General features: G+C 64.9%; 54 protein-coding genes (2 of these 54 running past the window's edge). 22 read left to right on the top strand and 32 right to left on the bottom strand.

The genetic code is table 11. The features are described from left to right. Positions 1-175, bottom strand: the 5' portion of a protein-coding gene (locus FJ936_RS23825; protein WP_181763165.1) for a hypothetical protein. 12,299 nt of this gene lie to the left of the window's left edge; only the first 175 of its 12,474 coding nucleotides appear in the window; the start codon lies at positions 173-175; its stop codon lies beyond the left edge, outside the window. A gap of 328 nt (positions 176-503) precedes the next feature. Between FJ936_RS23825 and FJ936_RS23820 the strand changes: the two genes are divergently transcribed. Both FJ936_RS23820 and FJ936_RS23815 read left to right on the top strand, forming a co-directional pair. Further along, positions 504-1,031: an invasion associated locus B family protein gene (locus FJ936_RS23820; RefSeq protein WP_224531571.1), complete on the top strand. Its 528-nt coding sequence runs from the start codon at positions 504-506 to the stop codon at positions 1,029-1,031. Positions 1,032-1,364: 333 nt separating this feature from the next. Continuing rightward, complete coding sequence (locus FJ936_RS23815) at positions 1,365-2,621, top strand: Xaa-Pro peptidase family protein (RefSeq protein WP_141907072.1); 1,257 nt, start codon at positions 1,365-1,367, stop codon at positions 2,619-2,621. 242 nt (positions 2,622-2,863) lie between these two features. Here FJ936_RS23815 and FJ936_RS23810 read toward each other — a convergent pair whose 3' ends face one another. The 5 genes from FJ936_RS23810 to FJ936_RS23785 form a co-directional block, all read right to left on the bottom strand. Then, complete coding sequence (locus FJ936_RS23810; RefSeq protein WP_140788995.1) at positions 2,864-4,300, bottom strand: amidase; 1,437 nt, start codon at positions 4,298-4,300, stop codon at positions 2,864-2,866. Between the two features lie 190 nt (positions 4,301-4,490). After that, positions 4,491-5,582, bottom strand: a complete 1,092-nt coding sequence (locus FJ936_RS23805) for a Gfo/Idh/MocA family oxidoreductase (RefSeq protein ID WP_141907071.1) — start codon at positions 5,580-5,582, stop codon at positions 4,491-4,493. 354 nt (positions 5,583-5,936) lie between these two features. Continuing rightward, the gene (locus FJ936_RS23795; RefSeq protein ID WP_140618206.1) at positions 5,937-7,100 is read right to left on the bottom strand and encodes an ABC transporter substrate-binding protein; all 1,164 of its coding nucleotides are present in this window, start codon (positions 7,098-7,100) and stop codon (positions 5,937-5,939) included. Positions 7,101-7,171: 71 nt separating this feature from the next. Next, a complete protein-coding gene (locus FJ936_RS23790; protein ID WP_015314835.1) occupies positions 7,172-8,014 on the bottom strand; it encodes an ABC transporter permease in 843 nt (280 codons plus the stop codon). Next, positions 8,011-8,838: an ABC transporter ATP-binding protein gene (locus tag FJ936_RS23785; RefSeq protein WP_140618202.1), complete on the bottom strand. Its 828-nt coding sequence runs from the start codon at positions 8,836-8,838 to the stop codon at positions 8,011-8,013. The genes FJ936_RS23790 and FJ936_RS23785 overlap by 4 nt, the downstream gene beginning before the upstream one ends. 313 nt (positions 8,839-9,151) lie before the next feature. Between FJ936_RS23785 and FJ936_RS23780 the strand changes: the two genes are divergently transcribed. Both FJ936_RS23780 and FJ936_RS23775 read left to right on the top strand, forming a co-directional pair. Then, complete coding sequence (locus FJ936_RS23780) at positions 9,152-10,090, top strand: MurR/RpiR family transcriptional regulator (protein ID WP_140788991.1); 939 nt, start codon at positions 9,152-9,154, stop codon at positions 10,088-10,090. Positions 10,091-10,204: 114 nt separating this feature from the next. Then, entirely contained in the window at positions 10,205-11,995 is a 1,791-nt protein-coding gene (locus FJ936_RS23775) for an NAD(P)/FAD-dependent oxidoreductase (RefSeq protein WP_141907070.1), read from the top strand. A gap of 214 nt (positions 11,996-12,209) precedes the next feature. Here the strand turns inward: FJ936_RS23775 and FJ936_RS23765 are convergent, their stop codons facing one another. Continuing rightward, a complete protein-coding gene (locus tag FJ936_RS23765; protein WP_140788987.1) occupies positions 12,210-13,439 on the bottom strand; it encodes an amidohydrolase/deacetylase family metallohydrolase in 1,230 nt (409 codons plus the stop codon). 32 nt (positions 13,440-13,471) lie between these two features. Further along, complete coding sequence (locus tag FJ936_RS23760; protein ID WP_140618195.1) at positions 13,472-13,837, bottom strand: RidA family protein; 366 nt, start codon at positions 13,835-13,837, stop codon at positions 13,472-13,474. A gap of 221 nt (positions 13,838-14,058) precedes the next feature. On the opposite strand from FJ936_RS23760, the gene FJ936_RS23755 reads away from it, so the two are divergent. Further along, on the top strand, positions 14,059-14,544 hold the full coding sequence (locus FJ936_RS23755) for a hypothetical protein (RefSeq protein ID WP_140788985.1): 486 nt from the start codon (positions 14,059-14,061) through the stop codon (positions 14,542-14,544). Positions 14,545-14,616: 72 nt separating this feature from the next. Here FJ936_RS23755 and FJ936_RS23750 read toward each other — a convergent pair whose 3' ends face one another. Further along, positions 14,617-15,252, bottom strand: coding sequence for an isoprenylcysteine carboxylmethyltransferase family protein (locus FJ936_RS23750; protein WP_140788983.1), 636 nt, complete (start codon positions 15,250-15,252; stop codon positions 14,617-14,619). Positions 15,253-15,500: 248 nt separating this feature from the next. On the opposite strand from FJ936_RS23750, the gene FJ936_RS23745 reads away from it, so the two are divergent. The 3 genes from FJ936_RS23745 (at position 15,501) to FJ936_RS23735 (ending at position 18,497) form a co-directional block, all read left to right on the top strand. Continuing rightward, positions 15,501-16,292: a hypothetical protein gene (locus FJ936_RS23745; protein WP_140788981.1), complete on the top strand. Its 792-nt coding sequence runs from the start codon at positions 15,501-15,503 to the stop codon at positions 16,290-16,292. Positions 16,293-16,395: 103 nt separating this feature from the next. Next, positions 16,396-17,079 carry a winged helix-turn-helix domain-containing protein gene (locus FJ936_RS23740; protein ID WP_140660379.1) on the top strand — a complete coding sequence of 228 codons (684 nt, stop codon included), beginning with the start codon at positions 16,396-16,398 and terminating at the stop codon, positions 17,077-17,079. Positions 17,080-17,126: 47 nt separating this feature from the next. Further along, complete coding sequence (locus tag FJ936_RS23735; protein WP_140788979.1) at positions 17,127-18,497, top strand: ATP-binding protein; 1,371 nt, start codon at positions 17,127-17,129, stop codon at positions 18,495-18,497. Between the two features lie 66 nt (positions 18,498-18,563). Here FJ936_RS23735 and FJ936_RS23730 read toward each other — a convergent pair whose 3' ends face one another. Next, positions 18,564-18,992, bottom strand: coding sequence for an Lrp/AsnC family transcriptional regulator (locus FJ936_RS23730; RefSeq protein ID WP_140719599.1), 429 nt, complete (start codon positions 18,990-18,992; stop codon positions 18,564-18,566). Positions 18,993-19,036: 44 nt separating this feature from the next. On the opposite strand from FJ936_RS23730, the gene FJ936_RS23725 reads away from it, so the two are divergent. After that, the gene (locus FJ936_RS23725) at positions 19,037-20,218 is read left to right on the top strand and encodes a saccharopine dehydrogenase family protein (protein ID WP_348642590.1); all 1,182 of its coding nucleotides are present in this window, start codon (positions 19,037-19,039) and stop codon (positions 20,216-20,218) included. Positions 20,219-20,510: 292 nt separating this feature from the next. Here FJ936_RS23725 and lpdA read toward each other — a convergent pair whose 3' ends face one another. The 4 genes from lpdA to FJ936_RS23700 form a co-directional block, all read right to left on the bottom strand. Then, entirely contained in the window at positions 20,511-21,908 is a 1,398-nt protein-coding gene (gene lpdA / locus FJ936_RS23715) for a dihydrolipoyl dehydrogenase (RefSeq protein WP_140788975.1), read from the bottom strand. Positions 21,909-22,007: 99 nt separating this feature from the next. Beyond that, positions 22,008-23,336, bottom strand: coding sequence for a dihydrolipoamide acetyltransferase family protein (locus FJ936_RS23710; RefSeq protein WP_140788973.1), 1,329 nt, complete (start codon positions 23,334-23,336; stop codon positions 22,008-22,010). Positions 23,337-23,353: 17 nt separating this feature from the next. After that, a complete protein-coding gene (locus FJ936_RS23705) occupies positions 23,354-24,367 on the bottom strand; it encodes an alpha-ketoacid dehydrogenase subunit beta (protein WP_140660373.1) in 1,014 nt (337 codons plus the stop codon). A 3-nt stretch (positions 24,368-24,370) separates the two neighbouring features. After that, positions 24,371-25,603 carry a 3-methyl-2-oxobutanoate dehydrogenase (2-methylpropanoyl-transferring) subunit alpha gene (locus FJ936_RS23700; protein WP_140618175.1) on the bottom strand — a complete coding sequence of 411 codons (1,233 nt, stop codon included), beginning with the start codon at positions 25,601-25,603 and terminating at the stop codon, positions 24,371-24,373. A 394-nt stretch (positions 25,604-25,997) separates the two neighbouring features. On the opposite strand from FJ936_RS23700, the gene holA reads away from it, so the two are divergent. Next, on the top strand, positions 25,998-27,041 hold the full coding sequence (holA, locus tag FJ936_RS23695) for a DNA polymerase III subunit delta (RefSeq protein WP_141907069.1): 1,044 nt from the start codon (positions 25,998-26,000) through the stop codon (positions 27,039-27,041). Between the two features lie 285 nt (positions 27,042-27,326). Here holA and FJ936_RS23685 read toward each other — a convergent pair whose 3' ends face one another. The 5 genes from FJ936_RS23685 to mnmE all read right to left on the bottom strand — a co-directional run bounded on the left by FJ936_RS23685 (position 27,327) and on the right by mnmE (position 33,164). Then, positions 27,327-28,208: a ParB/RepB/Spo0J family partition protein gene (locus tag FJ936_RS23685; protein WP_141907068.1), complete on the bottom strand. Its 882-nt coding sequence runs from the start codon at positions 28,206-28,208 to the stop codon at positions 27,327-27,329. A 66-nt stretch (positions 28,209-28,274) separates the two neighbouring features. Further along, the gene (locus FJ936_RS23680; RefSeq protein ID WP_031251964.1) at positions 28,275-29,075 is read right to left on the bottom strand and encodes a ParA family protein; all 801 of its coding nucleotides are present in this window, start codon (positions 29,073-29,075) and stop codon (positions 28,275-28,277) included. 54 nt (positions 29,076-29,129) lie between these two features. Next, positions 29,130-29,762 (bottom strand): 16S rRNA (guanine(527)-N(7))-methyltransferase RsmG, encoded by a 633-nt coding sequence (gene rsmG / locus FJ936_RS23675; RefSeq protein ID WP_141907067.1) that lies wholly within the window; start codon positions 29,760-29,762, stop codon positions 29,130-29,132. Continuing rightward, positions 29,759-31,642, bottom strand: a complete 1,884-nt coding sequence (gene mnmG, locus FJ936_RS23670) for a tRNA uridine-5-carboxymethylaminomethyl(34) synthesis enzyme MnmG (protein ID WP_141907066.1) — start codon at positions 31,640-31,642, stop codon at positions 29,759-29,761. The genes rsmG and mnmG overlap by 4 nt, the downstream gene beginning before the upstream one ends. A gap of 193 nt (positions 31,643-31,835) precedes the next feature. Next, a complete protein-coding gene (mnmE, locus tag FJ936_RS23665; RefSeq protein WP_141907065.1) occupies positions 31,836-33,164 on the bottom strand; it encodes a tRNA uridine-5-carboxymethylaminomethyl(34) synthesis GTPase MnmE in 1,329 nt (442 codons plus the stop codon). Between the two features lie 72 nt (positions 33,165-33,236). Here mnmE and FJ936_RS23660 point away from each other — a divergent pair, with 72 nt between their 5' ends. Next, a complete protein-coding gene (locus FJ936_RS23660) occupies positions 33,237-35,255 on the top strand; it encodes a thioredoxin domain-containing protein (RefSeq protein WP_141907089.1) in 2,019 nt (672 codons plus the stop codon). A gap of 56 nt (positions 35,256-35,311) precedes the next feature. Here FJ936_RS23660 and rho read toward each other — a convergent pair whose 3' ends face one another. The 3 genes from rho to hemE form a co-directional block, all read right to left on the bottom strand. Further along, entirely contained in the window at positions 35,312-36,577 is a 1,266-nt protein-coding gene (gene rho, locus FJ936_RS23655) for a transcription termination factor Rho (RefSeq protein WP_015314810.1), read from the bottom strand. A gap of 165 nt (positions 36,578-36,742) precedes the next feature. After that, entirely contained in the window at positions 36,743-37,279 is a 537-nt protein-coding gene (gene hemJ, locus FJ936_RS23650; RefSeq protein WP_140719578.1) for a protoporphyrinogen oxidase HemJ, read from the bottom strand. Then, on the bottom strand, positions 37,279-38,310 hold the full coding sequence (gene hemE / locus FJ936_RS23645; protein WP_141907064.1) for a uroporphyrinogen decarboxylase: 1,032 nt from the start codon (positions 38,308-38,310) through the stop codon (positions 37,279-37,281). The genes hemJ and hemE overlap by 1 nt, the downstream gene beginning before the upstream one ends. A 404-nt stretch (positions 38,311-38,714) precedes the next feature. On the opposite strand from hemE, the gene FJ936_RS23640 reads away from it, so the two are divergent. The 5 genes from FJ936_RS23640 to dnaQ all read left to right on the top strand — a co-directional run bounded on the left by FJ936_RS23640 (position 38,715) and on the right by dnaQ (position 42,754). Next, positions 38,715-39,536 (top strand): pyruvate, water dikinase regulatory protein, encoded by an 822-nt coding sequence (locus FJ936_RS23640; protein ID WP_140788946.1) that lies wholly within the window; start codon positions 38,715-38,717, stop codon positions 39,534-39,536. A gap of 373 nt (positions 39,537-39,909) precedes the next feature. Beyond that, positions 39,910-40,509, top strand: a complete 600-nt coding sequence (locus FJ936_RS23630; RefSeq protein ID WP_141907062.1) for a Maf-like protein — start codon at positions 39,910-39,912, stop codon at positions 40,507-40,509. Beyond that, entirely contained in the window at positions 40,502-41,359 is an 858-nt protein-coding gene (locus tag FJ936_RS23625) for a shikimate dehydrogenase (RefSeq protein WP_140788934.1), read from the top strand. The genes FJ936_RS23630 and FJ936_RS23625 overlap by 8 nt, the downstream gene beginning before the upstream one ends. Continuing rightward, entirely contained in the window at positions 41,356-41,937 is a 582-nt protein-coding gene (gene coaE / locus FJ936_RS23620) for a dephospho-CoA kinase (RefSeq protein WP_140788928.1), read from the top strand. The genes FJ936_RS23625 and coaE overlap by 4 nt, the downstream gene beginning before the upstream one ends. Before the next feature lie 88 nt (positions 41,938-42,025). Beyond that, positions 42,026-42,754 carry a DNA polymerase III subunit epsilon gene (gene dnaQ / locus FJ936_RS23615; RefSeq protein ID WP_015314803.1) on the top strand — a complete coding sequence of 243 codons (729 nt, stop codon included), beginning with the start codon at positions 42,026-42,028 and terminating at the stop codon, positions 42,752-42,754. A 19-nt stretch (positions 42,755-42,773) separates the two neighbouring features. Here dnaQ and FJ936_RS23610 read toward each other — a convergent pair whose 3' ends face one another. The 9 genes from FJ936_RS23610 to rph form a co-directional block, all read right to left on the bottom strand. Next, a complete protein-coding gene (locus tag FJ936_RS23610; RefSeq protein WP_140788923.1) occupies positions 42,774-43,724 on the bottom strand; it encodes an alpha/beta hydrolase in 951 nt (316 codons plus the stop codon). 18 nt (positions 43,725-43,742) lie between these two features. Beyond that, entirely contained in the window at positions 43,743-44,423 is a 681-nt protein-coding gene (locus FJ936_RS23605; protein WP_140788920.1) for an isochorismatase family protein, read from the bottom strand. Positions 44,424-44,718: 295 nt separating this feature from the next. Next, positions 44,719-46,023, bottom strand: a complete 1,305-nt coding sequence (locus tag FJ936_RS23600) for a Xaa-Pro peptidase family protein (protein WP_140788917.1) — start codon at positions 46,021-46,023, stop codon at positions 44,719-44,721. A gap of 260 nt (positions 46,024-46,283) precedes the next feature. After that, complete coding sequence (locus FJ936_RS23595; RefSeq protein ID WP_140788913.1) at positions 46,284-47,255, bottom strand: GlxA family transcriptional regulator; 972 nt, start codon at positions 47,253-47,255, stop codon at positions 46,284-46,286. Between the two features lie 97 nt (positions 47,256-47,352). After that, positions 47,353-47,676, bottom strand: a complete 324-nt coding sequence (locus tag FJ936_RS23590; protein WP_015314798.1) for a low molecular weight protein tyrosine phosphatase family protein — start codon at positions 47,674-47,676, stop codon at positions 47,353-47,355. 3 nt (positions 47,677-47,679) lie between these two features. After that, a complete protein-coding gene (gene hemW, locus FJ936_RS23585) occupies positions 47,680-48,858 on the bottom strand; it encodes a radical SAM family heme chaperone HemW (protein ID WP_141907061.1) in 1,179 nt (392 codons plus the stop codon). Continuing rightward, on the bottom strand, positions 48,855-49,532 hold the full coding sequence (gene rdgB / locus FJ936_RS23580) for an RdgB/HAM1 family non-canonical purine NTP pyrophosphatase (protein WP_140788907.1): 678 nt from the start codon (positions 49,530-49,532) through the stop codon (positions 48,855-48,857). Before rdgB ends, hemW begins: the two co-directional genes overlap by 4 nt. Beyond that, positions 49,532-49,942, bottom strand: a complete 411-nt coding sequence (locus tag FJ936_RS23575) for a VOC family protein (protein WP_140788905.1) — start codon at positions 49,940-49,942, stop codon at positions 49,532-49,534. The genes rdgB and FJ936_RS23575 overlap by 1 nt, the downstream gene beginning before the upstream one ends. A 183-nt stretch (positions 49,943-50,125) precedes the next feature. Then, entirely contained in the window at positions 50,126-50,842 is a 717-nt protein-coding gene (gene rph / locus FJ936_RS23565; RefSeq protein ID WP_140788902.1) for a ribonuclease PH, read from the bottom strand. Between the two features lie 154 nt (positions 50,843-50,996). Here rph and hrcA point away from each other — a divergent pair, with 154 nt between their 5' ends. The 6 genes from hrcA to FJ936_RS23535 all read left to right on the top strand — a co-directional run bounded on the left by hrcA (position 50,997) and on the right by FJ936_RS23535 (position 56,519). Beyond that, positions 50,997-52,079, top strand: coding sequence for a heat-inducible transcriptional repressor HrcA (hrcA, locus tag FJ936_RS23560; RefSeq protein WP_015314793.1), 1,083 nt, complete (start codon positions 50,997-50,999; stop codon positions 52,077-52,079). 101 nt (positions 52,080-52,180) lie between these two features. Next, entirely contained in the window at positions 52,181-52,378 is a 198-nt protein-coding gene (locus tag FJ936_RS23555) for a hypothetical protein (protein ID WP_015314792.1), read from the top strand. An 84-nt stretch (positions 52,379-52,462) separates the two neighbouring features. After that, positions 52,463-53,827 carry a sorbosone dehydrogenase family protein gene (locus FJ936_RS23550; protein WP_181763164.1) on the top strand — a complete coding sequence of 455 codons (1,365 nt, stop codon included), beginning with the start codon at positions 52,463-52,465 and terminating at the stop codon, positions 53,825-53,827. 116 nt (positions 53,828-53,943) lie between these two features. Next, entirely contained in the window at positions 53,944-54,561 is a 618-nt protein-coding gene (locus FJ936_RS23545) for a LysE family translocator (RefSeq protein ID WP_140712087.1), read from the top strand. 177 nt (positions 54,562-54,738) lie between these two features. Then, positions 54,739-55,719 carry a cysteine synthase A gene (gene cysK, locus FJ936_RS23540; RefSeq protein ID WP_140788895.1) on the top strand — a complete coding sequence of 327 codons (981 nt, stop codon included), beginning with the start codon at positions 54,739-54,741 and terminating at the stop codon, positions 55,717-55,719. A 173-nt stretch (positions 55,720-55,892) separates the two neighbouring features. After that, positions 55,893-56,519 (top strand): glutathione S-transferase family protein, encoded by a 627-nt coding sequence (locus FJ936_RS23535; protein WP_140788893.1) that lies wholly within the window; start codon positions 55,893-55,895, stop codon positions 56,517-56,519. Between the two features lie 36 nt (positions 56,520-56,555). Here FJ936_RS23535 and FJ936_RS23530 read toward each other — a convergent pair whose 3' ends face one another. Beyond that, positions 56,556-56,559, bottom strand: the 3' end of a protein-coding gene (locus FJ936_RS23530; RefSeq protein ID WP_140789001.1) for a DUF6596 domain-containing protein. Its footprint extends 1,241 nt past the window's final position; the window shows 4 of its 1,245 coding nt (coding positions 1,242-1,245); its start codon lies off the right edge, out of view; the stop codon is at positions 56,556-56,558.

Raw genomic sequence — 56,559 nt, 5'->3', positions numbered from 1 at the left:
GCGCGGCGTTGCCGCCATTGTTGTCGGCGCCGATGATGGCCCGGACCTGGGGCTGCCAGAGCCCGGCATCGTCGCCATAGGCGGCCACGCCCGAGAGCGCCAGCGCCAGCGACGTAAGCGCCGTCGTCTTCCAGAGCTGCCTTGCAATGCTCGAACGGCGATAACCGGCGCGCATGAGGAACCCCTCCCCACGCGCCGCCATCTCACCAACTTGCCGAGACTTCTCGGTAGTTCCCATCCCTGGCGAGTCCTTCTGGGACTACACGTCCCGCGTGCCGATGTTTAATGGAATTCTATTGTATAGCGAGTCCCCAATGATCAAACTGCTGTTGTGGCCCACCAAAGTGCTACTCTGTGGCAACATGGACACAGTAGATTTGCCGGCTTGCTTCGGTGGATTCCTGGCTTTCAGGCTGGATTGGAGTGTTGTATCAAGCCCTACTGCGGGAAATACCGGTGGGGCCTAAAAGAACATGAGAGTTGTTTTAGCTGTAGCTAATACTTTGAGCTTGGCCGCAGGTATTGGTGCCCTGTGGCTCATCCTGTCGGGCGCCGGACCCGCACTTGCCGAGGAAGCCGCCAAGCCCCAACCGGCCCAGTCAAAGCCGGCCGACGCCAATCCCTGGGCGGTCAACTGCTCCAGCGGCTCGGCGAGCTCCGAACTTCAATGCCAGGTGTCGCAGAACCTGACCGAGGCGAAGACAGGACAGCGCGTGCTTACGGTGACCGTTCGCCGCGACAACGGCAATGGCAGCCTCGCCATGCTGCTCGCCTTGCCGCACGGCCTGTTCCTGCCGTCCGGCGCCAGCTACCAGATCGACCAGGGACAGAAGACGACCATCGCCATCCAGACCAGCGACCAGAACGGCGCCTATGCCGCCACGCCGCTGCCGCCGGACCTCGTCAAGGCGATGAAGTCGGGAACCAATCTGAACATCGGCATGGAGTCCGTCACCCGCAAGCCGGTCACCATCCCGGTGTCGCTGGCCGGCTTCACCGCCGCCCTGACCAAGCTGGAATCGATCAAGTAGCGGGTTCGCCGGCAACCGCGGCCGACATCCTATCCCTTCGTCATCCACGGGCGGAGCAGCCGCGGCGCGGCGTCGCGGAGACCCGAGGATCCATGCCGCGACCGTGCTGGCGGGTGCAGCGGAGCAGAATCTGGACCGTGGCAACGCTCCGGAGTCCCGGCATGGATTCTAGGGTCTGCGCTGCGTCGCTGCGCTCCTTGCTCCGCTCTAGGATGACGAAGTCGTGGGCGTCTCCGCTCCGCACTCAAGGTATCGGTGCGTCAATACGAGCAACCGTCTTGATTGTCCGCACCTGCGATGCTCCGTTGTCGCTTCGGACATCCGGAGAAACACATGACGGGTTTTGTCGACCGGCAGCGCGCCACGCAGTTGATGCAACGCGCCGGCATCGCCGCGCTGGTGCTCTCAGCGCCCGAGGCCTTCCATTATGCGACCGGCGCTTCGATCGGTCCGGCCGGACTGTTCCGGCGCGCCGGCGCCGGCTTCGTCGTCGTCCCGGCCAGGCAGGACCTGCCGATCGGCGTCGTGGTCGCCGACTTCAATGCCACGCAACTGCGGACCGCCGCGCCCGAGATGGTCGTGCGCTCGCACCCGATCTGGATCGAAGCAGCGCCGGTCGAGACAGGAGCTGCCGGGCTGCCCCTGGCGGAGCGTATCGAGGCTGGCCTGGCTTCGCTCGGCCGCGCGCCGGATTTCGCGCGTCCCGCCACCTCCGACCTCGCCGGCTCGGTGCGCCAGCTGCAAGCAATCCTCGCCGATTTCGGACTGGAGCGTGCCACGCTCGGCCTCGACCTCGACTTCATTCCCGCCGCCGATTTTGCCGCCATCCAGGCGCTGCTGCCGGATTGCCCTGTTGTGGACGGCTCGCTTGTGCTGGACCGGCTGCGCGCGGTCAAGTCGCAGCGCGAGATCGACCTGCTGCGGCAAGGCATCATCCTGTCGGAAGCCGGCCTGGAGCGGCTGCAGGTCGATGCCATGGCCGGGATGCGCCAGAGCGATCTCGTCGCGCTCTACCGGCAGGGCGTCGCCACGGCGGCGGCCGGCTTGTCCCACCCGGTCATCACGGCCGAATATGTGACGCTGGGCGCCCGGGCCAAGGGCGCCGACGCCAGGGCCGTGGCGGGCGATCCGCTGAAATGCGACATGGTCTGTACGGTCGGTGGCTACGCCTCCGACATGTCGCGCAACTTCACCTTCGGCCCGCCTTCGGCTGATCAGGCCGAACTGCACGCCATTGCCGAGCGCGCCTTCGACGATGGGCTGGCCGAGCTTGTTCCCGGGAACACGCTTGCCCATGTCCACCGCGTCGCCACCGACAGCCTGGCGCGCCAAGGCCTGCGCTCCTACCGCCGCGGCCACTTCGGCCACGGCGTCGGGCAGTCGGTCTTTTCCGAGCAATGGCCGTTCATATCGGCCGGCAGCGAGGTCGTGATCGAGGCCGGCATGGTGCTGGCCTTCGAAATCCCGCTCTATATCGACGGCCTCGCCAGCTTCAACCTCGAGGACCAGTTCCTGATCACGCCGGATGGGCCGGTCGCGATGAACCGGCTGCCGCGGCGGCTGAGATCTGCACCTCCGGAAATTGGCTGAGGTCCCTCCACCTTCGTCATCCACGGGCGGAGCAGGAGCGAAGCTCCGTCGCGGAGACCCGAGGATCCATGCCGTGACCTTTCCGTGGGGTGCAGCGGAGCAGAATTTTGGACCGCCGGGAACGCTTTGATGTCGCGGCATGGATCCTGGGGTCTGCGCTGCGTCGCTGCGCTCCTTGCTACGCCCAAGGATGACGACGGGAAAGGTTTTGCCGTCCAGCGATCAAACCTCCGTACAGGTCCCTAAGCGCTCACCGGCGGCCGCCTGTCCCTCCATGGCATTTCCTGTTCCAGCTGTGCCGACGCCGCCAGCACCGTGGCCTCGTCGCCGTAGCGGCCGACCAGCTGCACGCCGACCGGCACGCCGCCGTGCGACCAGCCGAGCGGCAGCGAGATCGCCGGCTGGCCGGAGATGTTGAAGGGGAAGGCAAAGACGGCATCCGTCCATTTGGCGTTGTAGCGGTCGATGTCGGTCTCCGACATGTCGTAATAGCCGAAGGGGCGCGGCAGTTGGGTCAAGGTGGGCGTGACGAAGAGATCATAGGCCCTGAGGTCGCCGACAATATCGCGGCCGACCTGCCGGAGCTGCTCGACATCGGAGATGTGCCTGACCCCGCTGGTGGCGCGGCCGCGCTCGATGATCGCCCAGGTCACCGCCTCGACATCGCCTGACGTCACCGGCCGGCCGATCACCGTTTCCAGGGAGTCGAAGGTCGCCGCCGTCTGCACGCAGGTCATGTTGGTGTAGGTCGCCCATACGCCGTCGGCATCGAGCGGCATGTCGTGCTCCTCGACATGATGCCCCAACCGCTCGAGTGCGGCCACGGTCGCCAGCACCGCCGCCTTCACCTCCGGATCGATGGCGGTGCCGTTGGGCGGCGTGACGGTGAAGCCGATGCGCAGGTTTTTCGGCGCACGCGCCGACAGGCTGAGCCAGGAGGCATCCGGCACCGGCGGCGTATAGGGTTCGCCGGGCAGCGCGCCGGCCACCGCATCGAGATAGGCCGCCGTGTCGCGCACGGTGCGCGAGCAGCAGAGGAAGTAGGCACCGCCATACCAATAGTCGCCGAACGGCGCCAGGCTGACGCGGCCGCGCGACGGTTTCAGGCCCACGATCCCGCAGCAGGAGGCGGGGATGCGGATCGAGCCGGCGCCGTCGCTGGCCTCCGCGATCGGCACCATGCGCGAGGCGACAGCCGAGGCCGCGCCGCCGCTCGAGCCGCCTGGCGTGATGCCTTCCTTCCACGGGTTTTTCGTCGTGCCGTAGAGTTTTGGTTCCGTCGTGATCGACCAGCCGTTTTCGGGCGCGTTCGACTTGCCGACCAGCACCAGTCCCGCCGCCTTCATGCGGCGAACGACTTCGGTGTCGAAATCGGCGACGACATCTCTGAGGTAGAAGCAGGAATTGGTGTTGGGCGCACCCGTCCAGGACGAGGCCAGTTCCTTGAGCAGGAATGGTACGCCGGCAAAGGGTGCCGATCTGTCGACCGTCGCGGCCTGCGCGCGCGCCATGTCATAGAGGCGATGGATGACCGCGTTGAGCGACGGATTCAACCGTTCGACCAGCGTGATCGCCGCCTCGACCAGTTCCGCCGGCGAAACCTGGCCGCCGCGGACCAGCGCGGCGAGGCCAAGCGCGTCGGACTCGGCATAGGTCTTCAAAAGACTGTCGGTGACCATGTCTCACTCCCAAATTTGCGTTGCCTCGACATCGCGCTTAGGAACGCGCGAGCTGTCGCTACCGGCTAATTACAAATGTAGGCGCCGCCCCTCATCCGCCTGCCGGCACCTTCTCCCCGTATAGTGACGGGGAGAAGGATGAAACTCCTGCGCTGCCGGTGCCGCCTCCAGCGCCAGCAACCGGATAGCATCAGGCCAGCTCGACCGTCCGTCCCAGCTCTATGCTCTGTTCGGCCGCGAGCACGATGCGCAGGCTGTTGACCGCCGCGTCCATCTGCTCGGTCAGATCGAGGTCCTCGCTTATGGCGCGCAGGAAGAACGCCTGCTCGCGGTCGCAAAGTTCCTGGTGGCCGGGCTCGTCCTCCATGCTGACGATCTCGTCGGGCTTTTTGAAATTCTTGTCGCCGTCGACGGCCGCGTAATGGATCTTCAGCGCGTCGGTCTTGGTGTGGCGGTCGATGTCGGCGGAGTTCGACACTTCGGCCAACTCGGCCGCGCTGCTCGCCTGCTGGCCGGCGACGATCGAGACCGCGCCTTTCGGGCCGACGACATCCTTCACGAAATAGGCCGTCTCGCTCATCATCGGACCCCAGCCGGCCTCGTACCAGCCGACCGAGCCGTCATCGAAGGTGACATGCAAGTGGCCGTAATTCTGCTTGTCGGCTTCGGCCCATAGTTTGGCGCCGATGCCATGCACGCGCACCGGCTTGGCGCCGGTCAGCTGGCACATGACGTCGACATAATGCACGCCGCAATCGACGATCGGGATCAGCGAATCGATCAGGTTCTTGTGCCAGTGCCAGGCGCTGCCGCTGCTTTGCTGGTTGAGGTTGAGCCGCATGACCAGCGGCTTGCCGAGCGTCTTGCCAACCTCGATGAACTTGATCCACGAGGGGTGGACACGCAGGATGTAGCCGAGCACCAGCTTGCGGTTTTTCGCTCGCGCGGTCGCCACCACCTTTTCGGCGTCCTCGATGTTGGTGGCCAAGGGCTTTTCCATGAACACGTGGCAGTTCGCCGCGATCGCCTTCAGCGCGTATTCGGCATGGGTGTTCGGCCAGCTGTTGATCGAGACCGCGTCCGGCCTGGTCTCCCCCAGCGCCAGGTCGAAATCCTCGTAGAGCGGATAGCCGGCGAGTTCGGCCGGGATTTTCGTGTTGCTCCTGATCGAGCGGCTCATGATGCCGGCGATCTCAAACCCCTCCGAGCGATGATAGGCGCTGGCGTGCGACGCACCCATATTGCCAAGACCCACCACCAGTACTTTCACCTTGTCGGCCACCGTTATCTCCCAGGTTCTGGATTGAATTGTGCGCGGCGACCGGTTGCCGCGTGTTTATCCGGACAATCACCTCAGGTCAGCGCCGCCGCTCGTTGCCCGGCCCTTTCCTCTCCCCCGTCGATCGGGGGAGAGGTGTCGAGCGAAGCTCGACGGAGTGGGGGTCGACCTTCGCCGCCCGCCTGAGGTTACTTCGCCAGATTGTGCCTGTCCCGCAGCGACTGCGCGTTTAGCGACCGCCTTCCCCCACTCCGTCGCCGCTTCGCGGCGCCACCTCTCCCCCCTCCGGAGGGAGAGGAAAGGAGCCAAGGCAGGGCAATGAGGAGTGGCGTCGTCATGGCCTTCGCTTGCGCGCTTCTACTTCACCGCCGAATCGAACAGGTGCGCCTTGATCTTCTCGACATCGAGCGCGGCAAAGCCCTCCGACAATTTGACCCCGTCGGCGTCGGCCTTGACCTTGGCCTTGTCGAAGTCGTTGGCGGCCGGGATCAGGTCGTTGCTGCAGACATCCTCGGCCTTAACCGGGTTGGTGATCTGGCCGATCTTGTGGATCTCGTCGAAGAAGCCCTGCCAGCTCGCCATGTCGTGCGACCCCCAGCCGCCGCGCTTGTCCATGTCGCCGCGGAAGACGTTGATCTGCTGCAGGATCGAGGTGGTGCCGAGCTCCGGTCCGAGGTTCTTGGCCAGGGTCGGGAACTGCTCGAACACCGCTTCGACCGCCGCGCGCGGATTTTGATAGCCGAACTCAAGGCCCATCGCCCAGCCGCGCAGGTATTTTTCCAGGAACGCCTTCTTGTCGGGATCCTCGAGATCGGCTGCGCGCACGACGAAGGTGTTGGCCGGCAGCTTCGAGTTCTTCACGCCGAGCCAGTATTCGAAGTCGAGACCCTTGGCGATCCATTCGGCGCGCAGCCCTTCCCATGACAGCGCCGCGTCGCCTTGGCCGCCGGCAAGCGCGGTGCCCCAGGTCGGCCAGCCGGCCTCGACATATTTGACCTTCTTGATGTCGACGCCTTGCGCGGCAAGCAGCGGATCGGTGATCGACTGCCAGGCGGCGGAACCAAGCAGGATGGTCTTGCCTTCCAGCTTCTTCAGGTCGTTCGAGCCCTCGCCCTTGCGGAAGGCGATGCTGAACGTGTCGCGCGCGCCCATGTGGAACACCGACTTCAGCTTCATGCCGTTCTGGATGGCGAAGGAGAACACGCCGGGCGAGGGAAAGCCCATATCGGCCTGGCCGACATCGACGAACTTCACCGTCGCCGTGCCGTCGGACGGTCCCGGCTGCATGTCGGTGTCCAGCCCGTCGAAATAGCCGGCCTTCTTGGCCGCCCAGTAGGGGTAGTCGTCGAGCACTTCGAGCGTACCGCGCGGCGAGATCCAGGTGAATTTTCCATAGGCCTCGGCCCTCGCCCGGAGGCCGGTGGCGCCGAGCGCGGTCGCAGTCACCAGCCCGGCGCCGGTCACCTGCAGGAAGATGCGGCGGCTCATACCCGCCTGCTGGATGAAATTGTCTTTGGTCATGGCATTCCCCTTTTTTGTTTGATGTCAGTCTGCCTTGCCGCCCGCCTCCCGGGCGTGGTCTTGCTTCTGCGTCAAGCCTCCCAGCTCGCCCATTTCTTGCCGATGAGGAAGAACAGCACATAGATCAGGATGCCGAGCATCGACAGGATCAGCACCACGGCGAAGAATTGCGGCATCTGGATCATCGACGAATAGGTGGTCAGCCGGTTGCCGAGGCCGAAGCCACCGCCGACCATCTCGGCGCCGACGGCGGTGAGCAGGCCGAAGATGGCGCCGATCATCAGCCCGACCAGGATCATCGGCAGCGCCATCGGCGCGCGGATCTTCCAGAAGATCTGCAAGGTGCTGGCGCCATAGGACCGCGCCAGCGCGATCTTGGCGCTGTCGACGCGACGAAAGCCGGTGGCGGCATTGATCATCACCATCGGCCCGGCGGCCAGGGCCACCGCGATGATACGGGGCGTGTAGCCGAAACCGAAACGCAAGATGAGCAGCGGCACCAGCGCCAGCATCGGAGTGGTGACCAGCAGCAATATATACGGCGCGACGATCTTTTCCGCGAACGGGAACTGGGTGATGACGGCGGCCAGCACCAGACCGACGGCGGCGCCGATGACAAAGCCGGACACCAGCTCGACCAGCGTATAGCCGAGATGCGGCGCGATCAGCGGAAACTCGTCGAACAGCGCATAGGCGATCGAGCTCGGCGGCGGCATGATGTAGAGCGGCACATGGAACAGCCGCAGCGCCAGTTCGATGCCGCCGATGATGATGACGGCGACGGCGAGAATGGCCGCCACCTCCTTGCCCGACTTGATGCCGGGGCCGCTGGCGAAGGCCGAGAGGTTGGTCAGGCTGACGTCTTGCCCATCGCCTGACTTCGACTTCGAAAATTCGGGAATGGCGTCGCTCACGGCCTGATCCTCACGATCTCGGCGCTCGGGCGCTCCGGCGCCTTCGGTCTGGTGCGCTCTCCGACAATGTCCATCTTGATCCGGTTGGTGAGGTCGAACACCTCCTTCGTCGCCATGATCTCCAGCGAGCGCGGCCGCGGGAACGGCACGCGGTATTCCTTGGCGACGCGGCCCGGCCGCGCGCTCAGCACCACGACGCGGTCGGAGAGGAAAATCGCTTCCTCGATCGAGTGGGTGATGAAGACGATGGTGGTCTTGGTGTCGAGCCAGATCTCCTCGACCAGCCGGTTCATCTCCTCGCGGGTAAAACTGTCGAGCGCGCCGAACGGCTCGTCCATCAAAAGCACCGAGGGTTTCAGCGCCAGCGCCCGCACGATGGCCGCGCGCTGCTGCATGCCGCCCGAAAGCTCGCGCGGGAATTTGCCGCCGAAACCGTCGAGGCCGACGCGGTTAAGCAGATGCGCGATCCAGGCGCGGTCCGGTTTTTCGCCCTTGATCTCGAAGGGGAAGCGGATGTTGGCGTCGAGATTGCGCCAGGGCAGGAGGTTGGCTTCCTGGAAGACGATGCCGATATCGGGATGCGGCCCGGAAATCTCTTTGCCGTCGAGCTTGATCGCGCCGCTTGTCAGGCCGTGCAGCCCCGACATCGACCACAAAAGCGTGGTCTTGCCGCAACCGGACGGGCCGACGATCGAGACGATTTCATTGGCTCTGACGTCGAGGCTGCAGCGGTCCAGCGCCAAGAGGTCGCCGGACGCCGTGTGATAGATCTTGGTCGCTGCCTGCACGCCAAGCTTCGGCGTTGTTATCTCGCCCGCGTTCATCCGCCCCTCGGAGATTGCGTGATGATCCAAAGGTCATCAGACTGTCAAAAATCAGTGTGTAACTATCCTACTTTGCTGTCAAGCGTCGACGACGGCGAGCATGGGACGAGAACCGACAACTAGGAATAACTATCTGTTTTGACGTTGTATTCTTTGCCTTGAAATTCGTGTTGCTTTCCTACATGATTTGGCAGGCGCACACGCGAATGCCCTCGCGGCACGCATCGGTTGCAGCGCCGTCCTGCGCATGGAACGACAGCGTGCAAACATGATAAGAGGTCAGGTCGAAAACGGGCTAGGGAACACCGCCTTCATGACCGAAGCTGCCAGCCATCCGATCGCGGACGAAGAGGGAACCGGGGGCGAACCCGTCCGGCGCATTCCCGACATCATCTCGCTGGTCAAGGATTGCTACGGCGAATTGCGCCCGGCCGAACGCCGCGTCGCCGATGTCGTGCTCGAGAATGTCAAATATGCCGTCGACGCCTCCAACGCGGCGCTGGCCCAGCGCGCCGGCGTCAGCGAACCGACGGTGACCCGGTTCTGCCGCGCCATCGGCTGCGAGGGCGTGCGCGACTTCAAGCTGAAGCTGGCGCAGAGCCTCGTCGTCGGCGCGCTCTACCTGGACACGTCGCCGGCCAGGGAGGGCGACGCCGCCATGCCGTTCTGGAACGCGGTGTTCGGCGAAGCGCGCCGGGCGTTGCAGGAAGCTGAGCGGCAGCTCGATCCGGGTGAGCTGGAAAAGGCCGCCGAGCTGATCGCCCGGGCCCGCCAGGTCACCGTGTTCGGGCTCGGCGGCAGCTCTTCGGCGCTGGCGCAGGAAACTCAGTACCGGCTGTTTCGCTATGGCATCTCGATCAGCGCCCAGTGCGACCCCTATTTGATGCGCATGACCGCCTCGACGCTGAAGCCCGGCGACCTGGTGATCGCCATCTCGGCGACCGGGCGCACGCGCGAGGTGATCGAGGCCGTCGAACTCGCCAAGCACTACCGTGCCAACGCGATCGCCGTGACGGCGCCCGATACCGAGCTCGCCCGCGCCTGCGACGTCAGGCTGACGGTTGCCGTGCCCGAATATCCCGACACGCTGAAGCCGACGGCCTCGCGCTTCGCCTTCCTGGCGATGATCGACCTCCTGGCGGTGGCGTCGGCCTACAAGCTCGACGGCCCGGCCCGCGAGACCGTGCGCCGCATCAAATACAACGCCCAGATCCACCGCACGGGCAAGGAAATGGAGCCGCTCGGCGACTAATCCTTCTCCCCGTCACTATACGGGGAGAAGGTGCCGGCAGGCGGATGAGGGGCAGCGCCGAGTTCGACAGTTGCCGTCCCGCTATACAGATTGGACGCATACAAGAGGGAAAACATGCTCGAGATTGCACCATCCAAACAGGCGGCCGCATGGCTTGGCTCGTTTTCGCAGGCGCTTGAATCCGGCGACCTGTCGGCCGCAAGCAACCTGTTCGTCGACGATTGCTATTGGCGCGACCTGCTGGCCTTCACCTGGAACGTCACGACGATGGAAGGCCGCGAGGCCCTCGCAGACATGCTGACAGCAACGCTGGCGACCACGAAGCCTGGCGCGTGGCAGCTCACCGGCGAGGCAACCTCGGATGAAGGCACGATCGAGGCCTGGTTCACCTTCGAGACAGCGGCGGCCACGGGCCAAGGCATCATGAGGCTGCGCGACGGCCGCTGCCGTACCCTGTTCACGGCGATGACCGACTTGAAGGGACACGAGGAGCGCAAGGGCGCGGCGCGGCCGCTGGGCGTGCGCCACAAGGCGGACCCGGAACGCGAGACCTGGTCGGAAGCGCGGGCGCGTGAGGCGCGCGAGCTCGGCGTAACGGAGCAACCCTATTGCCTGGTCATCGGCGGCGGCCAGGGCGGCATCATGCTCGGCGCACGGCTGCGGCAGCTCGGCGTGCCGACCATCGTCATCGAGAAGAACGCGCGGCCGGGCGATTCCTGGCGCAACCGCTACCGCACGCTCGTGCTGCACGATCCGGTCTGGTACGACCATCTGCCCTACATACCGTTCCCCGACAACTGGCCCGTTTTCACGCCCAAGGACAAGATGGGCGACTGGCTGGAAATGTACACGCGCGTCATGGAGCTGAATTACTGGGTCGCCACCAGGTGCCTCAGCGCCAGCTACGACGAGGCGGAGAAAGAATGGACCGTGGTGGTCGACCGCGTCGGGCAGCGCATCACGCTGAAGCCGAAGCACATCGTCTTCGCCACCGGCGCCTACGGTCCGCCGCGCAAGATCGATCTGCCGGGTTCCGACCAGTTCAAGGGCGAGCTGCTGCACTCCAGCCAGTATGCCAGCGGCGAGAAATTCCGCGGCAAGAAGGTCGCCGTCATCGGCGCGGCCAGTTCCGGCCACGACGTCTGCGTCGATCTCTGGGAGAGCGGCGCCGACGTCACCATGATCCAGCGCTCGCCGACCACGGTGGTCAAGTCGGACACGCTGATGCAGGTCGGCTTCGAGATCTTCTCCGAGGACGCGCTGGCACGCGGCATCACCACCGAGAAGGCCGACATGATCGTCGCCTCGACGCCGTTCGCGCTGGTGCCCAAGGGCCAGCGCGCGCTCTACGACGTCATCCGCGCGCGCGACGCCGAATTCTACGAGCGTCTGGCCGCCTCCGGCTTCGCGCTCGATTTCGGCGACGACGAAACCGGCCTTTTGATGAAGGCCTACCGCACCGGCTCCGGCTACTACATCGATGTCGGCGCCTCGGACCTGATCATCGACGGCAAGGTCGGCATCCGCAGCGGCGTCGCGATAAAATCGCTGACGGCGAAAGGCATCCTGTTCGAGGACGGCAGCGAGCTCGAGGCCGACGCCATCGTCGCCTGCACCGGCTACCAGTCGATGAACGAGAATGTGGCGGCGCTGGTCTCGCGCGAGGTCGCCGACAAGGTCGGCCCCTGCTGGGGCCTCGGCTCCGGCGTCAAGGGCGACCCCGGCCCCTGGCAAGGCGAACTGCGCAACATGTGGAAGCCGACGGCGCAGGAAGCACTGTGGTTCCACGGCGGCAATCTTGCGCTGTCGCGCTTCTATTCGAAATATGTCGCGCTGCAGATCAAGGCGCGAATGGAAGGGATCGAGACGCCGGTTTATGGGGCGCCGAGCAATTCGCGGCGGTGAGGCGGAAGCATGCTTCGGTGAGAGGTCGACCCCCACTCCGTCGAGCTTCGCTCGACACCTCTCCCCCGATCGACGGGGGAGAGGAAAGGCGCAAGTTCACCGACCTTGGCTCCCTTCCTCTCCCTCCGGAGGGGGGAGAGGTGGCTCGGCGAAGCCGAGACGGAGTGGGGGAAGCCGCTCGTCAATCGCGCAGCCTCCTCGATATCGGTTAATCCTACCGATGCCCGAAATGCCTGGCCGCCACCTCGACATGCGTATGCCCGACATGGGCCACGAAGCGCTCGGTCTCGCCGACATCGTCGACGGCCTCGTTCGGCCACCAAATGCCGCCGACGACGATGCCTTCCGACACCAGCCGCTGGTCGGCGACCAGCGAGGCGCCGACCGCGTCGACGAAGGTGAAGCGGCCTAACCGCTGCCGCAGCACGGCCACGTCGCCGGCGGTGCCGATCGTCAGCGTGCCGAGGTCCGGCCGCGCGATCGCCCGCGCCGGCGCCTGCGTCGCGGCGCGCAGAACCTCGACCAGCGGCATGCCGAGTGCCATCAGCTTCGACATGCAGACCAGTATGTCGAAGGCCGGCCCGTCGACGCAGTAGAGATGTACGTCGCTCGAGATGACGTCGGGCGCCAACCCTTCGGCCAGCATGGCGCGGGCGACCTCGAAGTCGAACGAACCCATGCCATGGCCGAGATCGAAGATGACGCCCCGCTCGCGCGCCAGCCGCATGTCGGGCCGCACCGTGCCGGAGGCGAACACCGGCGCATTGGGGAAGGGCCGGAAGCAGTGGGTGAGAATGTCGCCCCGGCGCAGGCGCGGCAGCACTTCGGAGCGGCCGGGCGGCGGCTCGTCTATATGCGCCATCAGCGGCAGGCCGGCCTTGTCGGCGGCCTCCAGCGCCAGGTCGACCGGCGCGATGCCGCTGTTGCCGCCGGCATGCTTGCCGGAGCGCACCTTGACGCCGACGACGACGTCGGCGTGCTCGCGCACCGCCGCCACCACCTCGCGCGGCTCGCAGAGACGGAGATCGCTGCATTCGCCGACCGACACCGTCTGCGAGAAGCCGAAAATGCCGGCAAAGGAAATGTTGACATAGGCCAGGATGCGCACCTTCGAACGCTCCATGACATGGCGGCGAAAGCCGAGGAAATTGCCCGCGCCCGCGCTGCCGGCGTCGATGAAGGTGGTGGTGCCGCTCTTGGCGGCGAGCCTGTCGGCGTCGACACCGAGCGAAGTGCCGCCCCAATAGACGTGGCTGTGCAGGTCGACCAGGCCGGGCGCGACGATGCAACCGGTGGCGTCCACCACCTGGGCGGCGCTGGTCGCGGGGATGTCGGCGTCGATCGCGGCGACGCGGCCATTGGCAATGGCGACATCGCGCGGCGCATCGATGCCGGCCGCCGGGTCGATCAGCCGTCCGCCCTTCACGAGGAGGTCGAATTGCATTGTTGGAACCTCCGATTGCCCGAATTGCCGTCTCAGGCCGGTCTGTAGGCGACGGCCTCGACTTCGATCTTGATGTCGATCATCAGCCGCGATTCGACCGTGGTGCGGGCTGGCGGGTTCTTCGGAAAATGCCTGGCATAGACAGCGTTGAAGGCGCCGAAGTCGCGCGCGTCCTCGAGCCAAACGGTGGTCTTGACCACATCGTCCATCGTGCAGCCGGCGAGTGCCAATGCGGCCTTAACATTGGCCAGCACCTGCTCGGTCTGCTCCGTGATGCCGCCCTTGACCACGATGCCATCGCCGCCGACCGGAACCTGGCCCGAGACAAAGACGAAATCGCCGGCCCGCACGGCCGGCGACAGCGGCACGTGGGATGTTCCGAAAGTCTGCTTGGGCAAGGGACGGCCTCCTCCGATGACATGGCCGGACACCGAGGTGGCGCCCGCTTTGCGACGAGGTTTACCGCGATCGCGGCAATCCCGATAGAGGCCCTTGTTGGAAAGCAACATTGTTCGAAATCCGTGTTGCTTTATTACAGAAGCGCTTGCATCGTGCGCGTTTGCCGGACGGGCTCGACGCCACGACGGACAGACGCCCTCGCTAAACCGGAGACCCGAGAATGACTTTCGACAAGAACCCGTTCCCTTCCGGCGACGCCGACCGTCACGCGCTGTGGGAGATGCTGGTGCGGCGCGACATCGACGCCTTCATCGGCCAGGATTGGGCCATGGTCGAGAACGATTTCATCGCCGAAAGCTTCTTCGGCATGCATGCGCATTTCCTGGCCAATGCCGATGCCTGGCGGCTGCAATTCCCGCGGCTGGAGATTTACCGCGACGAGTGGCTGCGCCAGGCCAAGGAAACGGCGGCGACCAAATTCGCCGAGCCGCTGCGCGAGGCGCTGTTTCGCGTTACCAATCTGCGCGACATCGATGTCGACGGCGACCGCGCCGTGCTGCACAAGAAGTTCGACGGCAGCGTCGCCAAGGCGGATGGCAGCGTCGACCGGCTGAAATGGCAGACACTGTATTTCTGCCGAAAGGTCGGCGCGAGCTGGAAGATAGCCGGCTTCGTCGGCTACATGCCTTATCCGCTGGGAAGCTAGTTTCGATTCCCATGAATGGCCATCGACAGTCGCGATGGCCGATCAGCCGCGCAAATTCCCGAGGCGAGCTGCTCAGTACAGCGTGATGAAGGCCGGGAACAGCACGCCTGTCTCCCTGAAATACTCGATCAGCTCGATGGCCGGGAAGATGGCGAGGAAATAGAGCCCGTCGAAAAAGGTGCGCCTCAGCGCCCGGGTCGAGAACCGCAGCTCGTCATTGTCGTGGTAGAGCAGCGGGTTTGGCCAGAACCGGGGCGTCGCCTTGATGTAGGCGCTGTAGGCCGGGCCGAACTTGCCCAGGAGATATTCGGCCTCCCTGCGCGCCGTGACACGGAAGATCAGGAAGCTGGCGACGCCAAGCGCGGCGGCGGCCACCAGCGAGCCGTAGAGCAGGCCGATGCCGACCGCGCCGACCGTCGAGAAGAAGTAGAGCGGGTTCTGGCTCATCGAGAATGGTCCCGTCGAGACCAGCTCTTCATTCTTCTTGCCGCCGACATAGAGGATGCTCCACAGCCGGCCGGCGACGCAGGCGAGCACCAGGCAGAAGCCGAGGAATTCGAGCGTTTCGTGGCCGTTCGAGCCTTCGCTGAGCGCCGGTTTGGTCAGGAACAGCAGCAGCACCGCCAGCACCGCCGCGACCCGGATGAATATCAGCCGCTTGCGCTGGTCGAAAGCCTGTGAAACCGGCTTGAGGGAAGCGTAGGTCATTTTCGCGTTTTCCTGGGCACTCTAGTGCAGGCCCGGCCACTGGGGCACGCCATTGATGGCGGATACAAGGCGCTCACCCTCTATCAGCGCATCGCGAGGCATTCGTAAAGGCCTTTTGAGCCCGCCACCGCCATCCTTACGAATTTGTATGGCGCCGGACAGGCTGGTGAGAAGTCGCTTGCCTATCATCATCCGAATGCCGGATCGCTTCCGCCGCCGGCGCAACCATCGGCATCGGGACATCAGCCATGCTCGCACCACACACACCCCCCGCACCGAGCCAAAACAGGGTACCGGACGTCACCCTCGACTTCTGGTTGGTCAAGCTGATGGCGGTGACCATTGGCGAGACGGCGGCGGACTATCTCGCCGTCAACCTCGGCCTCGGCTTGACCGTCACCTCGCTGATCATGACCGGCGTGCTGGTCGTCGCCCTCGCCCTGCAGTTCGCGCACCAACGCTACGTGCCGTGGGCCTACTGGCTCGCGGTGGTGCTGATCAGCGTCGTCGGCACGTTGATCACGGACAACCTCGTCGACAATTTCGGCGTGCGCCTGCAGACCACGACGATCGCCTTTTCCGTTGTGCTCGCGGCGACATTCGCGGTCTGGTACGCGAGCGAACGGACGTTTTCGATCCACACCATCTTCACGACCAGGCGCGAGATCTTCTACTGGCTGGCGATTCTCTTCACCTTCTCGCTGGGAACCGCCGCCGGCGATCTGGTCGCCGAGACCTTCGACATGGGCTACCTGACCACGGGCCTGCTGTTCGGCGGCGTCATCGCGCTTATCGCGCTCGCCTATTACCTGTTCCACCTGGACGCCATCCTGGCGTTCTGGCTGGCCTATATCCTGACGCGTCCGCTGGGTGCCTCCTTCGGCGATTGGCTGTCGCAGCCAGCCGAATATGGCGGCCTCGGTCTCGGCACCACCTACACCAGCCTGATCTTCCTCGGCTGCATCATTGCGCTCGTTCTCTACATGACGCTCAGGAATAATGCCGATGAGATGGACGACATCCTGCTGGATTCGGAGTGAGCCGCAGGCGGGTGCCGCAGGGCTTGGCCAGTTGGCGACGATCCTAGGAACGGACCCGAGCCGGTGATAGCCTGTCGCCGATACCGGCAGCCAGGGAACAGCGATGCGGCTACTTCTCGTCGAGGACGACCACAGGACGGCGGACTATATCGTGCGCGGCCTGACCGAGGCCGGCCATGTCTGCGACCTCCTGCGCAATGGTCATGACGGGCTTTTCGCCGCGACCGGCGGCGGCTACGACGTGATCGTCGCCGACCGGATGATCCCGGGCCTCGATGGCCTGTCGATGGTCAAGGCCGTCCGCGCCGCCGGCGTGCGCACGCCGGCGATCTTCCTCACCTCCGTCGGCGGCATCGACGACCGCGTCGAGGGGCTCGAGGCCGGCGGCGACGACTATCTGGTCAAGCCCTTCGCCTTTTCCGAGCTGCTTGCCCGCATCAACGCGCTCGGCCGGCGGCCGGCCGCGCAGGAACAGAAGACCGTTCTGCGGGTCGCCGACCTCGAAATGGACCTGATCATGCGGCGCGTCGTCAGGCAGGGCCAGCCGATCGACCTGCAGCCGAGGGAGTTCAGCCTGCTCGAGGTGCTGATGCGCGGCGAGGGCCGCGTCATCACCCGCACCATGCTGCTGGAGCGGGTCTGGGATTTCCACTTCGACCCCAAGACCAGCGTCGTCGAAACCCATATCAGCCGCTTGCGGACCAAGGTCGACAAGCCGTTCGGTACCCAGCTCATCCACACCATCCGCAACACCGGCTACAGCCTGCACGCGCCGCTCTCCCAGTGATCGCGACCTTCCCATGACCGCGAACTTCCCATGACGGCGACTTTCCGATGACCGTGACCCGGACCCGCCTGCTGCGCAGCACGCCGTTCCGGCTTGCCCTGACGTTCGCCTTCCTGTTCATGCTGGCCTTCGTGCTGGCGGGCGCCATCGTCTACCAGATGATGAGCGCCGACCTTGCCGAGCAGCTCGACGACACCATCAGCGAGACCTATGCCGTCATCGCCGCGACCTATGCCGACAAGGATCTCAGGGAGTTGGTGGAGACCGTCGAAAACCACTCCGTGCGCAGCCCTGGGAAGGAGCAGCTCTTTTCGCTGACCGACGCCGCCGGCAACCGTATTGCGGGCAACTTCACCGCGGCGGGGCTTCCCGATGGTTTCTCGATGTTCGGGGCCGAAATGCCGGGCCTGCCGCCGGGCACCGAATACCGGGCCTATTCCGGTCCGGTCGGCGCCAACACTTTGACCATCGCCTTCAGCCTCTCCGAGACCGAGGAGCTGGAAACGATCATGCTGATGAGCTTCGGCTGGGCGACGCTGATCATCACCGGCCTGGCCGTCGCCGGCGGCGCCCTGCTCGCCTCGCGCGTCCAGCGCCGTCTCGACGGCATTGCCGCCACGATGGTCGACGTTTCGCATGGCCGCCTCGACACCCGCATCCCGCTGACCGGCAAGGACGATGACATCGACATCGTCTCCAGCCAGATCAACGCCGCGCTCGACCGCCTGTCGGCGCTGGTCGAGGGCATGAAGCAGGTCAGCGCCGACATCGCGCATGATTTGAAGACGCCGCTCAACCGCCTGCAGATGATCCTGGAGAGCGCCGCCGACAAGGCCGCACGGCGCCAGGACGTCTCCGACGATCTGGCCGACGCGCGCGCCGAGGGCCACCAGATCAACGAGACCTTCGACGCGCTGCTGCGCATCGCCCAGATCGAGGCCGGCGCGCGCAAGGCGCGCTTCACCGACGTCGATCTCGGCGAGATCCTCGGGACCATCGCCGAGATCTACGCCGGCGTGGCCGAGGACGACGGCAAGGTGCTGTCGGCTGCGGAACTGGACAAGACCACGGACCGCATTCATGGCGACCGTGAACTGCTGACGCAGATGTTCGCCAACCTGGTCGAGAATGCGCTACGCCATTGTCCGCCCGGCACATCCATCCAACTCTCGGTGACGCGCCGGGACGACCGCGTGCTTGCCGGCGTCGCCGACAATGGCCCCGGCATTCCCGCCGACGAGCGCGAAAAAGTGTTCCAGCGTCTCTACCGGCTGGACCACAGCCGCTCGACCCCCGGCAGCGGCCTCGGCCTCAGCCTTGTCAGGGCCATCGCCGAGCTGCACGGCGCGACCATTGCACTCGAGGACCGCCGGCCGGGGCTGGCCGTGGTGGTGAGTTTTCCCCTGGTGATGGATTAACTTCGGAAGTTAGCGAAAGCCGGCGTCGCGGCCATCTCCCCCGCAAGGGGGGAGATGGCCGTAACGTCACCTGTCGATCCGTGTCGACAAAATAATCGACGACGATGTCCGCTCGACCCCCTCCATGGCGCCGATCTGGTCGAGCAGCGTGTCGAGGTCGCGGATCGATGGCGCGTCGACGATGACGATCATGTCGAAATTGCCGCTGACGGAGTGCAGCGTCCTGACCGGCGGCAGCGCCTGTAGGCTGCGCACCACCTTGTCGGCGAGCTTCGGCGTGACGGTGAGCAGCACATGCGCCCTGACCAGCCCCTGCTCATAGTCCGGCGCCAGCCGGACGCCATAGCCGGTGATGATGCCGCGCTGCTCCAGCCGCTCGATCCGGCTTTGCACCGTCGTGCGCGACACGCCGAGCCGCCGCGCCAGTTCGGCCGTCGAGGCGCGCGCGTTGGCGCGCAGCAGCGAGAGCAGGGCTTGTTCGGCATCACTGAGCATTTCGACGAAGCCCTTCGGCAGATCGGTAAAAGATAGGGTTCACTTTGCAGAATTCCACGCTTCCTTTCGACAGGCAAGCTGCGATGGTTTTTGGGAAACGCAGATCGCAGGGGAATTTGAACATGAACAAAATCATTATCGTCGGGGCCGGCAAGATCGGCTCGACCATCGCCGAAATGCTTGCCGCGACGGGCGACTATCAGGTCACTCTCCTCGACCGCTCGGCGGCGCAGCTCGCCGCGGCGGAAGTCCCCGCCGGCGTCGAGACGCTGGAACTCGACATCGCGGCGCCCGGTGCGCTTGAAGCCGCGCTCGCCGGCAAGTTCGCGGTGCTGAGCGCCGCCCCCTTCCACCTCACCACGCGCATCGCCGAGGCGGCGGCCAGCGCCGGCGTGCATTATCTCGATCTCACCGAGGACGTCGTCTCGACCAGGCGGGTCAAGGAGCTGGCCCGTACCGCCAGGAGCGCCTTCATCCCGCAATGCGGGCTGGCGCCCGGCTTCATCTCGATCGTCGCCAACGACCTCGCCAGCCGCTTCGACACGCTGGAGAGCGTGCGGATGCGCGTCGGCGCGCTGCCGCAATACCCGTCCAACGCGCTGAACTACAATCTGACCTGGAGCACCGACGGCGTCATCAACGAATATTGCGAGCCTTGCGAGGCGATCGTCGAGGGCGAGCTGGTCGAAGTGCCGCCGCTGGAGGAGCGCGAGGAGTTTTCGCTCGACGGCGTCACCTACGAGGCGTTCAACACCTCCGGTGGACTGGGTACCTTGGCCGAGACGCTGAAGGGCAAGGTACGCACGCTGAACTACCGCACCATCCGCTATCCCGGCCACGCCGCGATCATGAAGGCGCTGCTCAACGACCTTGGGCTGCGCCACCGCCGTGACGTCCTGAAGGATATTTTCGAAAGCGCCCTGCCGGCGACGCTGCAGGACGTGGTCATCGTCTTCGTCACCGTCTCGGGCCGCAGGAACGGCCGCCTGCTGCAGGAGACCTACGCCAACAAGATCTATTCCCGGCGCATCGGCCAGACGGTGCGCAGCGCCATCCAGATCACCACCGCGTCTGGCATCTGCGCCGTGCTCGACATGCTGGCGGACGGATCGCTGCCGGCGACCGGCTTCGTCAAGCAGGAGGAAATCGCGCTCGACGCCTTCCTCGCCAACCGCTTCGGCCGCGCCTATGCCCAGCACGACATGGTAAGCCGGCTGGCGAGCTGAGCGACGGCGCCTTTCCTCTCCCCCGTCGACCGGGGGAGAGGTGTCGAGCGAAGCTCGACGGAGTGGGGGTCGACCTGGCTCGGGCTTGTTATTTCAAGCCGGGGTGATGCCTCGTCCTGACTGATTGAGGCTTGTGATGAGTTTTCAGCGGCGGTGCGTCTGAGGACCGGCTTCCCCCACTCCGTCGCTGCTTCGCAGCGCCACCTCTCCCCCCTCCGGAGGGAGAGGAAAGGAGCCTGGGGCAATCGAGCAACTCCTCCCCCTTTACGCCTGACGCGGGAGAGGGGGAGCTCTAAATATGCAGCGCGTGGCCCAGCGCCTTGAGCGCGGCTTCCGGAAACCCTTCGCCTTGCGTCGGATGGGCATGGATCGTCCCTGCGATGTCCTCCAGCCTGGCGCCCATTTCCAGCGCCAGCCCAAACACCGCCGACAGTTCCGACACACCCTGACCGACGGCCTGGATGCCGAGCACCAGGTGATTGTCGGCGCGCGCCACGACGCGGACGAACCCGTCTTCGCCGAGCTTGGTCATGGCGCGGCCATTGGCGGCGAAGGGGAACAGTCCGATCTTGATCTCGCCGCCCTGCGCCTTGGCCTCTTCGGGCGACAGACCCGCCGTCACCAGCTCGGGATCGGTGAAACAGACGGCCGGGATCGAGCGCTTGTCCCAGCCGCGCTTGTGGCCGGCGACGATCTCCGCGACCATTTCGCCTTGCGCCATCGCCCGGTGCGCCAGCATCGGCTCGCCGGTGACGTCACCGATGGCGAAGACGCCGCGCATCGAGGTCCGGCACTGCTCGTCGATCCGTATGAACTTTCCGGCCCTGTCGAGATCGATCTGGTCGAGTCCCCAGCCTTCCGTCACCGGCTTGCGGCCGACCGTCACCAGCACCTTGTCCGCCGCGACCTTGGTGCTCTTGCCATCCGATGTCTCGACCAGCAGGGCATCGCCGTCTGTCGACAGCCCTTTGGCCCTGGCGCCCAGCATCACCTCGACGCCGAGCGCGGAGAGCCGCTTGACGACCGGTCGGGTCAGCTCGGCGTCATACTGCGCCAGCACGCGCGGCAAGGCTTCGACCACGGTCACTTCCGCGCCCATCTTGGCGAAGGCCATGCCGAGTTCGAGCCCGATATAGCCGCCACCGACGACAGCGAGTTTCCTGGGAACCTCACTCAGGGCCAGCGCCTCCGTGGACGAGATCACAGGCCCGCCAAAAGGAAGAGAAGACAATTCGACCGGCGCCGAGCCGGTGGCGATCACGATCGTCTCGGCCCGGATCACCTGGCTTCCGGTCTCGGTCTCGACCTCGACGGTCTTGCCATCGCGAAACCTCGCCCAGCCATGCACGGTCTTCACCCCGGCCTTCTTCAGCAGGCCGGCGACACCGCTATTGAGCCGGCTGACGATCCCGTCCTTCCAGGCGATGGTTCTGGCCAGGTCGAGCACCGGTGCGGTGACCGAAATGCCGAGCGGGCTGTTGCCGCCGGCCATGTTCGAAACCTTCTCGAACTCCTCCGCCGCATGGATCAGCGCCTTGGACGGGATGCAGCCGACATTGAGGCAGGTGCCGCCGGGCTTCGCAGCCTCGACGATGACCGTATCGACGCCGAGCTGTCCCGCACGAATGGCGCAGACATAACCGCCCGGACCGGCGCCGACGACGAGCAGCTTGCAGGAGATTTCCTTCATGTTGGCAGCTTCCTTGTCGTGAGAGCCGTCAACGTCCTCCCATCCAACCCAGCGCTGCGGCGCCCGCCAATGGAAACTCGAGAACGCATCACATCTCCCTCAATCCACGAAAATCAGCGCCGGCGTCTCCAGCAGCGCCTTGATCCGCTGGATGAACACCGCCGCGTCCCAGCCATCGATGACGCGGTGGTCGAAGCTCGACGACAGGTTCATCATCTTGCGCGGGATGAACTGGGTGCCGTCCCAAACCGGCCGCACCATCATCCTGTTGACGCCGATGATCGCCACTTCCGGGTGGTTGATCACAGGCGTCGTCGCGATCCCACCCATGGCGCCGAGCGAGGTGATGGTGATGGTCGAGCCGGACATCTCGTCACGCGTCGCCGTTCCCGACTTGGCAGCCTCCGCCAGCCTGCCCACCTCGGCGGCACAGTCCCAGACGTTGCGCGCCTCGGCATGCTTGACGACAGGCACCACCAGGCCCGACGGTGTCTGCGCGGCAATGCCGATATGGATGCCGCCATGCTGGTGGATGATGCCGGCCTCGTCGTCGAACAGGGAATTGAGCTGGGGCTGGTCCGCGATCGCCTTGACCATCGCCCGCATCAGGAACGGCAGCAAGGTCAGCTTCGGCCTCTCCGCACCGCCCTTGGCAACACGCTTTTCCTTGTTGAGCGCGGCGCGCAATTCCTCGAGCGCAGTGACGTCGATCTCCTCGACATAGGTGATGTGCGGGATGCGCGACTTCGACAGCGTCATCTTCTCGGCGATCTTGCGCCGCAGGCCGACCAATTTGATGTCCTCGACGGTGTCGTCGCGGGCGAGGCCCGGCCCCCTGGCCGCTTGCGGCCCGCGCGCCAGGAACGCCTCCAAGTCCTCGTGGCCGATGCGGCCGACCGGACCGGTCCCCGCCACCTGCCTGAGATCGACGCCCGCCTCTTTCGCCCGCAAGCGGACAGCGGGGGAGGCCAACGGCTTTTCGCCTTCCGGACGCGGCGCGCCCGAAGCCGAGGAGCGCGTCACGGTTTTCGGCGCCGACGACGACGATGCGGGTTTCGCCGGTGTCTCGGCGGGTTTTGCCGGCTTGGGCGGCGAAGCGGCTTCGGCTTTCGGCCTTGGCAGCCTCGCGGGCGGCTCGGCCCCGGTCGCCGGTTCAGCCTCTTTGCCGGCTTTCACATTGCCGTCGCCCGCCACTTTCAGCCGCACGATCGGCGAACCGATCGCCACCGTGTCGCCGATCTCGGCGCCCAGCCACAGGATCTCGCCATCGACCGGCGACGGGATTTCGACCGTCGCCTTGTCGGTCATGACGGCGGCGAGCACCGTGTCCTCGCGCACGATGTCGCCGATCTTGACGTGCCATTCGACGAGCTCGGCCTCGGCGACACCCTCGCCGACATCGGGCAGCTTGATGATGTGTTCGCCCATCTCAGGCCTCCCCCACTCTAGGCTTCCAATGTTTCAAGCAAAGCGCGGCCGACACGCGCGGGACCGGGAAAATACTCCCACTCCTGCGCATGCGGATAGGGCGTGTCCCAGCCGGCGACGCGGGCGACCGGCGCCTCCAGGTGATAGAAGCAGTTTTCCTGCACCAGCGCCGACAGTTCGGCGCCGAAGCCCGAGGTCAGCGTCGCCTCGTGCACGACGACGCAGCGCCCGGTCTTCTTGACCGAAGCCACGATCGTGTCGAGATCGAGCGGCAGCAGGGTTCTGAGGTCGATGATCTCTGCGTCGATGCCAGTCTCCTCGGCGGCCGCTTGCGCGACATAGACCATGGTGCCGTAGGCGAGCACCGTGACCGCTCCGCCCGCCCTGCGGATGGCGGCCTTGCCGAGCGGCACGGTGTAATGGCCGTCGGCGACCTCGCCGAGCTCGTGCTTCGACCACGGCGTCACCGGCCGGTCGTGGTGCCCGTCGAACGGGCCGTTGTAGAGCCGCTTCGGCTCGAGGAAAATCACCGGATCGGGGTCCTCGATCGCCGCGATCAAAAGCCCCTTGGCGTCGTGCGGGTTGGACGGCACCACCGTCTTCAGGCCCGACACATGGGTGAACAGCGCTTCCGGGCTCTGGCTGTGCGTCTGGCCGCCGAAAATGCCGCCGCCGGTCGGCATGCGGACAACGATCGGGCAGGTGAAATCGCCATTCGAGCGGTAGCGCAGCCTTGCGGCTTCCTGCGTCAGCTGGTCGTAGGCCGGATACATGTAGTCGGCAAACTGAATTTCCACGCAGGGCTTCAAACCATAGGCGGCCATGCCGATGGCCGAGCCGACAATGCCGGATTCGTTGATCGGCGCGTCGAAGCAGCGGCTCTTGCCATATTTGGCCTGCAGCCCGTGGGTGACGCGAAAAACGCCGCCGAAGAAGCCGACGTCCTCGCCGAACACGACGACTTTGTCGTCGCGCTCCATCGACACGTCCATGGCGTCGCGGATGGCCTCGATCATGGTCCGTCTTGGCATGGCTCAGACTCCCGCCTGCTGGCGCTGGCGCCTGAGATGCGGCGGCATCTCGGCAAACACACCTTCGAACATCTCGCGCGTCGACGGCTTGCCGCCGGCATGCAGCGTGCCGTGGCTTTCCGCTTCCTTCTGCGCCGCGATCACCGTGTCGAGGATTTCGGCCTCGGCCTGCGCATGCCGTTCGTCCGACCAGACACCGAGCTTGATGAGATGGTTCTTCAGCCGCACGACCGGGTCGCCGAGCGGCCAGGCGTCGGACTCGGTCTTCGGCCGGTAGGCGGAGGGATCGTCCGAGCTCGAATGGGCGCCGGCGCGGTAGGTGACATATTCGACCAGCGTCGGCCCGAGGTTGTCCCGCGCCCTTGTCGCCGCCCATTTGGCCACCGCGTGCACGGCCAGATAGTCATTGCCGTCGACGCGCAGCGACGGGATGCCGAAGCCGAGCCCCCGGGCCGCGAATGTGCCCGAGCCGCCGCGCGCGATGCCCTGAAAAGTCGAGATTGCCCACTGGTTGTTGACGACATTGAGCACGACCGGCGCCTTGTAGGTGGAGGCGAACACCAGCGCCGAATGGAAATCGGATTCCGCCGTCGAGCCGTCGCCGATCCAGGCCGCGGCGATCCTGGAATCGTTGGAGATCGCCGACGCCATCGCCCAGCCGACCGCCTGGATGTACTGCGTGGCCAGATTGCCCGAGATCGAGAAAAAGCCGTGCTCCTTCGACGAATACATGATCGGCAGCTGACGGCCCTTCAGCGGATCGGCCTCGTTGGAATAGATCTGGTTCATCATCGTGACCATCGGATAGCCGTCGGCGATGAGCAGGCCGGCCTGGCGATAGGTCGGGAAATTCATGTCGCCGGGGCTGAGCGCCTTGCGGAAGGCGCAGCTCACCGCTTCCTCGCCGAGATGCTGCATGTAGAAGGAGGTCTTGCCCTGGCGCTGCGCCATCTGCATGCGCGCATCGAAGGTGCGCAGCGTCATCATGTTGCGCAGGCCTTCCAGCAATTCCTCGCTGGACAGCAGCCCGGCCCACGGACCGACGGCCTCGCCATTGCGGTTCAGCACCCGGATGATCGAAAAGGCCATGTCGCGGATGGTGCGCGGATCGACGTCGATGTCGGGGCGTGGCACGGAGCCGGCCTCGGCGATGGTCACATTGGAGAAATCAGGCGTCCCGCCCGGCCGCACTTCCGGCTCCGGAACGTGAAACCGCAACATCCCAGCATCGGCCATGACCTCGAGTCCTCCAATGTTGCCTGGCAGGGATATTTGCATATCCGCGCCGCCAGTGCGAATGCGTCGGGGGTATCGGTTCCGGCCGCGCCGGCCGATCCGGCCTCCCGCGTTCAAGATGAAGATATGTCCGCGAAATTTCTTGTCGATGTTGGGCGGCCGCGCGCAATTTGGCGCATGGTTGTGCCGTGTTTGTCGCCAGATAAGGTGATTGGCTGGCAAGACTTGGTTCCATGCCTCCCTTTTGTGCCTCCGCGAGCAGGGGAAAATTGGGGTTTCGCCAACCTTGGCGCCCTTCCTCTCCCCCGTCGATCGGGGGAGAGGAATGGGCCAAGGTTGGCGATCCGAACCGGAAGACGTTCACTCCATCCCCGCATCATGCTAACCACCCTCCATGGCACAGAAGAAGGCATACGAGGTCGACGGTTGGCTGGCGCGGCCTGATCCGCGCATCTCGATCGTCCTGCTTTATGGCCCCGATCGCGGCCTTGTCTCCGAGCGGGCGAAGGCCTTTGCCGGAAAGACCGGCCTGCCGCTCGACGACCCGTTCTCGGTGGTCAGGCTCGAGGGTTCGGAGGTCGATCGCGACGAGGGCCGCCTGCTCGACGAGGCCCGCACCGTGCCGATGTTTTCCGACCGGCGGCTGCTCTGGGTGCGCAATGCCAGCGGCCAGAAGGCACTGGCCGACGACGTCAAGGCGCTGACGGCGGAGCCGGTGCGGGACGCCATCATTGTCATTGAAGCCGGCGATTTGAAGAAAGGCGTCGGGCTGCGCGCCGTGGTCGAGGGCGCGGACAATGCCATGGCGCTGCCTTGCTACGCCGATGAGGCCCGTGACATCGACACCGTCATCGACGACGAACTGCGCAAGGCCGGCATGGCGATGACGCTGGAGGCGCGGCAGGCGCTGCGCCGCAATCTCGGTGGCGACCGGCTGGCCTCGCGCGGTGAGATCGAAAAACTCGTCCTCTACGCCCACGGCCAGAAGGAGATCGGGCTGGAAGAGGTGAGAGCCATGTCCGGCGACGTGTCTGGCGCCTCTTACGACGATGCCGTCGACGCGCTGCTCGAAGGCAAGGTCGGCGACTTCGACACCGCTTTCACGCGCCACTGCCAGGGCGGCGGGCAGCCCTTCCAGGTGCTGTCCTCGGCGATGCGGCAGCTCCAGCAGATCCAGGTCATGCGCGGCCAGATGGAGACCGGCGGCCGCAACGCCGCTTCCGTCGTTGCCGCCGCGCGCCCGCCGGTCTTTTTCTCCAGGCGCAAGCTGGTGGAGAAGACCCTGGAGCGCTGGAACAGCGAAGCGCTCGGCCGCGCGCTGACCCGGTTGCATCAGGCCGTGCTGCAGACGCGGCGGCGCCCCGACCTGTCCGTCGCGCTGGCACGGCAGGCGCTGCTCGGTATCGCGGTGGAAAGCGCCAGGCTGGGTCAGCGGTAGAGAAATTGGCCAATCTCCCCCCTTGTGGGATCCGGACCCTCCGTGCCAGCTGATTTCCGCCGGCGCTGCCCCTCACCTGCCTGTCGGCATCCTCTCCCCGTGAACGGGGCGAGGGACGCTCTTGTCGCTGCTTTCGCCAATCACCAGCGTCGCAAAAAGGCGCCGGCGTCGCACACCCAGCCTCTTCTCCCCGTCTCTATACGGGGAGAAGGTCCCGGCAGGGGGACGAGGGGCGGCGCCGAACGCCGGGAGTAACGCTGTGCCGCATAATTTGCCGGCTAAATGTTAATCCTGCTTCAGCCGCCTGCACAGCTCGTCGAGCTGTTCCAGGCTGCGGTAGGCGACCCGCAGCACGCCGCCCTTGCCCTTGTGGTCGACCGTCACGATCATGCCGGTCGTGTCGGTGAGCAGCTTTTCCAGCGCCAGCGTGTCGGCGTCTTTTTCGACGGCTGACGCGGCTGGCTTGGTGCTGGAACTGGCGCCGGCCGGCATCTGCGCCAGCGCTTCGGCCTGGCGCACGGAAAGCCCCTCCTCGACGATGCGCTTGGCGAGGCCGGCCGGATCCTCCGCCGTCACCAGCGTGCGGGCGTGGCCCGCCGACAGCGCGCCGTCGACCAGCATGTCGCGGATCACGTCGGGCAGCTTGAGCAGCCGCAACGTGTTGGCGACATGGCTGCGGCTCTTGCCGATGACCTGGCCGAGATCGGCCTGGGTGTAGCCATGGTCGTCGATCAGCTGCTGGTAACCCTGCGCTTCTTCGACCGGATTGAGGTCGGCGCGCTGCACGTTCTCGATGATCGCCAGTTCCAGCGCGGTGCGGTCGTTGACGTCGCGGATGATGACCGGGATCTCGGTTAGGCCGGCGCGCTGCGCCGCCCGCCAGCGCCGCTCGCCGGCAATGATCTCGTAGCGGCCGGCCTGCGTCGGCGAAGGCCGCGCCACGACCGGCTGCACCACGCCATGTTCGCGGATCGACTGGGCAAGGTCGGTCAGTTCGGCATCGCCGAAATGCCGGCGCGGATTTTTCGGATTGGCGCTGATGAACTCGATCGGCACCTTGCCGTCGGCGCTCATGCCGGGCTTTTCCGGGGCCGCCGGGCGATCGATCTCGCCGATCAGTGCTGCCAGCCCGCGACCCAGTCTTTTCCTCGAGAGATCTTCGCTCATCTTTATTCCACGTCTATTTCAGATCGTTTCGGTATCGAATCGGCTGTTAGTGTGCATCGGTTCTAATCAAGCGGCGCGCAATTTACGCTCGCGGCGGATCACTTCGGAGGCCAATTGCAGATAGGCCTGGCTGCCCGAGCATTTCAGGTCATAGAGAATTGCCGGCTTGCCATAGGAGGGGGCTTCGGACACCCGCACATTGCGCGGAATGATCGTCTCGTAGACCTTGTCGCCCATATGCTCGCGCACATCCTGCACCACCTGATTGGCCAGATTGTTGCGTCCGTCATACATGGTCAGCACGATGCCCTGGATGGTGAGGTCCGGATTGATCGAGCGACGCACCTGCTCGACCGTCTCGAGCAGCTGGCTGAGACCCTCCAGCGCGAAGAACTCGCATTGCAGCGGCACGAGAACGGAATCGGCCGCCGCCATTGAATTCAAAGTCAAAAGATTGAGCGAGGGCGGGCAGTCGATCAGCACATAGCCAAAGGGCGCCCCGCGCTCGGTCGCGGCACGCAGCGCGTTGCGCAGCTTGAGCACCCGGTCGGGTGCCGAGGCGATCTCCATCTCGATGCCGAGCAGGTCCAGCGTCGAAGGCACGATGGAAAGGCCTGGCACCGCGGTCGGAATGGCGGCGGCTTCCAGGTCCAGTTCGCCCGTCAGCACGTCATAGGACGAGACCGTCCGGTCCTTGCGGTCGATGCCGAGGCCGGTGCTGGCATTGCCTTGCGGGTCGAGGTCGACGATCAGCACTTTCTCGCCGATTGCCGCCAGCGCTGTGGCCAAATTGATGGCGGTGGTGGTCTTGCCGACGCCGCCCTTCTGATTGGCTACGGTGATGATTCGAGGGCCGTTCTTCATCATGGGTCTATGCCAGAAATTCATCTTGGGTCGCCGAACACTCAGACCCGTCTCGGTTCAGGCAGGTCGCACATTGGACAATTCGAGGATGACGCCGCTGGCGTCGGTCACGCTTGGATGTTCTACCAGATCGAAGGTCCACCGGTTAACGCTTTCTTGCACTTCGGCGCGATAATCCCGACCTTTGTGAAACAGCGCCCGCGCGCCCGAGGTCAGCCATGGCGCCGACAGGTCCAGCAGCACCGAAAGCGGTGCCAGCGCCCGTGCGGTGACGATTTCCGGCTTCAAAACAAGCACATGGCTGTCCTCGATGCGGCGCGCCACGATCCGCGCCGGCAGACCGAACTGCCCGACGACGGTCTGCAGGAACGACGCTTTCTTGCGGTTGCTTTCGACCAGATCGATGCTGGCGCCCGCGCGGTCGCCGAGCAGAAAGGCCATGACAAGCCCGGGAAATCCGCCACCAGACCCGATGTCGACCCAATGCCTGGCATCGGGTTCTATCCCGGCAAGTTGCGCGCTGTCCAGAATGTGGCGCTGCCAGACATCGCCCGAGGTCGACTGCGCCACGAGATTGATGCTGCGGTTCCATTTCTGGAACATCGCTTCGAACGCCACCAGGCGATCGAATGTTTCACGTGAAACCGGGCCGGCGGCCTCCTGCAGGCGCTCGCGAGAGAAGGAACTCACGCAACATCCCTCTGCTCGGCTTTCTGCACCGATTCCCAATGGCGGACATGCGCGACGATGATCGCCAACGCCGCCGGCGTCATGCCTTCCATGCGCTGCGCCTCCGCGATGGAGCGCGGCCGCCGCGCCTGCATCTTCTGCTTCAGCTCATTGGACAGGCCGGGCACGCCGGCAAAATCCACGCTGTCCGGAATCAGCCGGCTCTCTTCACGCCGGATCTGCGCGACATCCGTGCTCTGGCGATCCAGATAAACCGAATATTTCGCTTCCGTTTCGAGACGCTCCGCGGTCTTGGCGTCAACATCGCGAAATTTCGGTTCAACCCCAGCCAGCCAGGCCACATCGACACCGGGATAGGCCAGCAGTTCAAAGCCGGACCGGCGCACGCCGTCGCGATTGATCTCCAAACCGTGCCGTGCCGCCTCGTTCGGCGTCATGGTCAACGAAAGCGCCATCTCGCGCGCTTCATCCAGCCGCTGCATGACATTCCCATAACGCTGCATCCGCCGCGCCGAGGCGATCCCCAGCGTCTGCGCCAGCGGCGTCAGCCGCTCATCGGCATTGTCGGCGCGCAGCGAGAGCCGGAACTCGGCCCGCGACGTGAACATCCGATAGGGTTCGCTGATGCCACGACTGGTCAGATCGTCGACCATCACGCCGATATAGGCCTGGGTGCGGCTGAGCACGATCGGTGCGCCGTCCGCCGCCCGCCGCGCCGCGTTGAGCCCGGCGAGCAGGCCCTGCCCGGCGGCCTCTTCATAACCGGTCGTGCCGTTGATCTGCCCGGCCAGAAAAAGCCCAGCAACGCGCCTGGTTTCAAGTGTGGGATGCAGTTCGCGCGGATCGACATGATCATATTCGATGGCATAGCCCGGCTGCAGCATGACCGCATGCTCCAAACCGGGAATGGTCTTCAAAATGTCCAGCTGAACGTCCTCGGGCAGCGAGGTCGAAATGCCGTTGGGATAGACGGTGTGGTCGTCGAGCCCCTCCGGCTCGAGGAAGATCTGGTGCCCGTCCCGGTCGCCGAACTTGACGATCTTGTCCTCGATCGACGGGCAATAGCGCGGCCCAACCCCTTCGATCGAGCCGGAATACATGGCCGAACGGCCAAGATTGGCGCGGATCAACTCATGCGTGGCTGTGGTCGTGCGGGTGATGCCGCAATCGATCTGCGGCGTCACGATGCGGTCGGTCATCAGCGAGAACGGTACGGGATTCTCGTCCGCCGCCTGGCTTTCCAGCGACGCCCAATCGATGGTTCGTCCGTCCAGTCGCGGCGGCGTGCCCGTCTTGAGCCGCCCGAGCTTGAAGCCGGCGCGGTCCATCGTTGCCGACAGCCCCATGCTGGCCTTCTCGTTCATGCGGCCCGCGACGATCTTCTTTTCACCGATGTGAATGAGGCCGCGCAGGAAGGTTCCCGTCGTCAGCACCACGGCGCCGCAGGCAAGCCGGCGGCCGTCAGCCAGGAGAACCGCCGCGATCGTTCCATCGGAGATCTCGAAATCGAGAACTTCGCCCTCGACGACCTCAAGATCGTTCTGCTGCCGAATCGCTTCCTGCATGGCAAGGCGATAGAGTTTTCTGTCGGCCTGCGTGCGCGGGCCGCGCACCGCCGGGCCCTTGCGGCGATTGAGCAGGCGGAACTGGATGCCGGCGGCGTCCGCCACACGGCCCATCAGCCCGTCCATGGCGTCGATCTCGCGCACCAGGTGCCCCTTGCCGAGCCCACCGATGGCAGGGTTGCATGACATCACGCCGATCGTGTCGAAACGCAGCGTCACCAGCGCGGTGCTCGCGCCAGCCCGCGCGGCGGCGCTGGCCGCCTCGCAACCCGCATGGCCGCCGCCCACCACAACCACATCATAGTGATCGGTCATTCCATATACGTCCCGGACTCCAAGAAGATGAGCGACACATGTCCCCACGAGGCGGGACTGTCAAGAAAACTTCCGCACAGGCGTTTCACGTGAAACAGCAAAACCCCGCTTCTATCGGCGTTTCGCGTGGATACCGCTTGATTGTTTCACGTGAGTCAGCACGAGCTTCGGCAGCCATCATGTTTCACGTGAGTCATTTTCCAATGCAGAATTGGGAAAAGATCACGTCGAGCAAGTCTTCGACGTCCACCGCACCCACTATCCGTCCCAGGCGATCCGCTGCCAGGCGTAGCTCTTCGGCGCGCAATTCCTGGGGCATGCGTTCATCGGCGGCGCGGTGCAGATGTCGGTTCGCCGCGTCGAGCAACTCGACATGGCGTAGCCGTGACGGCAGCACATCGCCGCTATCGCCGGCCGCCTCGGCAGCGCGGCGACCGATCTCCGCCAGCAATCCATCCACACCCGTCCCGTCGACCACCGATATACCAAACTCGTAGCATCCAGCTGCATCCTGAGTCGCTCCCTTGTCGAGCAGGTCGAGCTTGGTGCCGACGCGCAATGCCGGTGTCGACATTGGCAGCGGGCCGGCGTCCTTGGGGTCCGCGGTGTCCTCGAGCAGCAGCAGCAGATCGGCGCAATCCGCCTTGGCTCTTGCCTTCTCGATGCCGATCGCCTCGATTTTGCCGGGCGCTTCCCGCAACCCGGCCGTGTCGGTCAGTCGGACACGCAACCCCCGGAGATCCAGCACCACCTCCAGCAAATCTCGGGTGGTGCCGGGCTCATCCGTTACAATAGCGGCATCGCGCCGCGCCAAGGCATTGAACAGGCTGGACTTGCCGGCATTGGGCGCGCCAAGAATGACGACCTCGAAGCCGTCGCGGATGATCTCGGCGGCATGGAAACCGGCAATGTGGCGGTCGATCTCCGATATCATCGACCTTACGTCGGACCAAACCGTATCCGAAACGGAACCCGGTACATCCTCTTCATCGGCGAAGTCGATCTCGGCCTCGATCATGGCCCGCGCATGGATGAGGCGCCGACGCCAGCCGAGGTAGAGCGCGCTCTGCGCGCCCCCAGCGTTCTGGATGGCAAAACGCCGTTGCGCCTCCGTCTCCGCATTCACGAGGTCGGCCAGCGCCTCGGTCTCGACCAGATCGACCTTGCCGTTGAAGAAGGCGCGGCGCGTGAATTCTCCCGGCTCGGCATGCCTGACGCCGTCGAAACCAGCGATCGTTTCCAGCATCCTGGCCACCACAGCGCGCCCGCCATGAACATGGAACTCGGCGACATCCTCGCCGGTGAAGCTCGCCGGACCAGGAAAGAACAGAACCAAGCCGTTATCGAGCACGGTTCCATCCGGAGCCCTGAATCTGCGCAGGACCGCAGCCCGCGCCTTAACCATGCCACAGGCGATCGTTTCGACCACGAATCGAGTCTGCGGGCCGGATATCCGCACCACCGCAACGCCGGCCGGAAGCCGGCCGCTCGACAGCGCCACGATCGAATCGCCTGAAATCATTTGCCCGCTCTACCGAACCGCCCTAGCTTTCGCCTCATCACCGCCCCGGATCGCTCCTGAAAGTTGGCCATTGTGACGTTGCCCGCGCAAAACCTGCTTGCCGAAGAGGCCAGCCCCTATCTGCAGCAGCACAGCGGCAATCCCGTACATTGGCGCGGATGGTCGCCGGCGTCGCTCGGGGAGGCAAAAGCCCTGGACAGGCCTATCCTGCTCTCCATCGGCTATGCCGCCTGCCACTGGTGCCATGTCATGGCCCATGAAAGCTTCGACAATGACGATGTCGCCGCCGTCATGAACCGTCTGTTCGTCAATATCAAGGTCGACCGCGAGGAGCGCCCCGACATTGACCAGATCTATATGGCGGCACTGTCCTCGATGGGCGAGCAAGGCGGCTGGCCGCTGACCATGTTCCTGACCCCCGAGGGCAAACCGTTCTGGGGCGGCACCTATTTCCCGCGCGAGCCGCGCTATGGCCGTCCGGGGTTCATCCAGGTGATGGAAGCGGTCGACAAGGCATGGCGCGAGAAACGGGCAAGCCTGCACCAGAGCGCCGACGGCCTGACTTCGCATGTCGAGGCGCGGCTCTCGGCCACGCATTCCAAGGCACTTCTCGATCGCGATATGCTGTCCGACCTTGCCGGCCGCGTCAGTGGCATGATCGACCGCGACCGCGGCGGCCTCGCCGGCGCGCCGAAATTCCCGAACGCGCCGTTCATGCAGACGCTGTGGCTGTCCTGGCTGCGGGACGGCAATGCCGCGCATCGCGACGACGTCCTCGTCAGCTTCGAACATATGCTGAGCGGCGGCATCTACGATCACATTGGCGGCGGGCTCAGCCGCTACTCGACGGACGCCGAATGGCTGGTGCCGCATTTCGAGAAGATGCTCTACGACAATGCGCAGCTCATCCGCTTCTGCAACTGGGCCCTCGCGGCGACCGGCAATGATTTGTTCCGGGTCCGAATCGAGGACACGGTCGACTGGCTGCTGCGCGAAATGCGTGTCGAAGGGGGCGCCTTCGCCGCCAGCCTTGATGCCGATAGCGATGGCGAGGAAGGCCTGTTCTACACCTGGAGCAGGGGGGAGATCGAATCTGTTCTTGGAGACGATTCAACCTTGTTTTTCAAGTACTTCAGCCTTTCCAGCCCGCCCGGATGGGAAGGCAAGCCGGTGCTCCATCAGACCCTCTCCCAGCAGGCGCTTGGTGTTGCCGACGGGGAGCGGCTTGTCCCGCTCAAGACAAGGCTTCTCACTGTCCGGGAACAACGCGTCAGGCCGGGCCTGGACGCAAAGACCCTTACCGACTGGAACGGCCTGATGATCGCCGCCCTCGCCGAGGCGGGGCGTTCGCTGGCGCGGCCGGATTGGATCGAGGCCGCGGCCAAGGCCTTTGCCCATATCGGCAAAGCCGGCCGCGACGGTCGCTTGCCGCATTCCATGCTTGGTGTCCGGAAACTGTTTCCCGCACTGTCGAGCGACTATGTTGCCATGACCAACGCGGCAATCTCGCTGTTCGAGGCCACTGATGACTGGAGCTATGTCGAGCAGGCCAGCCAGTTCCTTGAACAGCTCGACCATTGGCACGCGGACGCGGAACGCACGGGATACTATCTGACTGCCTCGGACAGCACCGACGTGCCGATCCGCATCAGGGGCGATGTCGACGAGGCAATCTCCTCGGCCACCAGCCAGATCATCGAGGCGCAGGTCCGGCTGGCTTCTATTACCGGCAACCTCGACTTGCAGGAGAAGGCGTGGAAAACGGCCGAGCATGCTGCCGGCCGCGCCGCGCACCAGGCCTATGGCCAAGCGGGTATCGTCAATGCCTGCGCGCTTGCCCTCGAGCCGCTGAAACTGGTCATCGTGGACGGGTTGGAGGATCCGAAGCTCATTCCGGTCGCGAATCGAAACCCGGATCCGCGTCGCGTCGATATCGCCGTGCCAATCGGTACGGCGGCGAATCGACCCTTGCTCCCGGGCGGAATCCTGCCTCCGACCAACCGGCGCGGCGCCTGGTTGTGCACCGGCCAAGTCTGCTCGCCGGTGGTTACGGATGCTGACGAATTGGAAGGATTGTTGCGGCGAAAGTGATTCGTCATCCTCGGGCTTGATCCGAGGATGACGAATAAGGCTCTGCCGCGCCTCGATTACGTGTTCATCGAATCGAAGAAATCGCCGTTGGTCTTGGTCTGCTTCAGCTTGTCGATCAGGAACTCGATCGCGTCGGTGGTTCCCATCGGTGCCAGGATGCGCCGCAGCACGAAGATCTTCTGCAGGTCCTGGCGCGACACCAGCAGGTCTTCCTTGCGGGTGCCGGATTTGAGGATGTCGATGGCCGGATAGATGCGCTTGTCCGCCACCTTGCGGTCGAGCTGGATTTCGCAGTTGCCGGTGCCCTTGAACTCTTCGAAGATGACTTCGTCCATGCGGCTGCCGGTGTCGATCAGCGCGGTGGCGATGATGGTGAGCGAGCCGCCTTCCTCGATGTTGCGCGCGGCGCCGAAGAAACGCTTCGGGCGCTGCAGCGCATTGGCGTCGACACCACCGGTCAGCACCTTACCGGAGGACGGCACGACGGTGTTGTAGGCGCGGCCCAGGCGAGTGATCGAATCCAGAAGGATCACCACATCGCGGCCGTGCTCGACCAGCCGCTTGGCCTTCTCGATGACCATTTCGGCGACCTGGACGTGGCGCACCGCCGGCTCGTCGAAGGTCGAGGAGATGACTTCGCCTTTGACCGAACGCTGCATGTCGGTGACTTCCTCGGGCCGCTCGTCGATCAGCAGCACGATCAGGTAGCATTCCGGATGATTGGCGGTGATCGAGTGCGCGATGTTCTGCAACAGCACCGTCTTGCCGGTGCGCGGCTGTGCGTTGATCAGCGCGCGCTGGCCCTTGCCGATCGGCGCCACCAGGTCGATGACGCGAGGCGAGATGTCCTTGCCGGGCGGATTGTCGACCTCCATCTTCAGCCGCGAGGTCGGGTAGAGCGGCGTCAGATTGTCGAAGTGGATCTTGTGGCGGATCTTCTCGGGATCGTCGAAATTGATCGTGTTGACCTTGAGCAGCGCGAAATAGCGCTCGCCCTCCTTCGGGCTGCGGATCGGCCCTTCGACCGTATCGCCGGTCTTCAGCGAAAAGCGCCGGATCTGCGACGGCGAGATGTAGATGTCGTCGGGACCTGGCAGATAATTGGCATTGGCGGAGCGCAGGAAGCCGAAACCGTCCTGCAGCACCTCGACCACGCCGTCACCGATGATCTCGATGTCCTGGGCGGCGAGCTTCTTCAGGATCGCGAACATCAGTTCCTGCTTGCGCATGACGCTGGCGTTCTCGACCTCGAGCGATTCGGCATAAGCGATCAGCTCTGGCGGCTTCTTGTTCTTGAACTCGGTGAGTTTCATTTCTTGCATTAGACGGACTCTGGGTAGGCTTTGGGGGAAAGATCGGCGGGATGCGACAAATGCCGGGCGCGGCCGAAAGCAATGACGGGCGGCGCATGACGGGAAGGAAGACCCGTCTTGTATCGTCGGTCGGCTGAAAGAGCAAGCCGCCTTTTGAGCGGGTCCGATGAAGCCTCAGAAGGGCTTCACGACGACCAGGATCACGATTGCGATCATCAGCAATGTGGGGATCTCATTGACGATCCGCCAGTGCCTTGCCGGCTTTTCGTTGCGGTCCTCGGCGAATTTGCGCACCGCGCCGGCCAGATAGCCGTGAATGCCCGACAAAATCAGCACCAGGCCGATCTTGGCATGCAGCCAGCCGCCCTGGAACGCAAAGATCTTCCAGGCCAGCCACAGCCCGAACACCCAGGTGAGGATCATCGCCGGATTGATGATGCCGCGCAGCAGGCGCCGCTCCATCACCTTGAAAGTCTCCGACTGCACGGAGCCTTTCTGCGCATCGACGTGATAGACGAACAGCCGCGGCAGATAAAGCATCCCGGCCATCCAGGAGATGACGGCGAGGATATGGATCGCCTTTGCCCAGGGGTAGAAGCTTTCCGGCGCGAAGAAAAACAAAAGCGCGGTGAGAACGATCAGGACAGCGATGCCAACGACCATGCGCTTCATCGCCTGGCCGGTGCTGTTGGTGTTATCTCTGTCAGCCATCAGCGTGCCGCGCTCCGAACCTGTTTCACCATCGCCTCGACATGCGCCACCGGCGTCTCCGGCGTGATGCCGTGGCCGAGATTGAAGACCAGCGGCCCATTCCCCAGCGCCTGGAGGATCGCCTCGACGCCATCGGCCAACGCTTGCCCGCCGGCGACCAGCCGCAAGGGATCGAGATTGCCCTGGACGGCGCCTTGCCGCTGCAACGCCTTCGCGGCCTCCAGCGGCACCGTCCAGTCGATGCCCAGTCCCGTCACGCCGGTCTTCTCGCGATAGCTCTGGTAGCGGGCGCCGGCGCCCTTGGGAAAACCGATGATCGGCACATCGGGATGGACCGCCCGAACCTGCCTGACGATCTCGGCCACCGGCTCGACGCAGAAGCGTTCGAACGAGGCATCGTCGAGCACCCCCGACCAGGAATCGAAAATCTGCACGACATCCGCACCGGCCTCGATCTGCCGGATCAGATAGGACGCCGAATGGTCGGCGAGCACTTTCAGCAGCTGCCGAAACGCCGCCGGCTCGCGGTACGCGAACAGCCTCGCCGGCGCCTGGTCCGGGGTGCCATGGCCGGCGATCATATAGGTCGCCACCGTCCACGGGGCGCCGCAAAAGCCGATCAGCGTCGTTTCGTCGGGCAACTTCGCCCGCAGTCGCCGAAGCGTCTCGTAGACCGGTTCGAGATTCACGTGAAACACATCGCTTCCCAGCGCCGGAATCTCGGCCGCCGAAATCGGCGTCAGGAGCGGCCCACGCCCTTCCTCGAAGCGCACGTCGCGGCCAAGCGCATGGGGAACGACAAGGATGTCCGAAAACACGATCGAAGCGTCGAAGCCAAAGCGCTCGATCGGCTGCAGCGTCACTTCCACGGCAAGCTCGGGATCGTAGCAGAGATCAAGGAACGAGCCGGCCCGTCTTCGCGTCTCACGGTATTCCGGCAGATAGCGCCCGGCCTGTCGCATCATCCATAGCGGAGGAGGAAACACCGCCTCGCCATTCAGCACATCCAGCATGATCCGTCTTGCAGGCATCGCGCGCTCGCCTCTCCCGGCTTCCTCTTAATCAAATATCTTATTTTAAAAGAGTCTTCTGATTCTAAGAGTCTGTTGGTTGTGGTGGTTTTCACCTGTCCCGCTTTGGCCGCCAAAACGCCAGCAAGCATATTGTCGCGCACTCCCGATCGCGGCTGGCAGGGTTCTGGGGACAATCAGGAATCCGCCACTGGAGTCAATGCGCTAGGTCTGATGCCCTGGAGACCTGCCCTGTGGACGAGCAAAAGGCAAAATGCTTCGTCCACGGACTTGTCCCCAGCCGCCAGGAGAAGCTGACAGCGCATCGAATTGTGGACAAACCGGCATCTGATACAGTCGCCTCCGGCCGGCCCGTCGGCCCGTCCGATCTTATCCACATCCGCCCACAGCCCCAGGTGATCCCTGTGAACAAACCCCAGAGCTTCTTCCACCTGCATCTGATTTCCGATGCCACGGGCGAAACCCTGCTCGCCGCCGGCCGCGCGGCTTCAGCGCAATACAAGGATGCACGCGCCATCGAGCACATCTACCCGCTCATCCGCACCGAAAAGCAGATAGCCAAGGTCTTCGAGGACATAGAGGAGGAGCCGGGCATCATCCTCTACACGGTGGTCGATCAGAAGCTGGCACGCGGCATCGACGAACGCTGCGCGGCCATGGGCCTGCCCTGCGTGTCCGTGCTGGAGCCGGTGCTGACGGTCTTCCAGTCCTATCTCGGGACGCCGGCCGGCCGCCGCGTCGGCGCCCAGCATGTTCTCGATGCCGAATATTTCCGGCGCATCGACGCGCTCAATTTCACCATGGACCATGATGACGGCCAGCTGCCGGCAAACATGGATGACGCCGATGTCGTGCTGATCGGCATATCGCGCACCTCGAAGACGCCGACCAGCATCTATCTCGCCAACCGCGGCATCAAGACCGCCAACATCCCGATCGTGCTCGGCGTGCCGGTGCCAGAAAGCCTGGTCAACGCCAGGGCGCCGCTGGTCGTCGGGCTGATCGCCACCGCCGAGCGCATCTCGCATGTGCGCCAGAACCGCATCCTCGGCAATTCGAGCACCTATGTGCCGACCGAGTATGTCGACCGCGCCGCCATCAACGAGGAACTCGCCTACGCCCGCCAGATCTGCACCCGCCACGGCTGGCCGATGATCGACGTCAGCCGCCGCTCGATCGAGGAAACGGCGGCGGCCATCGTTGCCCTGCGGGGGAAGAACAGATAATTGGAACCGTGCGCCAACCTGCCAACAGAACCGCTGCGTGGTTCGAAAGGTCACGGCATGGATCCTAGGGTCTGCGCCGCGTCGCTTCGCTCCTTGCTTCGCCCTAGGATGACGAAGGGATGATTGTCCCGGCTAATCTCGAAGGTTTGTGACTTGCCAGCATCGTCACTTCTTATGCGGCGACACAACTGCAAATCTCCGGCCGTTGAGATTAGCCGTGAATCGCAATGCATTCATCATCCTAGGGCGAAGCAGGAGCGAAGCTCCGTCGCGCAGACCCTAGGATCCATGCCGTTACAGTGGCCAAGGGGTGCGGCGGCCGCTAGCGTCCCACCCAGCCAGCAACTCAACGACGGGTAACAGGCGAAAGATCATGACAGAAAAAATCATCCTCGCTTCAGGCAGTCCGTTCCGCAAGGCGATGCTGGTCGATGCCGGCGTCGACATCGAGGCGGTTCCCGCGACGCTGGACGAGCGGACGCTGGAGGCGCCGTTGCAGGACAGCGGCGCCTCGCCCGAGGACGTCGCCCTGGTGCTCGCCGAAGCCAAGGCCACCGAAGTCAGCGAGCGCCGGCCCGGGGCGCTGGTGCTTGGCTGCGACCAGACGCTGTCCTTGGGTGACGAGGTGTTCCACAAGCCGGCGGACATGGAGGGCGCGCGCCGCCATCTCCTGGCGTTGTCGGGCAAGACCCATCAGCTCAACAGCGCCGCCGTTCTGGTGCGCGACGGCAAGGTGCTGTGGCGCCATGTCGGCATCGCCTCGATGACCATGCGCAAGCTCGACCCCGCCTTCATCGGCCGGCATCTGGCCCGGGTCGGTGTCAAGGCATTGTCGAGTGTCGGCGCCTACCAGGTCGAGGGCGAAGGCATCCAGCTGTTCGAAAAAATCGAAGGCGACCATTTTACCATTGTCGGCCTGCCGCTGCTGCCGTTGCTGGCGGAACTGCGCGCACTGGGAGCCATCGATGGCTGAAACCTCGAAAAAGGCCTTCGTCACCGGCCACCCCATAAAACATTCGCGCTCGCCGATGATCCACGGCCACTGGCTGGCCGAGCATGGCATTGACGGCAGTTATCAGGCGATCGATGTGGCGCCCGAAAACTTCGCCGAATTCCTGGCGGCGATGCAGGCGAACGGTTATCGCGGCGGCAACGTCACCATCCCGCACAAGGAGGCGGCTTTTGCCGGGGTCGCGCGCCGCGACCATGCGGCCGACGAGATCGGCGCCGTCAACACGCTCTGGTTCGAGGACGGCACTTTGTGGGGCGGCAACACCGACGGCCACGGCTTTGCCGCCAATCTCGACGACCACGCTCCGGGCTGGGCGGCCAATGGCCCTGCCGTGGTGCTGGGTGCCGGGGGCGCCGCCCGTGCCGTCATCCATGCGCTGAAGGCGCGCGGCCTCGGTGATATCCGCATCGTCAATCGCACGCTCGCCCGGGCAATCGAATTGCGCGACCGCTTTGGCGCCGGGGTGTCCGCGCATCCGTTGGCGGCGACCGGCGAATTGCTGCGCGACGCCGGCCTGCTGGTTAACACCACGGCGCTGGGCATGCAGGGCAACGGGGATCTGGCCGCCGACCCCAGGGGTCTGCCCGCCCACGCCGTGGTCAACGACATCGTCTATGTGCCGCTCGAGACCCCACTGCTCGCCGCCGCGCGGGCACGGGGGCTGAAGACGGTCGACGGGCTCGGCATGCTGCTCAACCAGGCGGTGCCCGGCTTCGAACGCTGGTTCGGCGTCAGGCCGAAGGTGACGGCTGAACTGCGCGCACTCATCGTTGCCGATCTGGTGCCCAAATCCCGGGTGCCGAAATCATGATCGTGCTCGGCCTCACCGGCTCGATCGGCATGGGCAAGTCGACCACTGCCAGGATGTTCGCCGAAGCAGGGGTGCCGGTGCATGATTCCGACGAGACGGTGCACCGCCTCTATGCCGGCAAGGCCGCCCCGCTGGTCGAGGCCGCCTTTCCCGGCACCACCGTTCACGGAAGCGTCGACCGCGCAAAACTCGGCGCTCGCGTGCTCGGCGATGCCGCGGCCCTGAAAAAACTCGAAGCCATCATCCACCCGCTGGTTCGTGCCGATGCCGATGCCTTCCTGGCCAGGCATCGTGCAGCGGGCGAATCGATCGTGGTCCTCGACATCCCGCTGCTGTTCGAAACCGGCGGCCGTGGCCGCGTCGACAAGGTCGTCGTGGTGACGGCGCCGGCCGAAGTCCAGCGCCAGCGCGTGCTGGCGCGGCCTGGCATGAGCGAAGAAAAACTGGCGTCGATTCTGGCCAGGCAGGTGCCGGATGCCGAAAAGCGCCGGCTGGCCGATTTCGTCATCGACACCGGCGAGGGGCTGGACGCCGCGCGTGCGGCGGTTGCTTCGATCATCGCCGAAATCAAGGGATAAGTCGGGCTGCTGACGGCAGGCCGTCAGCATTGCCCATTGCCATTTTGTTCCGGTCTGGCGATTCTGCTCCCAGGAGCGACCTGATTCGATGCGTGAGATCATTTTCGATACGGAAACCACCGGCCTCGATTCGCGTGACGACCGCGTGATCGAGCTTGGCGGCGTCGAGCTGGTCAATCGCTTTCCGACCGGCAGGACCTTCCATCATTATATCAACCCGCAAGGCCGCGCGATCCATGCCGAGGCGCAGTCCGTGCACGGCATCAGCGCGGCCGATCTCGCGGGCAAGCCGAGCTTCGCCGAAATTGCCGAGGAATGGCTGAAATTCACGGAAGGCGCCAAGCTGGTCGCCCACAACGCTACCTTCGATATCGGCTTCCTCAATGTCGAATTCGGGCGGCTTGGCCACCCGCCTGTCGATAACGGGCTTGTCGTCGACACGCTGGCCCTGGCGCGCCGCAAGCACCCGATGGGACCCAATTCGCTCGACGCGCTGTGCCGGCGCTACGGCATTGACAATACCAAGCGCACCAAGCACGGCGCCCTGCTCGATTCCGAATTGCTGGCGGAAGTCTATATCGAGCTGATCGGCGGCAAGCAGGCCGCATTGATCCTCGACAGCGCCACCGCGCCGGCCCAAGGCGGCAACAATGTCAGGCATATCGAGATCATCGTTGCCGAGCGCCCGGCGCCGCTGCTGCCCCGCCTGACCGAAGCGGAGCGCGCCGCGCACGCCGCCATGGTCGCGACGCTCGGCGAAAAGGCGCTGTGGCTGAAAGCCTCCCCCCAGGAAGCAGCCCAGGCGCTGTCATCATAGAGCCATCCGAGGAGCGGCCTCAGTACGGCCATTCCCCCCGGCCCAGCGCGGCAGCGGCCGCAATGATGCGCGCAAAAGCCTCCGCAGCGGCCGGCACGGTCGTGCGGGCGCGCAGGAAACTGTGCACGAGGCGGGGCTCCTCATGCCACCAGGCCTTGCCGCCGGCCTCCAGGATATGGTCGCGATAGACTTCGCCGTCCGACGACAGCGGATCGCATTCGGCCGTGATGATCACCGTTGGCGGCAGGCCGGAAAAGTCGCGGTCACGCAGCGGCGAGAAGGTCGGATCGCCGGGCGATTGCTTCCGGGCTGAGCGGACGTCGCGGTAGAAGGCGGCGTCGCTTGTCGACAGCAGCGGCGCATCGGCGTGTTCCACGTAGGAGCCGATCGCCTCGTTGCCGCCGAGGTCGGGATAGATCAGCACCTGGCCGATCGCGGCGCGCGGATGGCGACGCGTGGCCTGTGCCACCGCCGCCGCCAGATTGCCGCCCGCACTTTCACCGCAGAGCACGAGCGGCGGCTCGCTGGTCGCCGCCGCCCATTCGAAAGCCGCCAGCGCATCGTCGAAGGCGGCGGGATGAAGATGCTCGGGCGCCAGCCGGTAATCGACCGACACAATGTCGAAGCCGGTGCCGGCGCAGATTTCGGCGCAGATGTCGTCATGGCTTTCGAGCCCGCCGAGGATGAAACCGCCACCGTGGAAATAGAGCACTGTCGCGCGCGGTGTGGCGCCGGCGAGCCGGTAACGGCGGACCGGGATATCATGGTTCGAAGCGGCGACCAGGCTGTCGGTGGCCTTGACCCCGGGCGGACGGCCCTGGTGGAAGGCCCGGCACATCCTGGCATAGACCGCGCGCTGCTTGTCGATGGGCAGGCCGGCAATCTCCGGCGGGTACCAGGCGTTGACGCTGTCGATATAGGCCCAGAGCGCCGGGTCGAGCCATGGTCCATATTTGCCGCGGCTGGTCATTTCAATCCGAGCGGCACGTCAAAGCTCGGCATAGAGACGCGCGGCGTTTTCAAAAGTGAAGCGCAGGGGTACCGAGCCTTCGACCTGCCAGACGGTGACCGGCTCGCCGGCCAGCAGCCGGCAGGCGCCGTCGGTGTCGGCAACCGCGCCGCCATAGAGCCGGTTGGCAAGGTTGAGGATGCCGGTCTGGTGCATGGCCGCGCTCCCGCTGCCGCAGGCATCCTTGACCAAAAGCACGCGAAAGCCCCTTGCCACGGCATCCCTGACCGACGCGTCGATGCAGGCCTCGGTCCACACGCCAGCCATGACGAGCCATTCGATGCCGGAAGCCTTGAGCCGATCGCCGGCCGGACCGGAGCGGAAGGCGCTGGCCTCGGCCTTGATCAGCAGCGCCTCGCCATTCGCCGGCGCCACCTCGTGGCAGATCTCGGTCAGCGGGTCGCTCTTGTCGGAAAAGGCCGACTTGCCGTCTTCGCCGACCGGATGAAAGGGCCGGTCCTGGCTGTCGAGATCGACGATATAGGCCCAGTGATGAAGCGGCACATGGTTTTGACGCGCCGCCGCCTGCAGGCGCTGGACATTGGCGAGGATCTTTTCATAGCCCTCGACGAGGTAGCGCTTGTCCCGCCGGTGCTCTTCCTGCAGGTCGATGAACACAGCGGCCACCGTGCCGCGCCTGATGGAAATGGGGGCTTTCATGCGGAGGGTTTTCCGGCTGACGCTGTTTCTCTCGGCCTTTTGGCGCAGGCTTGGACGATTGTCCGAAAAGGCCCCGCGACTTCGTCATTCCAGGGCGCAGCAGCCGCGAAGCGGCGTCGCGAAGACCCTGGAATCCATGCCGTGATGTTTGTCGAAGGATGCAGCGGAGCGGATCCTAGGGTCTGCGCCGCGTCGCTTCGCTCCTTGCTCCGCCCTAGGATGACGAAGCGAGAGGCGTGGCGGCTAATCTCTAATGCTGGCAGTACCGCGTGTAGGCCAGCGGCGGAGACCACCATCAAATCTCTTTCTCCAGAAACTCATCCTCATACGGAAAGCGCGACAGAAGCTCGGTGCCGGTCTCGGTGATCAGGATTTCGTCCTCCAGCTTGACGCCCTCGCGGCCGCCCTTCTCGCCAATATAGCTTTCCACGCTCACCACCATGCCTGGCACGATATGGCCGTCGCGGCCATAGGTCTCGTAATCCATGGCATGCGCGATGAATGGTGTCTCGCCATGCATGCCGACGCCGTGCATGACCGAGGTGTAGCGCTGGTCGACGAAGCGGTCCGGAATTTTCCACGCCTTCTCGGCGATCTCGCGGAACGCCATGCCGGGCTTCACGATCGAAATATTGTGCTGAACCTGATCATGCGCCATGCGGTAGAGCGATTTCTGATAAGGCGTCGGTCTGCCCGGCCCACAGCGGAAGGTGCGCGAAAAATCCGAATAATAGCCGTAACAGCCGATCGTGTCGGTATCGAGCGCCAAGAGTTCGCCGGGCCTGATCTTGCGGCCGCTGGCTTCGTTGAACCACGGATTGGTGCGCTGGCCTGAGGTCAAGAGCCGCGTCTCGATGAACTCGCCGCCCTGGCGGATGACCTCGCCATACATGATGGCGAACAGATCGTTTTCGGAAACGCCGGGCTTGATCGCCTCGCGCACCGCATAGACGGCGGCCTCGGCGCCGGCCATCGACACCTGCAGGCATTTGACTTCCTCGGGCGTCTTCACCGCGCGCACGGCGAGAATTTCGCCCTGGCAATCGCGAACCTCGCAGCCGCGCTTTTCAAGCGCCAGGGCCTGCAGATGGCTGCAGCGGTCGAGCCCGAGCTTCATCGAGCCGCCGCCGTGCTTTCTCAGCAACTCGGCGATCTCGTCGGCGAAGGGCCCGGCGGTCTCGTCGTCGCGGCCCGACACGGAAGACCAGACGAGCTTGGAAGGACGCGCCTCGTCGATCGTGTCGAGCACCATCGAGACATGGTAGCTCTGCGGATATTCGAACAGCACGATCGGCCCGTCGGCCGGAATGAAGAAATAACGGGTCGAGTTGCGCAGGAAATAGCCGAACATGTTGCGCGAACCGGTGGCGTAGCGCTGGTTGTAGGGGTCGAACAAAACGACGCCGCCATAGCCGGCCTCGCGCATCCAGCCGCGCAGTTTGTTGAGCCGGCCTTTGCGCAGGGCATCGGCATCGATGAAGGACGGCTCGGTGTCCGACAGCCACATGCCGCCGGCCGGGTCGGCCGCCGCCGGGTGGCGCATGCGGTCCTTGAAGTCGACGTCCTCGGTGCTGTCGGGGTCGAATACGACGATGCTCATGGGGTCTGGCCTTGGGTGGATTGCGAGGCCTGACCATGGCGCAGGAGAGGCGGCGAGATTGTGCGGAAAACCGCGTGTGTTGTGCGGAATGCCGCTCTGGAATGCGTGGCGCTGCCCCTCACCCAGCCTCCGCTTCACTCGGCTGACCTCTCCCCGAGGGGGAGAGGAGACTACCGGCGCCGGCGCCAACCTCTTCTCCCCACCGGGGAGAAGGTGGCCGCGGAGCGGCCGGATGAGGGGGCCCTCGTAGAACGTGGCCCCTAATGCCTCCTCGCCAGCTTCGGCGGATGGCCATGCTCCTCGCGGAAGGCGCGGGCAAAGCTCGACATCGAGGCAAAGCCGCAGGCCAGCGCCACGTCGCGCACGGCAAGCGTCGAATGCGCCAGCAGGTCGGCGGCGCGTTTCAGCCTGAGCCGTCGGTAATAGCCATTGGGCGAGATGGCGAGTTCGGAGCGGAAGGATCGCTCGAGCTTGTCGGAGGAAACGCCGAGCTTCGCCGTCAGCTCGGCCATGCCGAGCCTCTCCTCCACCGCGTCCTCCATGATGGCGATGGCCGACAGCACCAGCTCGTTCTGCACGCCGGTGCGCAGGCGCAGCGGCATCAGCTTGCGGTCGACGCTGGAGCGCAATTGGCTGTGCACGAACCATTCGGCGACGCCGGCGGCAAGCTCGGCGCCGTAGTCGCGGGTGACGATCTCCAGCATCATGTCGAGGCTGCCGACGCCGCCGGCCGAGGTAAAACGCTTGCGGTCGATGACGTAGAGATCGCGGCGCAGCTCGATGTTGGGGAACGCCTCGGTGAAGGCGGCCTGGCTGGTCCAGTGCAAGGTGCAGGCATGGCCGTCGAGCAGGCCCGCGCGGGCGAGGAAGAACGCCGCGTCCGCGACCGCGCCGATATGAGCGCCGGCGCGCAGGCTGCGGCGGATCCAGCTCGCGGCGTCCTCGGCGACGAGATGATCGGCGTCGCCGCCCGAGCAGACCACGATGCGGTCGACCTTGGGCGCTGCCTCGGCGTAAAAGCCTGGCTGGATGACGACGCCGTTCGAGGCCTCGACCGTCCCTTGGGTCGCCCCGACGATGATCCAGCGGTAGCATTCCCGCTTCGCCAGTATGTTGGCGGCGCGCAGTGGCTCGATGACGGAACTGAACGCCATCATCGGAAAGCCGGGGAACACCAGCACCGCGAAGGTGAGCGGGGAGTCCGTGGGTTTGGGTGGTTCGCGCGTGGTCATGGCGTCCGGAGCCGGGGAAATTGCGCGCTACAATTCGGGCAGATGGGCTTCGGGGTCAACGGTGTTCGGCCGAAGGCGAAGGGGCGAACGCAAGCGCTCAGTCCAGATACCGGGACACGCGCGCCTTCAGAAGCGCGATCAGCTCCGGGTCCATGAATTCATAATCGTCGGGGATATCGAGGCAGATCACCTTGGCCGCCTTCAGGCTGGCCTTGAATTGCTTCCGCAGTTTCGTCCGGTGGGTTTTCTCCATGACAAAGATGATGTCCGCCCAGCCGACGAGCTCGTGCGTCAGCGGCGTGTCGGCGTCATGATTGGTGCCAGCCGAGGCGACTTCGATGTCGCGCCGCGTGGAAAACACCTGTTCGGCGGTCGGGCTGCGCAAGCGGTTCTGGCTGCAGACGAAGAGGACGTTTTTCAAGGTTTAGCGCGCCAAGTCCGCCACCACGGCGTCGAGCACGATCATGCCGGCCGGCGTGGCCCGCAGGCGGGCGTTGCCGATCGGCGTCACCAGGCCCTCGCCCTGCAGCACCGACAGGCGAGCGCTCGACAGCTCGCGCCCGGAAAAGGCCTCGTAGCGCGAGAGGTCGATGCCTTCGGCGAGCCTCAGCCCCATCAAAAGAAATTCGTCCGCCTCTTCGGAGCGCGTCAGCAGCTCGCCGCCGGTGATGCCATGGCCCTTGGCCTCGACCAGATTGGCCCAGGTCTCCGGCATCCGTTCGGCGATGGTCACCACACGGTGGCCGTTCTCGACGAAGCGGCCATGCGCGCCGGGGCCGACGCCGACATATTCGCCGTAGCGCCAGTAGGTCAGATTGTGCCGGCTTTCGGCCCCCGGCCTGGCGTGGTTGGAGATCTCGTAGGCCGGCAGGCCGTGCGCCGTGGTGATTTCCTGCGTCAGTGCATAGAGGTCGGCGGCGTGGTCGTTGTCGGGAACGACGAATTTCTTCGCCGCGTGGAGCGCATGGAAGGGCGTGCCTTCCTCGATGGTGAGCTGGTAGAGCGACAGGTGGTCGGCGGCATGGCCGATCGCCTGTTCGAGTTCCGCCTGCCAATCCTCCGGCGTCTGCCCGGGACGCGCATAGATCAGGTCGAAGGACAGGCGCGGAAAGATTTCGCGCGCGAGCCCGATGGCGTGCAAGGCTTCCCTTACATTGTGCAGCCGGCCGAGAAAGCGCAAATCCTTGTCGTTCAGCGCCTGCACGCCGAGCGAGACGCGGTTGACACCGGCGGCGCGGTAACCGCGAAACCGCTCCGCCTCGACCGAGGACGGGTTGGCCTCGAGCGTCACCTCGATGCCGTCAGGCACCGTCCAATTCCCAGCCACGGCGTCCAGAACCCTGGCCACGGTTTCCGGCTTCATCAGCGACGGCGTGCCGCCGCCGAGGAAGATGCTGGTCACTTCGCGTGGCCCGGTGCGCTGGCGCATCGTTGCCAACTCGGCCTCGAAGGCGGCGGCGAAGCGCTCCTGGTCGACCGGCTGGTGGCGGACATGGCTGTTGAAGTCGCAATAGGGGCACTTGGCGGCGCAGAACGGCCAATGGACATAGACGCCGAAGCCGGGACCGCGGTCGAGCGCCATGGTGGTGCCGGGTCCGATCATGCCGAGCCAGGCCTCACCGAACCAAGCCGGGCTTGGGCGAATTTCTGGAAGGCGCGGGCGCGGTGCGACAGCGCCGTCGCCTGGCCGGGTTCCCAGCCGTGCTTTTCCTCCGCGCTCATCTCGCCGAAGGTCTTGTCGAAGCCATTGGGCAAAAACACCGGATCGTAGCCGAAGCCGAGCTCGCCGCGCGGCGGCCAGACCAGCGTGCCCTCGGCCTCGCCGCGATAATATTCGGCCTCGCCATCGGGAAAGGCGAGGCAGATGACGGCGACAAAGCGGCCCGTGCGCCGTTCGGGCGTGGCCGCGCCGACTTCCTGCATCGCCACTTCGGTGCGCTGCATGGCCATGGCGAAATCGCGCGAACCGTCCGGAGTCTCGGCCCAGTTCGCGGTATAGACGCCGGGCGCGCCGTCGAGCGCGTCGACACAGAGGCCGGAATCGTCCGAGAGTGCCGGCAGGCCAGTCGCCTTTGCGGCGGCAAAGGCCTTGATGTAGGCGTTTTCCTCGAAGGTGGTGCCGGTTTCGTCCGGTTCGGGCAGGCCATACGCCTTGGCCGATTTCGCCTCGAAGCCGAACGGCCCCATCAGCTCGGCGAATTCGCGCAGCTTGCCTTCATTGTGGCTGGCGACGACGATCTTCTTGCCATCAAGCGTATGGAGGTTTGGCGAATGCATCAAAGGCCCCAGATTCTCGGCTCGGCGAACTCGATCGAATTGCCCGAAGGGTCGCGTATATAGATCGAACGGCCGCCTTGCGGCCATTCGAATTCGCTTTCGATGGCGATTTTCTTCGCCAAGAGATGGGTTTTCCAAAGCTCGATTTCATCGGCGGTCGCGGCAAAGCACAGATGGCCTTCGCCGACCGCGCCGTGCGGCGGCACTTTCAGCCGCGCATCGGACGCCGGGGGAATTCTGGTCGTCTCGGCATTGAAGACGAGCAGCACGCCCGGGCCACAGCGGAAGAAAAGGTGGCGGCCTTCTACCTTGCCAAGCAGGGCGAGGCCGAGGATATCGGTGTAGAAGACCTCTGCTTCAGCGAGGTCGGTGACATAGAGGGCGGATTCAAGAATGGCAGAGGGAGTCACGAGGCCCCCCCCTCTGGCCTGCCGGCCATCTCCCCCGCAAGGGGGGAGATTGGCAGCGTGAGCGCCAGCTCATGGTATTCTATGCTGATTATTGGCGAAGCTCTCGACAACATCCGATCTCCCCCCTTGCGGGGGAGATGCCCGGCAGGGCAGAGGGGGGTGCCCAGGCTCCGCATGAATAAACTAAGCCACCGCCATCTGCTGCAGGCTGACCAACCGGGAAATGCCCTTCTTGGCCAGGCCCATCAAGGCCGCGAACTGCTCTTCGGAGAAAGGCTCGCCCTCGGCGGTGCCCTGGATCTCGACGATGCCGCCCTTGCCGGTCATGACGAAATTGGCGTCGGTGCCGGCCGAGGAATCCTCGACATAGTCGAGATCAATGACCGGCTGGCCGTCATGGATGCCGCAGGAAATCGCCGCGACATGATCCTTCAGCACTTTCGAAACACTGGCCATCTGCCGCGCTTCCATCCAGCGCAGGCAGTCATACAGCGCCACCCAGCCGCCGGTGATCGAAGCGGTGCGGGTGCCGCCATCGGCCTGGATGACGTCGCAGTCGACGGTGATCTGCTGTTCGCCCAGCGCCTGCAGGTCGACCACGGCGCGTAGCGAACGGCCGATCAGCCGCTGGATTTCCAGCGTGCGGCCGCCCTGCTTGCCGGCGGAGGCCTCGCGGCGCATGCGCTCGCCGGTCGAGCGCGGCAGCATGCCATATTCGGCCGTCACCCAGCCCTTGCCGGAATTGCGCATCCAGCCAGGCACCTTTTCCTCAAGGCTGGCGGTGCACAGGACATGCGTGTCGCCGAACTTCACCAGGCACGAGCCTTCGGCATGCTTGGAGACGCCGCGCTCGAAGGAGATGGCGCGCATTTCGTCGAATTGGCGTTTGGAGGGGCGCATTCGGCCTGCTTTCTTGTCATTTTTTGAATCGTGGCCGGCTTTTAGACGCATGCAGGGCACGGCGCAAAGGAAAAGGGGCGGTGACCCGACACAGACACCGGGTTGCGCGCGGCCCACCGAAGTCTATATCCTGGAACCGGAGGTTTTTAGCCGAATGACCAAGGCAGTCGATCCCGCCTCGCAGTCGCTGGCTCTTCAGTCGCTCGACATGCGCTCGCGCGACATCTTCCGGCGCATCGTCGATTCCTATCTGCGGGACGGCGAACCCGTGGGCTCGCGCAGCCTGTCGCGCATCCTGCCGTCCTCGCTGTCGCCCGCCACCATCCGCAACGTGATGAGCGACCTCGAGCATCTCGGGCTGATCTACGCGCCGCACATCTCGGCCGGGCGCCTGCCGACCCAGGCTGGCCTGCGTTTCTTCGTCGATGCCTTCATGGAGCTTGGCGACCTCTCCGACGAGGAGCGCCGCACCATCGAGGCGCAGGTGCGGGCCTCCGGCTCCGGCGCGACGCTGGAGCATATGCTGACCGAGGCCAGCCAGATGCTGTCGGGCATGTCGCGCGGCGCCGGCCTGGTGCTGGCGGCCAAGAACGAGGTGGCGCTGAAGCACATCGAATTCATCCAGCTGGAGCCGACCAAGGCGCTTGCCGTGCTGGTGTCGCAGAATGGCGATGTCGAAAACCGCGTCGTCGAGCTGCCCGCCGGCATCACCGTCTCGCAACTGCACGAGGCCTCGAATTTCCTCAACGCGCATATTCGTGGCCGCACGCTGGCCGAGGCGCGCACCGAGATCGCCCGCATCAAGGAAGAGACGAGAGCCGCCCTCGATACGCTGTCGCAGGACCTCGTCGAGAAGGGGCTTGCGGTGTGGGCGGGGGCCGAAAGCGGCCTGCCGGCGCGGCTCATCGTGCGCGGCCGCGCCAATCTGCTGGAAAACGTCACCGCCCAGGCCGACATCGAACTCTTGCGCCACCTGTTCGAGGACATGGAGACGCAGGACGGGCTGATCCAATTGCTCGACCTCGCCGAGCAGGGATCGGGCGTGCGCATCTTCATCGGCTCGGAAAACAAGCTGTTCTCGCTGTCGGGCTCGTCGCTGGTGGTGGCGCCCTATCGCGACAAGGACGCCCGCGTCGTCGGCGCGCTCGGCGTCATCGGCCCGACAAGGCTGAACTATGCCCGCATCGTGCCGATGGTGGATTATACGGCACAGCTGATTTCCCGCATGCTGAGGTAAGGAATCCCGGAATTATTGCCTTGGTTTCCATGCCGGAATTCGACCGCGAGTGACTTTCCTGGCGGGACCGTAATCCAGACAGGCTGCAAAGGAGAAAAAGAATGGCGCTGGAATCGTTCAAGGCCCAGATCAGTCTGCTGCTCGAGGAGATGGTCAACCAGCCGGAGGACCAGCACGAAATTCAGGAACAGCTGCGCGAAAAACTGCGCGAGATGCGCGCCATGGGCCTCCCATTGCCGGCCGATCTCGTTGAATTGGAAAAACGCCTGGACGACGATTTTTACGCTGCCGGGACCTGATCCGAGAAGTTTTGAGCATCGAGCGCAACGGAACCCACGAGCAAACCGATCGTTGGTTTCCTTCATGACCCGTTGGAGGAAGTGATGCGATTGGCCGGACTGGCGATGTCCGCACTGTTTGTCACGACCGCGGCGCTCGCCCAGCAAGCCGACCAGCCTGTGCTCAAAGGCCCGGCCGCCTTCGGCGACTGGCGGGCGGACAGGCCCGGCGTGCGCCGGCTGATTAAGCCGGAAGACCTGCCGAAACCCTATGTCACCAAATCCGCGTCCAACAGCGCCGGCGTGATCGACATGCCGGCGGACGCAAAGCCGCATTTGCCGCCGGGGTTTTCGGCCGAGTTGATCGCCTCGGGGATCGACAATCCGCGCGTGGTGCGCATCGCGCCCAATGGCGACCTGTTCATTGCCGACAGCAAGGCCAACCAGCTCCGCGTCTATCGCCTGGCGAAGGGCAGCGCGAAAGCCGCTGAGAAAAGCATCTTTGCCGGCGGTCTCAACCGGCCCTATGGCATTGCCTTCTATCCCCCGGGCAAGGACCCGCAATGGGTCTACGTCGCCAACAGCGACAGCATCGTGCGTTTTGCCTACGGCCATGGCGACCTGAAGGCCTCGGGCGAGCCGCAAACCATCGTCGCCGACATTCCTTCGACCCACCACTGGACCCGCGACATCGCCTTCTCGCCCGACGGCAAGACACTTTATCTTTCCGTCGGCTCCGGCTCGAATGTCGCCGAGGACATGGGCAAGAGGCCCAGGGGCGGGCTCGACGCCTGGGTCAAGGCTAAGCCGCTCGGCGCCAGTTGGGGTTCCGAGGCGGGCCGGGCCGAGGTCCGGGCCTTCGACCCCGACGGTAAGAACGGTCGCACAGTGGCCACCGGCTTGCGCAACTGTTCGGGCATGACCGTCCAGCCGGCGACCGGCGCGCTATGGTGTGTCGTCAACGAGCGCGACGGGCTCGGCGACAATGTGCCCGCCGAATACGCGACATCGGTCAGGGAAGGCGCCTTCTATGGCTGGCCCTGGTATTATATCGGCGACAATGAGGACCCGCGCCACAGGGGCGAGCGCCCCGACCTCGCCGGCAAGGCTGACAGTCCCGACGTGCTGATGCAGGCGCATTCGGCGCCGCCCAACATCGCCTTCTACGATGGCAAGGATTTGCCCGCCGACGCCGGATTTCCCCAGGCGTATCGAGGCGACGCGTTCGTTGCCCTGCACGGTTCGTGGAACCGCGGCAACAGGACCGGCTACAAGGTGGTCTGGCTTCTGTTCAAGGACGGCAAGCCAACCGGCGAATACGAGGATTTCATGACCGGCTTCGTCGTTTCGAACGGCGAGGTGTGGGGCCGCCCGGTCGGCGTTGCGGCGGCCGGCGACGGATCCTTGATCGTCTCCGAGGACGGCAACGGCACGATCTGGCGCGTGACTTATAGTGGCGACCGCTCCTGACCCTTGCTTGCGAACCGGGCCATTGCCGTCTGGTGCAAGCGAATCCCGCGCTCAGGGCGTTCTCCCCGAGGCCGCCTCGTGCGACAAGGGCGCGACTGCCCTTGGACGCCAGCGCCATGACCCTCACCGGATTCCTCGCCTATAGTGCCGCACTCGGTATCGCCGCCGCCATTCCTGGCCCCGGCATCACCGCGCTGGTCGCGCGTGCGCTGGGCTCGGGCTTTCGCTCGTCGCTGGCCATGTCCTTCGGACTCATGCTGGGCGATCTCACCTACCTGACCGCCGTAGTGCTGGGCCTCGCCTTCGTCGCGCAGGAGTTCGGCATGGTTTTCCTGGCCATCAAATGGGCCGGCGTCGCCTACCTGGCTTTCCTCGGCTGGCGCTTCTGGACCGCCGGCATCACACCTGAAACCGTCGAAGCCAGGAAGGGAAAGGGCGGCTTGCTGTCGAGCTTCGTCGCCGGCCTCACCGTGACGCTCGGCAACCCCAAGACGATGATCTTCTACCTCGCCATCACGCCGACCATCGTCGACCTGAAGACGATCGCGCTTGCCGATTACGGCATTCTCGTCGCGCTGACGGTCGTCGTCCTGTTCGTCGTGCTGGTGCCTTACCTGGCGCTGGCGGCCAAGGCGCGCTGGTTCCTGAAGTCGCCGCGCGCGCTGAAGGTGCTGAACCGCACTGCCGGCGCCTTCATGGTTGGCGCGGCGGCGGCGATCGCCGCTCGTCAGTAGGTCGTTTCGGCCAAACCATTCCCTACTTCGGCTGTTTCGGGAAATGCTTTTCCGAGTGCCAGGCGTTTTCAGCACGCGCCCCACTCGGATATTTTCCAGCCGCAGCCTATCTTGCGCGGTTGAAAGCCCTATTCTGTCGGCTACTGCCAATTGCCTGAAATCCAGGGAGCGAAACCAATGAACAAGCCCGTCACTTCAGCCCGCGTGCCCGGCCGCGGCCGCATCTACGATTCCATCACCGACACGATCGGCGACACGCCCCTGGTACGGCTCGACAAGTTCGCCAAGGAGAAGGGCATCGTCGCCAATCTGGTCGCCAAGCTCGAATTCTTCAATCCGATCGCCTCGGTCAAGGACCGTATCGGCGTGGCGATGATCGAGGCGCTGGAAGCGGCCGGCAAGATTGCCCCCGGCAAGACCACGCTGATCGAACCGACATCCGGCAACACCGGCATCGCGCTCGCCTTCGCCGCCGCCGCCAAGGGCTACAAGCTGATCCTGACCATGCCGGAGACGATGTCGGTCGAGCGCCGCAAGATGCTGGCGCTGCTCGGCGCCGAGCTGGTGCTGACCGAAGGCCCGAAAGGCATGAAGGGCGCCATCGCCAAGGCCGACGAACTGGCCGCGACGATCCCCAACGCCATCATTCCGCAGCAGTTCGAAAACCCGGCCAATCCGGAGATCCATCGCAAGACGACGGCGGAGGAAATCTGGAACGACACCCAGGGCGGGATCGACATCTTCATCGCCGGCATCGGCACTGGCGGCACCATCACCGGCGTCGGCCAGGTCCTGAAGAAGCGCAAGCCCGCGCTGCATGTCGTCGCCGTTGAGCCGGATGCCTCGCCGGTGCTGTCGGGCGGCCAGCCCGGCCCGCACAAGATCCAGGGCATCGGCGCCGGCTTCGCGCCCAAAATCCTCGACACCACGGTCTATGACGAGATCGTCAAGGTCTCGAACGAGGACTCGGTCGCCAATGCGCGCCTCATCGCCCGCCTCGAAGGCGTGCCGGTCGGCATCTCGTCGGGCGCGGCCCTGCAGGCGGCGATCGTCGTTGGCTCGCGGCCCGAGAACAAGGGCAAGACCCTGGTCGTGGTCGTCCCCGATTTCGCCGAGCGGTATCTGTCGACAATCCTGTTTGAGGGGCTGGGGGCTTAGGGCTTCGATACCCCAGGAATAACATGCGTCGGCGGGCCAGCGTGGCTTGTTTTGCGTCCTGAGCCTGGCCCGCAGAAAAACTCCCCTTGGCGCCGCCGCGCCGCTTGAGCCGACCCCTGCTTCCGGTTCATATCACCACCGGCCCGCGAGAAGACGGGCCGGGGGAGGATTTCATGTACAAGCTCTACACGCGTCCGGGCAGCGGCGGCTTTGTCGTCGAGGCGGCGCTGGCGCTGATCGATGCGCCTTTCCAGCAGATCGACGTGCCGAAAAGCGAGGCGCCCGATCCGGCCTTCCTCGCCATCAGCCCGTTGAACCAGGTGCCGGTGCTGACCTTGCCGGACGGACGCTCTATCACCGAATCGGCGGCGATCTGCATCCTGCTCGCCGAGCGCCACCCGCAAGCCGGCCTGGCGCCGGCGGTCGGCGCGCCCGCCCGCGCGGAGTTCCTGCGCTGGATGGCGTTCATGTCCTCGGTGCTTTACCCGGCGGTGCTGCGGCTCTACTACGCCCATCGCTACACGACGGATGCCGAGGGGTCGAAGGCGGTGAAACAGGCGGCGGTCGCCGAGATGGACCGCGGTTTTGCCGTCGTCGATGCAGCCTTGCGCAACCGCGACTGGCTCGCCGGCGATCAGATGTCGCTGGCCGACATCTATCTCGTCATGCTGGTGGCCTGGCATCCCGACGTCGACATGGCGCGGGCGGCCTGGCCCGGTATCGAACGCCTGTGGGCGCGGTTGCGCGAGCATCCGCTCATGAAGACGCTCAACACGTCGCACGAGATGTGGCCGGCCTGAACGAGGTGGTCCGAAATGCCGCCCGCGCCCGGGAGCTCAT

The organism is Mesorhizobium sp. B2-4-13 (assembly GCF_006658535.1).
Taxonomy (GTDB): Bacteria; Pseudomonadota; Alphaproteobacteria; order Rhizobiales; family Rhizobiaceae; genus Mesorhizobium; species Mesorhizobium australicum.
Note: the sequence above shows the minus strand (reverse complement) of the source record. Positions and strands in the feature narration are given on the sequence as shown.

Excerpts from the sequence above, each read along its gene's own strand:
- FJ936_RS23815 (WP_141907072.1), top strand. The coding sequence starts at position 1,365 with ATGACGGGTTTTGTCGACCGGCAGCGCGCCACGCAGTTGATGCAACGC.
- FJ936_RS23810 (WP_140788995.1), bottom strand. The coding sequence starts at position 4,300 with ATGGTCACCGACAGTCTTTTGAAGACCTATGCCGAGTCCGACGCGCTT.
- FJ936_RS23795 (WP_140618206.1), bottom strand. The coding sequence starts at position 7,100 with ATGACCAAAGACAATTTCATCCAGCAGGCGGGTATGAGCCGCCGCATC.
- FJ936_RS23785 (WP_140618202.1), bottom strand. The coding sequence starts at position 8,838 with ATGAACGCGGGCGAGATAACAACGCCGAAGCTTGGCGTGCAGGCAGCG.
- FJ936_RS23780 (WP_140788991.1), top strand. The coding sequence starts at position 9,152 with ATGACCGAAGCTGCCAGCCATCCGATCGCGGACGAAGAGGGAACCGGG.
- FJ936_RS23775 (WP_141907070.1), top strand. The coding sequence starts at position 10,205 with ATGCTCGAGATTGCACCATCCAAACAGGCGGCCGCATGGCTTGGCTCG.
- FJ936_RS23765 (WP_140788987.1), bottom strand. The coding sequence starts at position 13,439 with ATGCAATTCGACCTCCTCGTGAAGGGCGGACGGCTGATCGACCCGGCG.
- FJ936_RS23755 (WP_140788985.1), top strand. The coding sequence starts at position 14,059 with ATGACTTTCGACAAGAACCCGTTCCCTTCCGGCGACGCCGACCGTCAC.
- FJ936_RS23750 (WP_140788983.1), bottom strand. The coding sequence starts at position 15,252 with ATGACCTACGCTTCCCTCAAGCCGGTTTCACAGGCTTTCGACCAGCGC.
- FJ936_RS23745 (WP_140788981.1), top strand. The coding sequence starts at position 15,501 with ATGCTCGCACCACACACACCCCCCGCACCGAGCCAAAACAGGGTACCG.
- FJ936_RS23740 (WP_140660379.1), top strand. The coding sequence starts at position 16,396 with ATGCGGCTACTTCTCGTCGAGGACGACCACAGGACGGCGGACTATATC.
- FJ936_RS23735 (WP_140788979.1), top strand. The coding sequence starts at position 17,127 with ATGACCGTGACCCGGACCCGCCTGCTGCGCAGCACGCCGTTCCGGCTT.
- FJ936_RS23730 (WP_140719599.1), bottom strand. The coding sequence starts at position 18,992 with ATGCTCAGTGATGCCGAACAAGCCCTGCTCTCGCTGCTGCGCGCCAAC.
- lpdA (WP_140788975.1), bottom strand. The coding sequence starts at position 21,908 with ATGAAGGAAATCTCCTGCAAGCTGCTCGTCGTCGGCGCCGGTCCGGGC.
- FJ936_RS23710 (WP_140788973.1), bottom strand. The coding sequence starts at position 23,336 with ATGGGCGAACACATCATCAAGCTGCCCGATGTCGGCGAGGGTGTCGCC.
- FJ936_RS23705 (WP_140660373.1), bottom strand. The coding sequence starts at position 24,367 with ATGCCAAGACGGACCATGATCGAGGCCATCCGCGACGCCATGGACGTG.
- FJ936_RS23700 (WP_140618175.1), bottom strand. The coding sequence starts at position 25,603 with ATGGCCGATGCTGGGATGTTGCGGTTTCACGTTCCGGAGCCGGAAGTG.
- holA (WP_141907069.1), top strand. The coding sequence starts at position 25,998 with ATGGCACAGAAGAAGGCATACGAGGTCGACGGTTGGCTGGCGCGGCCT.
- FJ936_RS23685 (WP_141907068.1), bottom strand. The coding sequence starts at position 28,208 with ATGAGCGAAGATCTCTCGAGGAAAAGACTGGGTCGCGGGCTGGCAGCA.
- FJ936_RS23680 (WP_031251964.1), bottom strand. The coding sequence starts at position 29,075 with ATGATGAAGAACGGCCCTCGAATCATCACCGTAGCCAATCAGAAGGGC.
- mnmG (WP_141907066.1), bottom strand. The coding sequence starts at position 31,642 with ATGACCGATCACTATGATGTGGTTGTGGTGGGCGGCGGCCATGCGGGT.
- mnmE (WP_141907065.1), bottom strand. The coding sequence starts at position 33,164 with ATGATTTCAGGCGATTCGATCGTGGCGCTGTCGAGCGGCCGGCTTCCG.
- rho (WP_015314810.1), bottom strand. The coding sequence starts at position 36,577 with ATGCAAGAAATGAAACTCACCGAGTTCAAGAACAAGAAGCCGCCAGAG.
- hemJ (WP_140719578.1), bottom strand. The coding sequence starts at position 37,279 with ATGGCTGACAGAGATAACACCAACAGCACCGGCCAGGCGATGAAGCGC.
- hemE (WP_141907064.1), bottom strand. The coding sequence starts at position 38,310 with ATGCCTGCAAGACGGATCATGCTGGATGTGCTGAATGGCGAGGCGGTG.
- FJ936_RS23630 (WP_141907062.1), top strand. The coding sequence starts at position 39,910 with ATGACAGAAAAAATCATCCTCGCTTCAGGCAGTCCGTTCCGCAAGGCG.
- FJ936_RS23625 (WP_140788934.1), top strand. The coding sequence starts at position 40,502 with ATGGCTGAAACCTCGAAAAAGGCCTTCGTCACCGGCCACCCCATAAAA.
- coaE (WP_140788928.1), top strand. The coding sequence starts at position 41,356 with ATGATCGTGCTCGGCCTCACCGGCTCGATCGGCATGGGCAAGTCGACC.
- dnaQ (WP_015314803.1), top strand. The coding sequence starts at position 42,026 with ATGCGTGAGATCATTTTCGATACGGAAACCACCGGCCTCGATTCGCGT.
- FJ936_RS23610 (WP_140788923.1), bottom strand. The coding sequence starts at position 43,724 with ATGACCAGCCGCGGCAAATATGGACCATGGCTCGACCCGGCGCTCTGG.
- FJ936_RS23605 (WP_140788920.1), bottom strand. The coding sequence starts at position 44,423 with ATGAAAGCCCCCATTTCCATCAGGCGCGGCACGGTGGCCGCTGTGTTC.
- FJ936_RS23600 (WP_140788917.1), bottom strand. The coding sequence starts at position 46,023 with ATGAGCATCGTCGTATTCGACCCCGACAGCACCGAGGACGTCGACTTC.
- FJ936_RS23595 (WP_140788913.1), bottom strand. The coding sequence starts at position 47,255 with ATGACCACGCGCGAACCACCCAAACCCACGGACTCCCCGCTCACCTTC.
- hemW (WP_141907061.1), bottom strand. The coding sequence starts at position 48,858 with ATGATCGGACCCGGCACCACCATGGCGCTCGACCGCGGTCCCGGCTTC.
- rdgB (WP_140788907.1), bottom strand. The coding sequence starts at position 49,532 with ATGCATTCGCCAAACCTCCATACGCTTGATGGCAAGAAGATCGTCGTC.
- rph (WP_140788902.1), bottom strand. The coding sequence starts at position 50,842 with ATGCGCCCCTCCAAACGCCAATTCGACGAAATGCGCGCCATCTCCTTC.
- hrcA (WP_015314793.1), top strand. The coding sequence starts at position 50,997 with ATGACCAAGGCAGTCGATCCCGCCTCGCAGTCGCTGGCTCTTCAGTCG.
- FJ936_RS23555 (WP_015314792.1), top strand. The coding sequence starts at position 52,181 with ATGGCGCTGGAATCGTTCAAGGCCCAGATCAGTCTGCTGCTCGAGGAG.
- FJ936_RS23550 (WP_181763164.1), top strand. The coding sequence starts at position 52,463 with ATGCGATTGGCCGGACTGGCGATGTCCGCACTGTTTGTCACGACCGCG.
- FJ936_RS23545 (WP_140712087.1), top strand. The coding sequence starts at position 53,944 with ATGACCCTCACCGGATTCCTCGCCTATAGTGCCGCACTCGGTATCGCC.
- cysK (WP_140788895.1), top strand. The coding sequence starts at position 54,739 with ATGAACAAGCCCGTCACTTCAGCCCGCGTGCCCGGCCGCGGCCGCATC.
- FJ936_RS23535 (WP_140788893.1), top strand. The coding sequence starts at position 55,893 with ATGTACAAGCTCTACACGCGTCCGGGCAGCGGCGGCTTTGTCGTCGAG.